Source organism: Pseudomonas sp. NFACC25 (assembly GCF_900100935.1).
Taxonomy (GTDB): domain Bacteria; phylum Pseudomonadota; class Gammaproteobacteria; order Pseudomonadales; family Pseudomonadaceae; genus Aquipseudomonas; species Aquipseudomonas marginalis.
The window spans coordinates 171,159-228,829 of the sequence record NZ_FMUC01000006.1 but is presented as its reverse complement, the minus strand read 5'-3'; the positions used below and the strand labels follow the sequence as shown (position 1 = coordinate 228,829).

50 protein-coding genes and 2 riboswitches (2 of these 52 cut by a window edge) are annotated in these 57,671 nt (G+C 62.2%); of the genes, 22 read left to right on the top strand and 28 right to left on the bottom strand.

Features of this window, described 5'->3' with window-relative positions; genetic code table 11:
- Positions 1-125, bottom strand: the 5' portion of a protein-coding gene (gene gnd, locus BLQ09_RS16320) for a phosphogluconate dehydrogenase (NAD(+)-dependent, decarboxylating) (RefSeq protein WP_223841635.1). 904 nt of this gene lie to the left of the window's left edge; only the first 125 of its 1,029 coding nucleotides appear in the window; it begins with the start codon at positions 123-125; its stop codon lies off the left edge, out of view.
- Positions 126-351: 226 nt separating this feature from the next.
- On the opposite strand from gnd, the gene BLQ09_RS31305 reads away from it, so the two are divergent.
- From BLQ09_RS31305 to BLQ09_RS16305, 4 genes are all read left to right on the top strand, one after another.
- Positions 352-531, top strand: a complete 180-nt coding sequence (locus BLQ09_RS31305) for a DUF6026 family protein (RefSeq protein WP_256221270.1) — start codon at positions 352-354, stop codon at positions 529-531.
- Between the two features lie 160 nt (positions 532-691).
- Entirely contained in the window at positions 692-2,449 is a 1,758-nt protein-coding gene (locus BLQ09_RS16315; RefSeq protein ID WP_092357821.1) for a phosphoethanolamine transferase CptA, read from the top strand.
- 114 nt (positions 2,450-2,563) lie between these two features.
- Positions 2,564-4,789, top strand: a complete 2,226-nt coding sequence (locus BLQ09_RS16310) for a TonB-dependent siderophore receptor (protein WP_092357819.1) — start codon at positions 2,564-2,566, stop codon at positions 4,787-4,789.
- Positions 4,790-4,933: 144 nt separating this feature from the next.
- A complete protein-coding gene (locus BLQ09_RS16305; protein WP_027606458.1) occupies positions 4,934-5,143 on the top strand; it encodes a hypothetical protein in 210 nt (69 codons plus the stop codon).
- A 103-nt stretch (positions 5,144-5,246) separates the two neighbouring features.
- On the opposite strand, the gene BLQ09_RS16300 is transcribed toward BLQ09_RS16305, so the two are convergent.
- The 12 genes from BLQ09_RS16300 to BLQ09_RS16240 all read right to left on the bottom strand — a co-directional run bounded on the left by BLQ09_RS16300 (position 5,247) and on the right by BLQ09_RS16240 (position 17,178).
- The gene (locus BLQ09_RS16300; protein WP_027606459.1) at positions 5,247-5,738 is read right to left on the bottom strand and encodes a GNAT family N-acetyltransferase; all 492 of its coding nucleotides are present in this window, start codon (positions 5,736-5,738) and stop codon (positions 5,247-5,249) included.
- Between the two features lie 173 nt (positions 5,739-5,911).
- Positions 5,912-7,015, bottom strand: a complete 1,104-nt coding sequence (gene zapE, locus BLQ09_RS16295; protein ID WP_092357817.1) for a cell division protein ZapE — start codon at positions 7,013-7,015, stop codon at positions 5,912-5,914.
- A gap of 15 nt (positions 7,016-7,030) precedes the next feature.
- Positions 7,031-7,366 carry a nuclear transport factor 2 family protein gene (locus BLQ09_RS16290; RefSeq protein WP_065927894.1) on the bottom strand — a complete coding sequence of 112 codons (336 nt, stop codon included), beginning with the start codon at positions 7,364-7,366 and terminating at the stop codon, positions 7,031-7,033.
- Between the two features lie 51 nt (positions 7,367-7,417).
- On the bottom strand, positions 7,418-8,134 hold the full coding sequence (locus BLQ09_RS16285) for a helix-turn-helix transcriptional regulator (protein WP_092357889.1): 717 nt from the start codon (positions 8,132-8,134) through the stop codon (positions 7,418-7,420).
- Between the two features lie 565 nt (positions 8,135-8,699).
- Positions 8,700-11,357: an aminopeptidase N gene (gene pepN, locus BLQ09_RS16275; RefSeq protein ID WP_092357815.1), complete on the bottom strand. Its 2,658-nt coding sequence runs from the start codon at positions 11,355-11,357 to the stop codon at positions 8,700-8,702.
- 13 nt (positions 11,358-11,370) lie between these two features.
- Positions 11,371-12,201 (bottom strand): DUF2797 domain-containing protein, encoded by an 831-nt coding sequence (locus BLQ09_RS16270; RefSeq protein WP_027606464.1) that lies wholly within the window; start codon positions 12,199-12,201, stop codon positions 11,371-11,373.
- Positions 12,198-12,458: a YeaC family protein gene (locus BLQ09_RS16265; protein WP_027606465.1), complete on the bottom strand. Its 261-nt coding sequence runs from the start codon at positions 12,456-12,458 to the stop codon at positions 12,198-12,200. Before BLQ09_RS16265 ends, BLQ09_RS16270 begins: the two co-directional genes overlap by 4 nt.
- A 62-nt stretch (positions 12,459-12,520) precedes the next feature.
- Complete coding sequence (locus BLQ09_RS16260; RefSeq protein WP_027606466.1) at positions 12,521-13,444, bottom strand: tetratricopeptide repeat protein; 924 nt, start codon at positions 13,442-13,444, stop codon at positions 12,521-12,523.
- Positions 13,444-13,929 carry a hypothetical protein gene (locus BLQ09_RS16255; protein WP_092357813.1) on the bottom strand — a complete coding sequence of 162 codons (486 nt, stop codon included), beginning with the start codon at positions 13,927-13,929 and terminating at the stop codon, positions 13,444-13,446. Before BLQ09_RS16255 ends, BLQ09_RS16260 begins: the two co-directional genes overlap by 1 nt.
- On the bottom strand, positions 13,929-15,278 hold the full coding sequence (locus tag BLQ09_RS16250; RefSeq protein ID WP_027606468.1) for an ATP-binding protein: 1,350 nt from the start codon (positions 15,276-15,278) through the stop codon (positions 13,929-13,931). The genes BLQ09_RS16255 and BLQ09_RS16250 overlap by 1 nt, the downstream gene beginning before the upstream one ends.
- A gap of 38 nt (positions 15,279-15,316) precedes the next feature.
- Positions 15,317-16,291, bottom strand: coding sequence for a metallophosphoesterase (locus tag BLQ09_RS16245; protein ID WP_166655324.1), 975 nt, complete (start codon positions 16,289-16,291; stop codon positions 15,317-15,319).
- Positions 16,288-17,178 carry an NAD(+) kinase gene (locus tag BLQ09_RS16240; protein WP_003190745.1) on the bottom strand — a complete coding sequence of 297 codons (891 nt, stop codon included), beginning with the start codon at positions 17,176-17,178 and terminating at the stop codon, positions 16,288-16,290. Before BLQ09_RS16240 ends, BLQ09_RS16245 begins: the two co-directional genes overlap by 4 nt.
- Before the next feature lie 147 nt (positions 17,179-17,325).
- Between BLQ09_RS16240 and BLQ09_RS16235 the strand changes: the two genes are divergently transcribed.
- Positions 17,326-18,273, top strand: coding sequence for a DUF1853 family protein (locus tag BLQ09_RS16235; protein ID WP_027606470.1), 948 nt, complete (start codon positions 17,326-17,328; stop codon positions 18,271-18,273).
- Between the two features lie 126 nt (positions 18,274-18,399).
- Here BLQ09_RS16235 and BLQ09_RS16230 read toward each other — a convergent pair whose 3' ends face one another.
- From BLQ09_RS16230 to cobW, 4 genes are all read right to left on the bottom strand, one after another.
- The gene (locus BLQ09_RS16230) at positions 18,400-19,002 is read right to left on the bottom strand and encodes a vWA domain-containing protein (RefSeq protein ID WP_027606471.1); all 603 of its coding nucleotides are present in this window, start codon (positions 19,000-19,002) and stop codon (positions 18,400-18,402) included.
- Positions 19,003-19,055: 53 nt separating this feature from the next.
- On the bottom strand, positions 19,056-20,054 hold the full coding sequence (locus BLQ09_RS16225) for a magnesium chelatase ATPase subunit I (protein WP_027606472.1): 999 nt from the start codon (positions 20,052-20,054) through the stop codon (positions 19,056-19,058).
- 228 nt (positions 20,055-20,282) lie between these two features.
- Entirely contained in the window at positions 20,283-24,044 is a 3,762-nt protein-coding gene (gene cobN / locus BLQ09_RS16220; RefSeq protein ID WP_027606473.1) for a cobaltochelatase subunit CobN, read from the bottom strand.
- A 3-nt stretch (positions 24,045-24,047) separates the two neighbouring features.
- The gene (gene cobW, locus BLQ09_RS16215) at positions 24,048-25,109 is read right to left on the bottom strand and encodes a cobalamin biosynthesis protein CobW (protein WP_027606474.1); all 1,062 of its coding nucleotides are present in this window, start codon (positions 25,107-25,109) and stop codon (positions 24,048-24,050) included.
- A gap of 92 nt (positions 25,110-25,201) precedes the next feature.
- Positions 25,202-25,402, bottom strand: a riboswitch (cobalamin riboswitch).
- A gap of 42 nt (positions 25,403-25,444) precedes the next feature.
- Positions 25,445-25,650: riboswitch (cobalamin riboswitch) on the top strand.
- Between the two features lie 96 nt (positions 25,651-25,746).
- Here cobW and BLQ09_RS16210 point away from each other — a divergent pair.
- The 4 genes from BLQ09_RS16210 (at position 25,747) to cobM (ending at position 27,857) form a co-directional block, all read left to right on the top strand.
- Positions 25,747-25,935, top strand: a complete 189-nt coding sequence (locus BLQ09_RS16210) for a CbtB domain-containing protein (protein WP_027606475.1) — start codon at positions 25,747-25,749, stop codon at positions 25,933-25,935.
- A gap of 11 nt (positions 25,936-25,946) precedes the next feature.
- Complete coding sequence (locus tag BLQ09_RS16205; protein ID WP_092357811.1) at positions 25,947-26,651, top strand: CbtA family protein; 705 nt, start codon at positions 25,947-25,949, stop codon at positions 26,649-26,651.
- Positions 26,648-27,040: a cobalamin biosynthesis protein gene (locus BLQ09_RS16200; RefSeq protein ID WP_027606477.1), complete on the top strand. Its 393-nt coding sequence runs from the start codon at positions 26,648-26,650 to the stop codon at positions 27,038-27,040. Before BLQ09_RS16205 ends, BLQ09_RS16200 begins: the two co-directional genes overlap by 4 nt.
- Positions 27,041-27,110: 70 nt before the next feature.
- Positions 27,111-27,857 carry a precorrin-4 C(11)-methyltransferase gene (gene cobM / locus BLQ09_RS16195; protein ID WP_092357809.1) on the top strand — a complete coding sequence of 249 codons (747 nt, stop codon included), beginning with the start codon at positions 27,111-27,113 and terminating at the stop codon, positions 27,855-27,857.
- A gap of 379 nt (positions 27,858-28,236) precedes the next feature.
- Here cobM and nfuA read toward each other — a convergent pair whose 3' ends face one another.
- Entirely contained in the window at positions 28,237-28,821 is a 585-nt protein-coding gene (nfuA, locus tag BLQ09_RS16190) for a Fe-S biogenesis protein NfuA (protein ID WP_027606479.1), read from the bottom strand.
- Positions 28,822-28,914: 93 nt separating this feature from the next.
- Complete coding sequence (locus BLQ09_RS16185) at positions 28,915-31,206, bottom strand: fatty acid cis/trans isomerase (protein ID WP_027606480.1); 2,292 nt, start codon at positions 31,204-31,206, stop codon at positions 28,915-28,917.
- A gap of 165 nt (positions 31,207-31,371) precedes the next feature.
- Between BLQ09_RS16185 and metH the strand changes: the two genes are divergently transcribed.
- Both metH and BLQ09_RS16175 read left to right on the top strand, forming a co-directional pair.
- Positions 31,372-35,082, top strand: a complete 3,711-nt coding sequence (metH, locus tag BLQ09_RS16180) for a methionine synthase (RefSeq protein WP_092357807.1) — start codon at positions 31,372-31,374, stop codon at positions 35,080-35,082.
- Between the two features lie 52 nt (positions 35,083-35,134).
- Complete coding sequence (locus BLQ09_RS16175) at positions 35,135-35,353, top strand: DUF2970 domain-containing protein (RefSeq protein WP_027606482.1); 219 nt, start codon at positions 35,135-35,137, stop codon at positions 35,351-35,353.
- Here BLQ09_RS16175 and BLQ09_RS16170 read toward each other — a convergent pair.
- Positions 35,350-36,417, bottom strand: a complete 1,068-nt coding sequence (locus BLQ09_RS16170; protein WP_092357805.1) for an ABC transporter substrate-binding protein — start codon at positions 36,415-36,417, stop codon at positions 35,350-35,352. The two genes, BLQ09_RS16175 and BLQ09_RS16170, sit on opposite strands and share 4 nt — an antisense overlap.
- A 422-nt stretch (positions 36,418-36,839) precedes the next feature.
- Between BLQ09_RS16170 and BLQ09_RS16165 the strand changes: the two genes are divergently transcribed.
- Positions 36,840-38,498 (top strand): nitrite/sulfite reductase, encoded by a 1,659-nt coding sequence (locus BLQ09_RS16165; protein WP_027606484.1) that lies wholly within the window; start codon positions 36,840-36,842, stop codon positions 38,496-38,498.
- Complete coding sequence (locus tag BLQ09_RS16160; RefSeq protein WP_003235539.1) at positions 38,482-38,976, top strand: DUF934 domain-containing protein; 495 nt, start codon at positions 38,482-38,484, stop codon at positions 38,974-38,976. The genes BLQ09_RS16165 and BLQ09_RS16160 overlap by 17 nt, the downstream gene beginning before the upstream one ends.
- Positions 38,977-39,016: 40 nt before the next feature.
- Here the strand turns inward: BLQ09_RS16160 and BLQ09_RS16155 are convergent, their stop codons facing one another.
- Positions 39,017-39,421 carry a MerR family transcriptional regulator gene (locus BLQ09_RS16155; RefSeq protein ID WP_027606485.1) on the bottom strand — a complete coding sequence of 135 codons (405 nt, stop codon included), beginning with the start codon at positions 39,419-39,421 and terminating at the stop codon, positions 39,017-39,019.
- Positions 39,422-39,492: 71 nt separating this feature from the next.
- Here BLQ09_RS16155 and BLQ09_RS16150 point away from each other — a divergent pair, with 71 nt between their 5' ends.
- Together BLQ09_RS16150 and poxB are read left to right on the top strand one after the other, a co-directional pair.
- The gene (locus BLQ09_RS16150) at positions 39,493-40,725 is read left to right on the top strand and encodes an NADH:flavin oxidoreductase/NADH oxidase family protein (protein WP_092357803.1); all 1,233 of its coding nucleotides are present in this window, start codon (positions 39,493-39,495) and stop codon (positions 40,723-40,725) included.
- Between the two features lie 77 nt (positions 40,726-40,802).
- Complete coding sequence (gene poxB, locus BLQ09_RS16145) at positions 40,803-42,527, top strand: ubiquinone-dependent pyruvate dehydrogenase (protein WP_092357801.1); 1,725 nt, start codon at positions 40,803-40,805, stop codon at positions 42,525-42,527.
- Positions 42,528-42,778: 251 nt separating this feature from the next.
- Here the strand turns inward: poxB and BLQ09_RS16140 are convergent, their stop codons facing one another.
- Positions 42,779-43,336, bottom strand: coding sequence for an NADPH-dependent FMN reductase (locus tag BLQ09_RS16140; protein WP_027606488.1), 558 nt, complete (start codon positions 43,334-43,336; stop codon positions 42,779-42,781).
- Positions 43,337-43,562: 226 nt separating this feature from the next.
- Between BLQ09_RS16140 and BLQ09_RS16135 the strand changes: the two genes are divergently transcribed.
- Complete coding sequence (locus BLQ09_RS16135; protein WP_027606489.1) at positions 43,563-43,799, top strand: hypothetical protein; 237 nt, start codon at positions 43,563-43,565, stop codon at positions 43,797-43,799.
- Between the two features lie 63 nt (positions 43,800-43,862).
- Here BLQ09_RS16135 and BLQ09_RS16130 read toward each other — a convergent pair whose 3' ends face one another.
- Positions 43,863-44,207 carry a hypothetical protein gene (locus BLQ09_RS16130; RefSeq protein ID WP_027606490.1) on the bottom strand — a complete coding sequence of 115 codons (345 nt, stop codon included), beginning with the start codon at positions 44,205-44,207 and terminating at the stop codon, positions 43,863-43,865.
- A gap of 181 nt (positions 44,208-44,388) precedes the next feature.
- Between BLQ09_RS16130 and BLQ09_RS16125 the strand changes: the two genes are divergently transcribed.
- Positions 44,389-45,282, top strand: a complete 894-nt coding sequence (locus BLQ09_RS16125; RefSeq protein ID WP_092357799.1) for a LysR substrate-binding domain-containing protein — start codon at positions 44,389-44,391, stop codon at positions 45,280-45,282.
- On the opposite strand, the gene BLQ09_RS16120 is transcribed toward BLQ09_RS16125, so the two are convergent.
- The 5 genes from BLQ09_RS16120 to BLQ09_RS16100 all read right to left on the bottom strand — a co-directional run bounded on the left by BLQ09_RS16120 (position 45,279) and on the right by BLQ09_RS16100 (position 50,404).
- A complete protein-coding gene (locus tag BLQ09_RS16120) occupies positions 45,279-45,848 on the bottom strand; it encodes a GNAT family N-acetyltransferase (RefSeq protein WP_027606492.1) in 570 nt (189 codons plus the stop codon). The genes BLQ09_RS16125 and BLQ09_RS16120 overlap by 4 nt on opposite strands.
- Positions 45,849-45,868: 20 nt before the next feature.
- Positions 45,869-48,124, bottom strand: coding sequence for an Orn/Lys/Arg family decarboxylase (locus BLQ09_RS16115; RefSeq protein WP_092357797.1), 2,256 nt, complete (start codon positions 48,122-48,124; stop codon positions 45,869-45,871).
- A gap of 201 nt (positions 48,125-48,325) precedes the next feature.
- Entirely contained in the window at positions 48,326-49,066 is a 741-nt protein-coding gene (gene dnaQ / locus BLQ09_RS16110) for a DNA polymerase III subunit epsilon (protein WP_166655325.1), read from the bottom strand.
- An 82-nt stretch (positions 49,067-49,148) separates the two neighbouring features.
- On the bottom strand, positions 49,149-49,601 hold the full coding sequence (rnhA, locus tag BLQ09_RS16105; protein WP_003173571.1) for a ribonuclease HI: 453 nt from the start codon (positions 49,599-49,601) through the stop codon (positions 49,149-49,151).
- A gap of 44 nt (positions 49,602-49,645) precedes the next feature.
- The gene (locus BLQ09_RS16100) at positions 49,646-50,404 is read right to left on the bottom strand and encodes a class I SAM-dependent methyltransferase (protein ID WP_092357793.1); all 759 of its coding nucleotides are present in this window, start codon (positions 50,402-50,404) and stop codon (positions 49,646-49,648) included.
- 65 nt (positions 50,405-50,469) lie between these two features.
- On the opposite strand from BLQ09_RS16100, the gene gloB reads away from it, so the two are divergent.
- The 5 genes from gloB to BLQ09_RS16075 form a co-directional block, all read left to right on the top strand.
- Positions 50,470-51,237, top strand: coding sequence for a hydroxyacylglutathione hydrolase (gene gloB, locus BLQ09_RS16095; RefSeq protein WP_065941202.1), 768 nt, complete (start codon positions 50,470-50,472; stop codon positions 51,235-51,237).
- 98 nt (positions 51,238-51,335) lie between these two features.
- A complete protein-coding gene (locus tag BLQ09_RS16090) occupies positions 51,336-52,751 on the top strand; it encodes a lytic transglycosylase domain-containing protein (RefSeq protein ID WP_092357791.1) in 1,416 nt (471 codons plus the stop codon).
- 210 nt (positions 52,752-52,961) lie between these two features.
- Positions 52,962-54,791: an extracellular solute-binding protein gene (locus tag BLQ09_RS16085; RefSeq protein ID WP_092357788.1), complete on the top strand. Its 1,830-nt coding sequence runs from the start codon at positions 52,962-52,964 to the stop codon at positions 54,789-54,791.
- Positions 54,788-56,632, top strand: coding sequence for an extracellular solute-binding protein (locus BLQ09_RS16080; protein ID WP_027606499.1), 1,845 nt, complete (start codon positions 54,788-54,790; stop codon positions 56,630-56,632). Before BLQ09_RS16085 ends, BLQ09_RS16080 begins: the two co-directional genes overlap by 4 nt.
- On the top strand, positions 56,633-57,671 hold the 5' portion of the coding sequence (locus tag BLQ09_RS16075; protein WP_027606500.1) for a microcin C ABC transporter permease YejB. Its footprint extends 38 nt past the window's final position; 1,039 of the gene's 1,077 nt are visible here — the first part of the coding sequence; the start codon lies at positions 56,633-56,635; the stop codon falls past the right edge of the window.

Sequence of the window (57,671 nt, the reverse complement as noted above, 5' to 3'; positions counted from 1 at the left end):
ACGGTGGTATGCCCATTGAGCATCAGGCGCCGTGCAATATTCCCGCCCATGCGGCCTAGTCCGATAATCCCCAGTTGCATGTGCTGATGCTCCCAACTACTGAATAAATGTGTGACATAGTTTATAGCGCAATGAGGCTAATGAGGGTTAGTCCAGGGCAGATCCGTGTAGTTTCATGGGAAAAAATTGCCATCGTTTCACCATCACGCCTCCGAAAGTCACACGACCACCAAAAATAAAAAAGTTCCATTGAAGTGGAAAAGAATTCAGAATTGCTTCCGACTGTTGCCGAGAACCTCGACTCAAGCGTTCTGGCACACCGCGACACACCGGCTATTTGCGAGGCAAGCAATGAGCACAGCACAGATGACCCGTCCTCCACAGACCCTCTACGTCACACTCCGTCGCGATGAATTGCGCCAGTTGAAAGACGAACGCGATCAGTTGCAGCTTGAGGTCATGCGCCTGCGTGCCCATATCATTCAAGCCCAGCTGGACCAGCCTTCCGGTGTGCAGCCCGCGCTCTGCTGAGCCCGTCATCACTTTGTAAGATAACGGCTACATAAATCTCACAAAGTTTTCACATGCCCTTCCCGATACTCCCGCCCCCAAGGGCCATCCCATGCAAGGGTGGCCTCTGTTGCGTGCAGCCCTGCGCGTCAACTGAAAAATTATCGGGTTGGAGCGCTGGATGGCGATGTTCGAACGCAGCAGCAAGTCTGCGAAAGGCTTTGATTGGGCCGGTCTTGCCTGGCTATTCGTGTTTTTCTGGTACTTCTCCGGCATTACCCAACTGCTGATCCAACTCAGCGGCACTTCCGGCTTCAGTGGTTTTCGCCAAGCCTTCTTCATGAGCGCGATATGGCTCGCGCCCCTGCTGGTATTCCCCCGCCGTACGCGCCTGCTGGCCGCTGTGATCGGCGTGGTGCTGTGGGCCTGTTCCATGGCCAGCCTGGGTTATTTCTTCATCTACCAGCAGGAATTTTCCCAAAGCGTCATCTTCATCATGTTCGAGTCGAACATCTCCGAAGCCGGCGAGTACGCCACCCAATACTTCGCCTGGTGGATCGTGCTGGCGTTCATTGCCCACACCGCCGTGGCTATTTTCCTGTGGACCCGGGTACGCCCGGTGTATTTGCCGCGCGGCCAGGCCCTGATGGCAGCCACGGCGATCCTGGTGGCGATCATCGGTTACCCGCTGGTCAAGCAGATTGCCCGCAGCGACACCCTGGACGACGCCATCGACCGCTTCGAATCGCGCATCGAACCGGCCGTGCCCTGGCAGATGATCGTTGCCTACCGCCGCTACACCGAACAGCTGGACAACATGCAGGGCATGCTCGACAGCGCCAGCCAGATCGCGCCCTTGACCAACCTCAAGGACACCATGGCCGGCCAGCCGTCGACCCTGGTGCTGGTGATCGGCGAGTCCACCAACCGTCAACGCATGAGTCTCTACGGCTATCCGCGCAACACCACGCCGGAACTGGACAAGCTGCGCGACCAACTGGCGGTGTTCGACAATGTCATCACCCCGCGCCCCTATACCATCGAAGCCCTGCAACAGGTACTGACGTTCGCCGACGAGGAGAGCCCCGATCTCTACCTCAAGACACCGTCGATCGTCAGCGTGATGAAACAGGCCGGGTACAAGACCTACTGGATCACCAACCAGCAGACCATGACCAAACGCAACACCATGCTCACGACCTTTTCCGAACAGGCCGACGAGCAGGTGTACCTGAACAACAACCGCAACCAGAACGCCCGCCAATACGACGGCGATGTACTGGAGCCATTCTCCAAGGCCCTGGCCGACCCGGCCGAGCGCAAGTTCATCGTGGTGCACCTGCTCGGCACCCACATGAGCTACCAGTACCGCTACCCACCGACCTTCGACAAATTCACCGACCGCCAGGGCGTGCCTGCCGGGATCAGTGACGATCAACTGCCCATCTACAACAGCTACGACAATGCGGTGCTGTACAACGATTTCGTGGTGTCGAGCCTGATCAAGGACTACGCCAAGACCGATCCCAACGGCTTTTTGCTGTACCTGTCGGACCACGGCGAAGACGTATTCGATTCCGCTGGCCACGCCACCCTGGGGCGTAACGAAGGCAAGCCGACAGCGCCGATGTACACCATTCCGTTCATGGCCTACGCCTCGCCGAAATGGCGTGAAACCCACGACTGGAAGTTTGCCGGCGACTTGCAACGCCCTTACAGCAGCTCGCAATTGATCCACACCTGGGCCGACCTCGCCGGGCTGAGTTTCAACGAACTGGACCGCAGCAAGAGCGTCGTGAGCGACAGCTTCACGCCGCGCCCGCTGATGATCGGCAACCCCTACATGCGCCCGCAAAAGGCCTTGATTGACTTCAGCCTGATCAAGCCCAAGAAGGTTAATCCGACCGATGTGGTCCTGCAGGAACCGCCGGCCTTGTAACAGAAAGATAACAATCATTCTCGTTTAGCCCTAAAGTTCCCCCGCTCCTTTCGTCTTTGAGCCAAGGCCTTCCCTTTCCGGGGTGGCCGCAAAGACGACAAGGAGTCTTCCGCGATGTTCGCGCCTTTTACCCGCTCCATGACCCTCACGCTCGGCCTGTGCGGCGCCGCCCTAAGCCCGGACCTGCTGGCTGAAACCGACCCCGAACACACCCCGCTCGAACTCGGCGCGACCAACATCTCCGCCGAAGGCCTGGGCGCCACCACCGAACACACCGGTGCCTACACCACCGGCTCGATGAGCACCGCCACCCGCCTGAACCTGTCGGTCAAGGAAACCCCACAATCGATCTCGGTGATCACTCGCCAGCAGATGGATGATTTCAATCTCAACACGTTGACCGACGTGCTGCGCCAGACCACCGGGATCAACGTCCAGCACAACGACTCCGACCGCGTGTCCTATTCCTCCCGCGGCTACGGCATCACCAACTTCCAGATTGACGGAATGCTCAATACCTTCGGCTACATGAAGTCCGACGCCGATACCATCATCTATGACCACATCGAGGTGGTACGCGGTGCCACGGGCTTGACCACCGGCGCCGGCGACCCCTCGGCCACCATCAATATGGTGCGCAAGCGCCCGACGGCCCAATGGCAGGCGAAAACCGGCGTCAGCGCCGGCAGCCATGACAACTATTACAGCTACGTGGACGTGGGCGGCCCGCTGGCGTTCGACGGCAAGCTGCGCGGGCGTACGGTGCTGGCCTACCGTGACAGCCAATCGTTCCGCGACAACTATGGCCTGCAGCGGGCGGTCGGCTACGGCATCCTGGAAGGCGATCTTTCCGACGATACCGTGCTGGCCGTAGGTTTCGATTACCAGAACAAGCAGGTCCAGGGCACCTCATGGGGTACCGTGCCGTACTGGAACAGTGAGGGCGGCAAGGCCGGACTGTCGCGCTCCACCAATATGGCGGCGCACTGGAGTTCCTGGCCGCTGACGGACAAGACCACCTTCGCGACCCTCGACCATCGGCTGGGCGGCGACTGGCACGTGAAGGCCGCCTACACCCATCGCCAGAGCGATACGGATGGCAAGGTGTACTACGGCGGCGCAGGCTTCCCCAACGATGACCGCAGCGGCATGACCGCCTGGGCGAGCCATATGCGCGGCACATCGAGAATGGAGGCCGTCGACCTCAACCTCGCCGGCAGCTATGCACTGCTGGGCCGCGAACATGCACTGATGATGGGCTATGGCGAGGCCACGCAGCGGGACGTCTCCCCCGTGATGCGCAGCAACCTACCCGCCGGCTATTACACCATCGAAGACTGGAAATACATGGGCGGGATCGCCAAGTTCGGCGACACCGTCACCGACCTCAAGGGCGAGCACAGCAGCAAGCAACAGAAGGCTGGCTACCTGGCCACGAGACTGAGCCTCACCGACCGCTTGCATGCAGTGCTGGGCAGCCGCTATGGCAGTTGGGAACTGAAAAGCGCGGCCCCCGAATACAACGCCAACGACCAACTGACGGCCACCAACAAGACCTCCCAGACCCACAATGATATGTGGACGCCCTACGCCGGCCTGCTCTACGACCTGACGCCGGAGTACACCGTCTACGCGAGCTATACCGACATTTTCAAACCCCAGAGCCTGCGGGATGCCAACAAGAAGTACCTGGAGCCCGTGGTCGGTAGCAACTACGAGGTGGGCCTCAAGGGCAGCGTGTTGGAGGAGCGCCTGAACCTGGCGGCGGCGTATTTCTGGAGCACCCAGGACAACGTCGCCGAGCGGGACGATTCGGTGGAGCGAAACCCGACCACCGGGGAGGAGTACTACAAGTCCGGCGGCAAAGGTAACAAGGTCAACGGCTTCGAATTGGAAGCTGCCGGGGAAGTCCTGCCCGATTGGAACCTGACGGCCGGTTATACCTACACCCATTCGGTCAACGGCTCGGGTAAACGCAACAACACCGGGCAGCCGCTGAACCTGCTGAGAGTGTCCAGCGCCTACCGTTTGCCGGGGGCGTGGCGCAACCTCACGGTCGGCGGCGCGGTGAACTGGCAGAGCGACATTTACGATTGGAGCAATCGACCTACAGGGGTACGCGTCGGCAACACACCGGTGACCGAACGGGCGAAGATCACACAACAGGCGTACACGGTGGTCAACCTGATGTCCCGCTATCAATTCGACGAGCACGTCTCAGCGTCGCTTAACGTCAACAACCTATTCGATAAAAAGTATTACGAACGCGTCGGCTTTTATAACGGCGTGTATTGGGGCGACCCACGCGCCATTACGCTGGCCTTGGACTGGAAGCTTTAAAGCCGGCCATCCGAAGTTAACGATATTGTTAACTTCGGATGTTTCTCGCGTTAATTCCCACTTAATAAGATCGCACCAGAATCGCCCCAAGATTCTGATCAAGGACAGAGCAGATAACCGATCACACTTAATGAGTAAACACAGATGAAACTCTCGACCTTGATGCTTGCCAGCCTGATGACCCTGGGCTCCGCCGCCGCATTTGCCGAAGGCGGCTCGGAGCGCTCGAAGGAGTTCTACAACAACTTCACCTTCACGCAGCAGACGCTTCACGGCACGACTGAACAAACGGCGTCCGCCAACGGCAAGACACCGAACACCAACACGACCGAACAGGAACAGCCCAAGAGTTAATTTAATCGTTAGTTAATCCGCAATACCCTCGGCCATTCCGCTCCGTTGGCAAAGGTTTATTGGGCGCCCTCTGCTGGCGCCCTTTTTTTTCGCCGGTTATTTATTAAAGCGGCTTGTTCCAGAACAACATGCGCCCATGGGCCGGATCAAACTTCGCATCATCAAAACCAAACTTGCGATACGCCGACTGGGCGACGGCATTACCTTCCAGCACCTCCAGGGTGATCTTGCAGCAACCACGCTGGCGGGCGATGTCCTCGACCTTCAGCAGCATTTTCTGGCTCAGCCCCAAGCCGCGAAACTCATTCATCACCACCACGTCGTGAACGTTGACCAAAGGGCGGCAGGCAAAGGTGGAAAACCCTTCAAAGCAATTCACCAGACCCGCCGGCTCACCGCCGACAAACGCCAGCACACTGAACGCATGGGGGCGCTTGGCCAACTCGGCCGGCAGTTGCTCCAGCAGGTCGGCTGGCAGGCTATGGCCGCCGCCCATGGGGTCTTCGGCGTAATGGTTAAGCACCTTGGCAATGGCTTCGGCATGTACAGGATTGGTGTAGCTGGCTTGCAGCACCAGGATATCTGGGGTGTCCATTTCCGTCCTCGATCACGACTACAAGGGAACCGGTTCCCTTTGAGGGGCACGATTGTAAGCGTGGAGTCAGCACCAGATGAAGGAGATTAACTACAAATGTGCGCCCGAAAGCGCGAAGGCTTTGGCACTAAAAAAACCCAAAGTGCCCATCCAGGGCTTTTTTCGTACAGGCCTCAGCCGAAGCGCTGCAGCTGCATTTCTTGCAACCGGCTCAGGGTGCGACGGAAAGGAAACGCCAGGTAACCGTCGGTATACAGGCGCTCCAGTGGCACCTGGGCGTCGATGAACAACGGCACCTTGCGGTCGTAGCACTCGTCCACCAAGGCGATGAAGCGACGCACACTGTCGTCGTGCACCGACAACTGCGGCAACTCGCGATCACCGGCCACCACGCGCTCGACCCCATCCTCGGTGCCGCGGGCAATCCGGCCTGGGCGCTGTTGCGCACTCAGGTTGGGCACGTCCCCCAACAGGATCGCCTTGAAGCGATCGCACAGCAGCATGAAATCCATTGCCGCCAGGGGTTGTTCGCAGAGGTCGGCATAGCGGCACCACAGCACGCTGTCACTGGCCTGCACGCACACGATGGAACGATGGCCGACGGTGACCGGGCCACGACTCACCGCCTGGCCTTCGGCCAATTGCGCGAACACGTTCGCCAGCGCATCGGGCTGGTTCACCCAATAGCGCTGCCGGCCCACGCCTGGATGCAAGCGATGATCCTCGCCACCGTCGACCGCCACCACGTGCATATGCCGACCGATCGCCGCAATGCCCGGCAGGAAGCGCTCCCGATTGAAGCCATCGGCATACAGCTGGGCCGGTGGTTGATTGGAGGTGCAGACCATCACCACACCTTCCTCGAACATGACCTGGAACAGCCGGCCGAGGATGATCGCGTCACCGATGTCACTGACGAACAGCTCGTCAAAACACAACACCCGCACCTCCCGGCTCAGCTCCCGCGCCAGGGCCTGCAGCGGGTCAGGGGTGCCGGTGAGCTGGAACAGACGCTGATGCACCCAGCCCATGAAGTGGTGAAAATGCTGACGCCGCGCGGGCACCCGCAGGCTTTGGTAGAACTGATCCATCAACCAGGTCTTGCCGCGCCCCACCGGCCCCCACAGGTAAACGCCAGCCACGGGCGAACGGCCTTGATGCAGGGCCGCATGACAGGCTTGCAGGGCATCCACCGCCCGGCGCTGGGCGTCGTCGGCAACGAAACCCTGTTGGGTAATGGCGTGTTGGTAAGCAGCGAGGGGCGAGTCGAAAGTCATGCCCGCGATTATGACCTACAGGGAGATGTCCAGCCGTGAAATCTTGCCCTGCGCGTCCAGGCGAAAGGTGTAGCGCAACTCCAGCGGGCTGCCGGGAAAATTGCCGGAGACCACATTGCTGACCAGCACCTTGCCGGTACGGTGCTGCACCTTGAGCACCTCGACACGCGGCTGGTAGCGGCGCCCGGTGTCTTCCATCCAGCGTGCAATGGCGGCGGTGCCCACCTGGTGCTGGCCTTCATCGAACACATTGGCATCGTCGGCAAAACACTGGGCAATGACCGAGGTGTCGCGGGTATTGGTCGCCGCGATATAGGCCGCGATGGCGGGGGCCAATTCAGGCTGGGACATGGCAAAGCTCCTTTTCAGGTGGTTGTAACAGCATGCTAAGCCAGGGGTGTGTCAGTTTTTGTCAGGAGTGAACGGCCCGGATTCATTCTGCTCCATCAGCTTGCGCCAGGCCCGCAGCCAGTCGCTGCGCCGCCCCGGATAACGTTCGCCGACGACCTCGGCACTCGCCACGCGGTCGGTGCGAAAGGTGCGATACGCGCCGCGCAGCTCACACCAGGCCACGATCACCCGCACTTCATTGAGAAACCCCAGGGCCAGGGGCCAGATCAGGCGTTGACTCTGGGTCTGGCTGGCATCCGCGTAGTCGATCTGCAACTTGTCCTGATGCCGAATCGCTTCGCGAAATACATCCAGCGGCACGCGGTTTTCCGGGTAGCCAAACCCTGGCGGGCCGGGCAGCAACGTCGGGTTGCGCAAGGCTTCCTGCGCCGCCGGGTCGAGCACATCGGCGATTTTCGCCAAGGCGTTGGCGGCGGCACGGCTGAGCACGTCATCGCCGCGCTGGTCCACATAACGCAAGCCCAGCACGATCGCTTCGGTTTCTTCAGCGTTGAGCATCAAGGGCGGCAAAAACAGGCCGCTGCGCAGCACATACCCTACCCCGGCCTCGCCGAAAATCGGCGCGCCCAGGGCGGTCAACTCGGCAATGTCGCGGTACAGCGTACGCTCGGACACCTCCAATTGCGCCGCCAGCACGGCGGCGGTCACCGGGCGTTTCTTGCCCCGCAGGGCCTGCAACAACGTCAGTAAACGAGTGGTACGCGACACGTTGATCCTGCCGAAAAACAAAAGAGCTGCAGATTAGCAGAGCACCCTGTCAGAAAATGTCAGCAGGAAAACAGCCCCGATCAGACGAGCCCCGTCATTTAAGGAAGAACACTGCACTTGTGGCGAGGGAGGTGCCACTACCTCTTCGACGTAGCGCTGTCGCGCAGCAAACTGGGACCTCTGTGGCGAGCGGGCTTGTCGAATCGTCGCACCGCCCGCGCTGGGGCGCGAAGCGCCCCTGATGGAGACAAATGTGGTGTATCAGACACTCCTCTGCGCCTGGTTTTGGGGCTGCTGCGCAGCCCAACGCGGGCGGTGCGACGATTCGACAAGCCCGCTCACCAAAAAAATGCGCTCGCCTGAAATTATTTATGCAGGACTCAAGACTTCAGTGTGAAATTTTATCCCTTTAAAATCAGTGAGTTATTTTAAGCTTGATAAGAGCTTGCTCCCGTCCGGGTCGCGAGCGCCCCCAAAAGAGGGGACTGCTACGCAGTCCAACGGGAGCAAGCTCCCTCGCCACAGGTTACCCGTTGCACGTTCTATCGCTTACCTGGCCGGCGCTTTAAGCAAGACTCTTGCTGACCACCTCGAACACATCGCTGGACAACTCACCCGACCCACGAATGCGCTCCAGCTCCGCCTTCATCAACGCCTGGCGCGCGCCGTCGTATTTACGCCAGCGGGTCAGCGGCGCCAACTGGCGCGAAGCGATCTGCGGGTTGAACGCATTCAACTGGATCACCAGGTCCGCCAGGAAGCGGTAGCCCGAACCGTCGGCGGCGTGGAAGTTGATCAGGTTCTGCCCGGCAAACGCGCCGATCAGTGCACGCACTTTGTTCGGGTTCTTGAGCGTGAACGCCGGGTGCTCCATCAACGCCTTGACCCGCTCCAGCCCGCCCGGCAACGGGCTGCCGGCCTGCACGCTGAACCACTGGTCCATGACCAACGGGTTGTCCTTGAAGTTCTCGGCAAATACCGCCAGCGCCTGGGCCTTCTCCGCTTCGAACGGCGAGTTCACCAGCACCGCCAGCGCGGTCAGGCGCTCGGTCATGTTGTCGCTGGTGTCGAACTGCTCAAGGGTCGCCGCCAGCACTTCGGGCTTGCCGCTGAGCATCAGGTACGACAGCGCGATGTTCTGCAAGGCCCGCCGGGCGAAGTGCTCGGCCGCCGCCACGTAAGGCGTCTGCTTGGACAGTTCGCGGTTGGCCTGGTAACGCAACCACAGCGGTTCATGCAGGTTGTCAGCCAGTTGCCTGCGAGCAAACTCACGCGCGGCGTGGATGGCATCCACGTCCGCGACGTCGCTGATTTCCGTCAGGTAGGCTTCGCCCGGCAACGACAGCATTTCCGCAACCATGGCCTGGTCCAGGCTTTCGTCGCTCAACACACTGCGCAAGGCCGTGATCAGGCGCTGGTCCATCTGCAACGCCTGGCCCTGCTGATGCTGGCCGATCAGTTCCTGCAACACCTGCACCGACAGCTGCTGGCCCGCATCCCAGCGGTTGAAGCCGTCGCTGTCGTGCTGCATCAGGAACATCAGTTGGTCGCGGTTGTACGGGAAGCTCAGTTTCACCGGCGCCGAGAAGCCACGCAGCAGCGACGGCAACGGCTGTTCGGCGATGTCGACGAAGGTGAAGGTTTGCTCGGCTTCGGTCACCGAGATTACGCGGGACGTGGCGCCGGCCGTGGCTTCACCGGCCAGGCGCAAGGCGATGCCCGCGCCCTGCCCGTCCAGCAGGCCCAGTTCGACCGGGATCACGAACGGCAGTTTCTCGACCTTGTCCGGGGTCTGCGGGCAGCTCTGGCGGAAGGTCAGGCTGTAGGTCTTGGCCGCAGCGTCGTAGGACTCGCTCACCGCCAGGCGTGGCGTGCCGGCCTGGCTGTACCAGCGTTTGAACTGGCTGAGGTCGGCGCCGTTGGCGTCTTCCATAGCCTTGATGAAATCGTCGCAGGTCACGGCCTGGCCGTCATGGCGTTCGAAGTACAGGTCGCTGCCTTTGCGGAAGCCTTCGGCACCGAGCAAGGTGTGGATCATGCCGACCACTTCCGAGCCTTTTTCGTACACGGTCAAGGTGTAGAAGTTGGAGATCTCGATAAAGCTGTCCGGGCGAACCGCATGGGCCATGGGGCCGGCGTCTTCGGCGAACTGGTGGGTACGCAGGTAGGCCACGTCCTGGATGCGCTTGACCGTGGCGGAGTTCATGTCGGCGGAGAAGCCCGAATCACGGAACACGGTAAAGCCTTCCTTCAGCGACAGCTGGAACCAGTCGCGGCAGGTCACGCGATTGCCCGACCAGTTGTGGAAGTATTCGTGGGCGACGATCGCCTCGACCCGCTGGTGCGCGGCGTCGGTGGCGGTTTCGGCGCGGGCCAGCACGGCGCTGGAGTTGAAGATATTGAGGCCCTTGTTCTCCATGGCGCCCATGTTGAAATCGTTGACCGCGACGATCATGAAGATGTCGAGGTCATACTCGCGGCCGTAGGTTTCTTCGTCCCAGCGCATGGATTTTTTCAGGCTGGTCATGGCGTGCTGGCACTTGTCGATATTTTCCGGCTCGACGTAGATGCGCAGTGCCACTTCACGCTGGGTCATGGTGGTAAAGCTGTCTTCGACACACCACAGGTCACCGGCCACCAGCGCGAACAGGTAGGCGGGTTTCTTGAACGGGTCTTCCCAGGTTGCCCAGTGACGGCCGTCTTCGCCGGGGCCGCTGGCAATCGGGTTGCCGTTGGAGAGCAGCACCGGATAGCGGTGTTGCTCGGCGATCACGGTGGTGGTGAAGGTGCTCATCACGTCGGGGCGGTCGAGGTAATAGGTAATCTTGCGGAAGCCCTCGGCCTCGCACTGGGTGCAGAACATGCTGCCGGACTTGTACAGGCCTTCCAGGGCGGTGTTGGTTTCCGGGTGGATGCGCACGCTGGTGTCGACCGTGAAGGTCTCGCGGGTCGGATGCAGGGTCAGGTGGCTGTCCGTCAGCTGGTAGTCAGCCTCGCTCAGTTCCTGGTCGCCGAGGTTGACGGTCAGCAACTCCAGTTGCTGGCCGTCGAGTACCAGCGGCGGCAGGCCGGCGCCACGCTCGGGGTTACGGCGCATTACCAGCTGCGCGTGGACCAGGCTGTGGTCCTCGAACAACTCGAAGGTCAGGTGCGTCTCTTCGATCAGGTAGTCCGGCGCCTGATAGTCCTTCAGGTAAATCATCTTCGGTTGTTCGGTGCGCATGGGTGGCATCCTTCTACTGATGCACGGCGAGCTGGTAGGCCGTGTACTTACGAATATTGATAACGCCGGTGTCGAAGATCAGGTATTGGCCCTTGATCCCCAGCAGCGTGCCTTCGGCAATCGGGTTCTTGTCCAGGTTGAAGCTGACGATCTTGGCTGGATACTGCTCCACCGGGTAGCGGATTTCCAACGGTTCGAGGTCGGTTACCGGTTGGATGGCCTGCAGGCCGAAGCGTTCCTGCAATTGCAGCAGGCCATCGGCGCAGGAGGCGAACAACTCGTCGCGCACCTGCTTGAGGTCCACCGCCACCGCGTCGCCCTTGAGCAACGCACGCCAGTTGGTCTTGTCCGCCACCTGGCTACGCAATACATCCTCGACAAACCCGGATTGCTGGCGCGTCGCCACGCGCATGATCGGCAGCGCCTGGCTGGCGCCCTGGTCCAGCCAACGCGTCGGCAATTGGGTGGCACGGGTGATGCCGACCTTGATGCCCGACGAATTGGCCAGGTACACCACGTGATCGGTCATGCAGAATGTCTCGCCCCAGCCCGGATCGCGGCAGGTGCCGGCGTCGTAATGGCAACGCTCGGGGCTCATGATGCACAGGTCACACTGGGCCAGCTTGGTCATGCACGGGTAGCAATAGCCCTGGCTGAAGCTGGTCTTGGTCTTGCGGCCGCAATGGCTGCAATGGATGGCACCGAGGTATTCCAGGCGCACATGGGTGCCGATCAGGGGGTTGACCGGCACCTCGGTATCGCCCAGGCGAAACGCATATTGAACGGTCGGTTCACCGAGTTGCGCCGACATTTTGCTGACTGCACCGCGACCAATTTCAATCAATGGATCGCATCCGACTTGAACAGGATGTTCGGCACGGTGGTCGACTTCGACTGGCATTCCTGCGGGCCCATGTAGCCGGTGCGCTGGTCTTCCGGCAGGTTCTGGATCTCCCAGGCGATCATGGCCTGCAGGGACAGCTCGCGCTGCTCGGCACTGAGCTTGCGGCCATCGGACCACTTGCCGATTTCCACGGCGAGCTTGAGGCTCGCGTAGATGTCCGGGGTGATGTTTTCGATCATTTCAGCAAAAGACGACATGTGAACAACCTCTGATAACGGTCGCTGGTTCAGCGAGTACATGGGTGACAGGGCCTGGCCCGTCAGAATTCCTTGGAGAGCTTGACCTGTACCAGCTCCTTGTCGAGCAAGCGCCGGAAGATCTGCGGCGCGGCAAAGGTGTAGGCGGCAAACGCCAGCCACACCCAGTTGACCATCTCGGCCACTTGCGGATAGCCCTGGGCTGTCAGGGTAATGACCACTACACGGTAGACCACAAACATGAACAAAAGCAGGATGATGGCGCGGGTAGCGCTGCGCTCGTTCATCCAACTGTTGAAACGCCACCAGGTGCCGAGGAACACATTGCTGCGAGCCTTGACGGCGGTGAGCAAATGCAGCGCCGCGACGTTTGTGGCGTTTTCCTGCAGGGCCCAGATCGCGTGGTCACGGGCGCCGTTGATGTCACCTTCGCGCAGCAACAGGTGACCAAGCACCACCACCGCGGCCGCGTTCGAAGGGTCTGCCTGTAAAGCCTGGCGGGCGAATTGATACGCCTGGTCCCAATGGCTGCTGGCGCGGTGGAACTGCGCCATGGCCACCAGGTTGGCCGGATCGTCCGGCCCCAGTTCCAGGGCTTTTTCCAACGGCTCGCGGCTCTGTGCCAAACGGCCGGTCAACTGATACAGGTCGGCCAGGCAACGATAGTTCACCGGGTTGAGCGGCTCCATATCCAGCAGTTGGGTCACATGGTCCTGCGCCAACTTGAACTTGCGTAAGGCGATGGCGACTTGCGCGGCCGCGTAATGGGCCAACGGCAGTTGTGCATCGGCGGCCAGGGCCAGTTGCACTTCACGCTTGGCGGCATGCACCCGGCGCATGTTCATCAGGCAGATCGCCAGCAAGGCGTGGGCTTCGGCCGAATGCGGGTCGCTGGCGAGCAATTGGCGCAGCGCGTCGATTGCGCCGTCGTTATGGTCGGCCTGCAGGCGTTGGTAGGCCAGTTGCAGCAGATAGTCGGTATTCATCAGCTCACCACCAGATACCACAGGGTGTACGGCAGCCATTTGACGACCATGCCTTTAAGCACGAAGCCACCAATCAACGCCAAGGGAAAACCAAAGCGGCTCAACTCGCCGCCGTAATACTGGTAAATCTCGATGGTCGCGTTTTGCTGCATGTACAGCAGGTAGCCAATGGTGAGTTTCCACACCACCAGCACCAGCAAGGCGTATTGAATTTCCGCCTGGGTCTGGAGATAACCGGCGCCCACCAGTTGCAGCAGTACAAACCCGATCACCAGGCTGCCCAGCAGCGCCACACCCGCAAGTATCCACTCGCGCACGCGCGTCGGACTGCCGACGGCAATCGAGTTGAACACAAACCACGGCAAGCCCAGCCAGGCACCGCCGAGCATCAAGCCTAACAGCGGCCAGAACGGCGAAACCGCCCACTTGGCCAAGGCCCCCGGACGCGGTTCATCTTCGATGCGGTAACCACCGTACTGCGCCATCAGCGGCCCTTCCCGTGTTTGTCGAGGAAGGCCAGGACTTCGTCGTACTGGTTGCCTTCATTGGCGTACCGCGCGTAGTTACGCGCCGTGGTCAGCCATTCCAGGGTCGTGGCGCGCACTTCTTTCAACGCCGCCTTGAAATGCCGATCGCAGATGGACTGCTCGGTGCCACTGTCGATCGAGGCCTCAATCGCTTCGTCAGCCGCAGTCTCCACCAGCTCGCTGAGGTCGGCGCCGGAGAACCCCGAGGTGTTCTTGGCCAGGAAGGCAAAGTCGATGTCGTCAGCCATAGGGCGACCTTTCATCATCGACTTGAGCATGCTTTCCCGCGCCGGACGGTCCGGTGGCGGCACAAACAACACCCGGTCAAAACGGCCAGGGCGACGGAACGCCGAATCCACCGACCATGGCACGTTGGTCGCCGCGAGAATCAGCACGCCATGGTTGTCATTGGTGAAGCCATCCATTTCGGAGAGGAACTGGCTCACCAGCTTGGACGACGTCGACTCACGGGTATTGGCACGCTTGCCACCCAGCGCCTCGACCTCGTCAAAAAACATCACCGCCGGCGCCTGGGCCCGCGCCTGTTCGAACAACGCGTGCAACTTGCGCTCGGACTCGCCGATGTACATGTCCAGTACATCGGAAATTGCCACGTTGAAGAAGGTTGCCTTGCACTCCCCCGCCGTAGCGCGGGCCAGCATGGTCTTGCCGCAACCCGGCGGACCGTACAACAGCACACCGCCGCCGACTTTCTTGCGAAAGCGCTGGAACAGGCCCGGCTTCTGGTACGGCAGGATGATCTTTTTATGGATGGTCTTTTTCAGCTCATCCAGGCCACCGATGTCGTCAAAGGTCAGGGTTTCCTTTTCCGGCACCAGCAGGCGCACCACTTCGCTCTGGTCGGTGTCGTCATTGGAGATCACGCGCAAGCGCGGGCGGCCCTCGGCACCTGGAAAGTCCACCACCGACACGTTCAAGCGGCGCCACAACGCCATATCTTCCAGGGCCGGGTTGGCATCCACTGCCGCCCGGTATTCCACCTGGGCCTCTTTAAGGCGCTCGAGCGCTGCCAGGGTGCGAGCCTTGAGCAGGCGCGCGGCTGGGTCTTCACCCTCGATCAAAGGCAATGCCTTGTGCGCCTGGCCGGCGGCCAGCAGTAGTTGGGCGGCCGCCAGCTTCAACGCCGGGGCGTCAGGCCACTGTTCAAGGTCGGCGGGCAACAGCTTCAGCCCGCGCTCATGCTCGCCGCGCTCAAGGCTGGCACCGAGCAGCAGGGTCAGCAGCGCGACGTTACCGGGGGCAGCGGACAGCGCGGCCTCCAGTTGGTCGAACGTCGAATCATCCATGGAGTTTCCTCAAAAGTGCGTTTGCAGCGCGCAGGGGCTCATGTGAGCACCTCCGGCCGCTCGACATCGACCCACACGAACTTACGCGGGTCGAGGCGGGTTTCCTGGTCCAGCCGATACGCCACCAACTTGCCGTACAGCACTGCGCTGTAGTCCAGGCACGCCAGGTTCGGGCGGATCGGCGCCGGTTTGCCGCTGCGCCAGTAATGGCCGACGAACAGCAAGGGTTCGTCGGCGCCGTAGCGCAGCAGGGAATTCTTTTCATGGGGCGACAATGGCGTGCGCGCCACCGGCTCCGGCAGTGCGTCGGGCTGGAACACGATGTCGCCGTAGGTCTTAGGGTCGTCTTCCCAGAACTTGGTGCGGAAGAACGAGCGCGTCAGGCCATCGCCACCGGTCAGCGTCAGGCCATCCGGCAGGCGCATATCGGTGCCGCGCAACAGGCGGTCGAAGGCGTTGCAGGCAAAACTGCCGGGCACGGCGGCGGCCTGCAGGAAGTGCTGGTCGATGCAGCCATCCGGGAACGTCGCGCGCAGCGGCTGGATAAAGCCGTCGTCCCAGCACGCATGCACCACGCGGAAACGCCCGGCATCGACAAACAGCGGCATGTCGTAGAACCAGGCGAGGAAGTCGTGCCAGTCAGCCGGGTGCTGCTCGAACTGGGTCAGGGTCTCGTGGATCAGCCGCTCATGCCGTGGGGTGTGCTCGCGCACGAACTGCCTGCCACTGCCCGGCGGCGCCGGTGTGGCCCAACCCAGTGCATTGAACTCGTGGTTGCCCATGATGCACAGCGCCTGGCCGGCCTCGGCCATGTCGTGGACGATATGCAGCGCCTCGCGAATGCGTGGGCCACGGTCGATGATATCGCCGAGGAACACCGCCATGCGCGAAGGATGGCGCCAGGTGCCGCCCTGCTTGTGGTAACCCATCTGGTCGAGCAAGTGCTCAAGGGTATGAGCGCAACCGTGCACGTCACCAATCAGGTCGTAGCTACGCGCGGGATCGAGCATCAGTCGCCTCCACCCCCCAAGCGGCTGCCCCAGCCCAACTTGGTGCGGCACACTTCGTAGTAGTTGTGATCCAGCGGGTGGATCAAGCGCAACTTCTGTGCCTTCTTGCTCACGGTGATGGTGTCACCGGGGGCGCAGGTGAAATGGTTCTGCCCGTCGCAGGAGACTTGCGGGTAGATCTGCATGTCTTTGGACACCACGATTTTCAGCTCACTGTTGCCATCGACCACAATCGGTCGGCTGGACAACATATGGGGGTACATCGGCACGATCACAATGGCATCGAGCTTGGGGTGCATGATCGGGCCACCGGCCGACAGCGCGTAGGCGGTGGAGCCGGTGGGCGTGGCGACGATCAGGCCGTCGGCCTTCTGGCTGCACACGAACTGGCCGTCGATGTACAGCTCGAATTCGATCATCCGCGTGGATTTGCCCGGGTGCAGCACCACGTCATTGAGCGCATCGCCCTGGCCGATGGCTTCGCCGTGGCGGCGCACTTCGGCCTGCAGCAGGAAGCGGTTTTCCACCAGGTAATGGCCGTCGAGCACCTTGGCCACTTCGACTTCCAGCTCATCGGGGCGGATATCGGTGAGAAACCCCAGGCTGCCACGGTTGATCCCCAGCACCGGCACGTTATGCCGCGCCAGGGCCCGGGCCGCGCCGAGCAGGCTGCCGTCGCCGCCGACCACGATGACCATGTCGCAGACTTCGCCGAGCATCTTGCGCGACGAGGTTTGCAGGCCGTGGCCGGGGAGGATTTCGGCGATGGTGTCTTCGAGGATCACATGCAGGTGGCGTTCCAGCAGGAATTTTTTCAGCCGGCGGACGGTGTCCAACACCTGGGTACTGCCCAGGCGACCGATAATGCCGATATTGCGAAAGTGCTCCATGGGGCTCCTGCGGGATTGGGGGGTGGGGCAAAAAAGAAACGATTATGGGCGAAAGGCCGGCTCAGGCAAAATCCTTTGTCGCCGTGAAGCCTTGATGACAACGGTTCTCAGCCCCCTGCGCAACGGTTAAAAGGCTATGCTCGGACCATGACTGTGTTCCCGGATTTGCACAACCTGCCCCGCCAGCTGCGCCACCCCGAGGTGCGCGACCTGGCGTGGGTGATGCTTGCCCCGCCGATGCTCGCGCAGACACCGTGGCCACAGCGCCACCCGCTGGCGGGCAGCGACTGGGTGCAGGCGCCCGACCTCCTTGAACACTGGCTACGTGCACTCGACCGGGACAGCCGTGCCTTGCAGCACTGGTTGAGCCTGTCACGCACCCGGCGCCTGGGCCTGTACTACGAACGCCTGTGGCAGTTCGCCGTGCAGCATGCGCCGGGGGTAGAACTGCTCGCCGCCAACCTGCCGATCCGCCGCGCCGGGCACACCCTGGGCGAGCTGGACATGCTGCTGCGCGACCGTGATGGCGTGCACCACCTGGAACTGGCGATCAAACTCTACCTGGGCCCGCAGGACGGCAACGGCCAGGACACCGCGCAGTGGCTGGGCCCAGGCTGCCACGATCGGCTGGACCGCAAGCTGGCGCACCTGGCCCAGCATCAACTGCCGATCTCGGCGCGGGCAGAAAGCCGCGAGGTGTTGGCGGCCCTGGATATTCAGCAGTTTGATGCGCACCTGTGGCTAGGCGGATATTTGCTCTATCCCTGGCCTGGACTGGCCGAACCGCCCCACGGCGCACACCCGCAGCATCTGCGCGGGCGCTGGCTGCATCAGCGGGACTGGCGGGATTTTGTCAGCGCCAGTGCGCCAGGCCGCTGGCAACCATTGCCCCGGCACGCGTGGCTGGCGCCGGCGCACTACCCGGCGGATGAAGTGTGGAGTGAAGAACAGATGCAGGCCTGGCTGGCAGACCTTGATCCGATGGCGCCTGCGCAGTTGCTGGTGCGCATGGTGCAGAACGGCGAGGATTGGGAGGAAGCCGAGCGCTTGTTCCTGGTGGCGGATCTTTGGCCGAATGTGCCGGGGGCTGGCTGATAGCGTGTGTGGTGTATGTGAGGGCCTCATCGGGGGCAAGCCCCCTCCCACACTGACTGCATTCCAAATGGGTGTACTCGATCAAATGTGGGAGGGGGCTTGCCCCCGATGGCTGTGGTACCGCCACTACACCTCATCGATATGCCGATAATCCAACTGCAACCCCACCGCCAGCTCCTGGGCCCGCCCCAGCCTGATCGGCCCGCGCTCGATATCCACCAGCAACCCCGCAGACGCCAATAACGGCAACCCACCGATGTCCTTGAGCCGCCCATCCGTGATCACCAGTACACGCTGCTGCTCGGCCGGATAACGCTTGCGCCGCGCCACCAGCCAATGCGCGGCCTCGGTCAGCGCCGCCAGCAACGGCGTACCACCGCCCGCGCCCAACTGATCCAGCCAGCCCGCCAGGCCTTTCGCTGCTTTCAAACCCTGTACCTGCCACTTCGGTGCCTGGCCGCTGGCAGTCAACAACGCCATGCGTGCCCGTTGCCGGTAGGCGTCGTCAAACAGCTGGGCGAGCAAGCCCTTGGCGTCGGTTAATGCACGATGCCGCCGCGTGGACGCCGACGCATCCACGATCACCAGCCACAACTCATGGGCCGAGCGGCTGCGCAGGTGGTAGCGCAGGTCTCCACGGGAGTGCGGCCGGCCGCCGAGCAAGGTGCCCGGCCAGTTGATCGAACCCTGCTGTGCGCCGCGTGCCTTGCCCTGCCTGCCGTTGTCCAGTCGCCCCGCCTTGGGCCGGGCATCCGCCCCCGCGCCAGGTCGGGGGCGAATGCCTAGGGCTTTTTTGGCCAGGCAGGCACGTCTCGGCGAGCGCCAGTGGGCAGTGCCGGTGCGGGCATATCGCCCCATTGGCCTTGGCCGGGCGAGGTGTCCGAGGGTGTCGGCGCCTGCCCTTGATTGGGTGGGCTGGCCGGTGGGGATTGCACCTGGCGACGGTGGCGCAAGGCAAATTCCGCCACTGCTTCGATGTCTTCTTCGGCAATGGTATCCGCGCCCCGCCACGCCGCGTGGGCCCGGGCGCCGCGCAGCCAGACCAGGTCGGCGCGCAAGCCGTCGACACCGGCAGCAAAGCAACGCTCGGTGATCTGCGCCAGGGCCTGATCATCCAGCTCGATACTGTCCAGCCGCGCCCGCGCCTGGGTACAGCGCTGGCGCAGCGCCGCCTGTTGCCCGGCCCACTGGGTGCAGAACGCGGCGGGGTCGCTGTCGAAATCCAGGCGCCGCCGGATAATCTGCCCGCGTTCGGCCGGCAGCGTCTGCCCGCTCAGCGCCACGTTGAAACCGAAGCGGTCCAGCAGCTGCGGGCGCAACTCGCCCTCCTCCGGGTTCATGGTGCCGATCAGCACAAAGCGCGCCGAATGGCGATGGGAAATGCCGTCGCGTTCGATCAGGTTGGTGCCGCTGGCGGCGACGTCGAGCAACAGGTCCACCAGGTGATCGGGCAACAGGTTGACCTCGTCGACATACAGCACGCCGCCGTCGGCCTTGGCCAACACCCCAGGGGAAAACTGCGCGCGGCCTTCCCCCAGCGCGGCATCCAGGTCCAGGGTACCCACCAGGCGCTCTTCGGTGGCGCCCAACGGCAAGGTGACGAATTGACCGCTGGCCAGCAGATCCGCCAGGCCACGGGCCAGGGTGGATTTGGCCATGCCACGCGGGCCTTCGATCAGCACGCCGCCGATCTTCGGGTCGATGGCGGTCAGGCACAGCGCCAGTTTCAGGTCGTCGGCAGCGACCACGGCGGACAGCGGGAAATGGGGAATATCGGTCATCCGTTCTCTCTTTAAATTCTGCTGTACAAGTAATCACCCGGTCATGAGCAAGCTACTTGTGGTGAGCGGGCTTGCCCCGCGCTGGGCTGCGAAGCAGCCCCAATAGGAGCGCTGCAGTGTGCCAGGTAGCTCCGGGACTATGTTTTTGGGGCCGCTTCGCAGCCCAGCGCGGGGCAAGCCCGCTCACCACAACAAGCCCGCCAGCCACAACAAGCCGCATCTCGCGTTCTAGCTGTCTTCTTCTATATCCAGCAACAGGTTTTCCAGCGCCTCGCGGTACGCCCCCGGCTCCTGCCACAGGCCACGCTGCTGGGCTTCGAGCATGCGCTCGGTCATGTCGCGCAGCGCCGCAGGGTTGTGCTGCTGCACGAACGCGCGGGTGTCAGGGTCCAGCAGGTAGGCGTCAGCGAGCAACGCATATTGATGATCGTCGATCAGCGCCGTGGTGGCATCGAAGGCGAACAGATTGTCCACGGTCGCGGCCATTTCGAACGCACCTTTATAGCCATGGCGCTTCACGCCGTCGATCCACTTGGGGTTGGCGGCGCGGGAACGGATCACCCGGTTCAGCTCTTCCTTCAAGGTGCGAATCCTCGGCAGGTCCGGCTGGCTATGGTCGCCGTGATAGCTGGCGGCCTTGTCGCCGCTCAGGGTTTCCACGGCGGCGAGCATGCCGCCCTGGAATTGGTAGTAGTCGTTGGAGTCGAGCAGGTCGTGCTCACGGTTATCCTGGTTCTGCAACACCGCCTGCACCTGGCTCAGGCGCTGGGCAAACTGCGCGCGAGCAGCGGTGCCTTCGTCGGAGCCGCCATAGGCGTAGCCGCCCCAGTTCAGGTAGACCTCAGCCAGGTCCTCGCGGCTTTGCCACAGGCGCCCGTCAATGGCGCCCTGCACGCCCGCGCCATAGGCACCGGGCTTGGCCCCGAAGATACGCCAGCCGGCCTGTTTCGCCGCGGCCTCCGCATCCAGGCCGGAGGCCAGCAATGCCGCGCGCTCACTGCGCACCTTGGCGGCCAGCGGGTTCATGTCGTCCGGCTCATCCAGGGCCGCCACCGCCTGTACCGCCGCGTCGAACAGGCGGATCAGGTTGGCGAAGGCATCGCGGAAAAACCCGGACACGCGCAAGGTGACGTCCACGCGCGGGCGGTCCAACAGGCTGATGGGCAGGATTTCAAAATCATCCACCCGCTGACTGCCGGTGGCCCACACCGGCCGTACGCCCATCAGCGCCATGGCCTGGGCAATGTCGTCGCCACCGGTGCGCATGGTGGCCGTGCCCCACACCGACAGGCCGAGTTGGCGCAGGTGGTCGCCGTGGTCCTGCAGGTGCCGTTCAAGTATCAGGTTGGCGGACTGGAAGCCGATGCGCCACGCGGTGGTGGTGGGCAGGTTGCGCACGTCAACGGTGAAGAAATTGCGCCCGGTCGGCAGCACATCCAGGCGCCCCCGGCTCGGCGCGCCGCTTGGCCCAGCAGGCACAAAGCGCCCGCCGAGGGCCTCCAGCAAGCCATGCATTTCCGCCGGGCCGCAGGCGTCCAGGCGTGGCGCCACGACGATGCGCAGGCTTTCGATCACCGCCTTCACTTCTTCCCAGCCGGGCTCTTCCAGCTGTTCCAGCGGCCCTTCCAACGCCTGCTCGATCATTCTCGCAGCGTACAGTTCCAGGCGCTCGCGGGTATCCCCGGCGGTGCGCCACTGCTGCCCATCGATCTTCTGCAACACCGCCGGGCGTCGCCCGGTCCAGGGCTCGGCCAGGGCGCAGTCCAGGGGGTCAAAACCCAGCGCGAACGCCTTGGCCAACACGCGCAGCAGGCTCGATTGCGGGCCACGGCCGTCGCCACGCGGGATGCGCAGCAAGGCCAGCAAGGTGTCGATGCGCAAACGGCCCACGGGGGATTCGCCAAAGATGTGCAGGCCGTCGCGTATCTGCGACTCCTTCAAGTCGCACAGGTAGGTGTCGAGGCGCGGCAGCCAGATAGCGGCATCGGCGTCGCCATCCAGTTCAAGCTCCTGATCGATGCGGGTCTCACGCACCAGCTTGAGGATGTCTTTTTGCAGCTCGCGGGCCCGGCGTGGGTCGAGCAGTTGGGCTTCGTAATATTCGTCCGCCAACAGCTCAAGGTCCCGCAGCGGCCCGTAGGTTTCGGCGCGGGTCAGCGGCGGCATCAGGTGGTCGATGATCACCGCCTGGGTACGCCGCTTGGCCTGGGCGCCCTCGCCCGGGTCATTGACGATAAACGGGTAGATGTTCGGCAGCGGTCCCAGCAGCGCATCCGGCCAGCAGTTTTCCGAGAGTCCAACGCCCTTGCCCGGCAGCCATTCGAGGTTGCCGTGCTTGCCCACATGGATCACGCCATGGGCGCCATAGGTGTGGCGCAACCAAAAGTAGAACGCCAGGTAGCCATGGGGCGGCACCAGGTCCGGGTCGTGATACACCGCGCTGGCATCCACCTGGTAACCCCGGGCCGGCTGGATGCCGACGAAAGTCTGGCCCAGGCGCAGGCCGGCGATCATCAGGCGGCCGTCGCGGAACATTGGATCGTTGTGCGGGGCGCCCCATCGCTCCAGCACCGCCTGGCGGTTGGATTCAGGCAAGCGCTTGAACATCGCCTCGTAGTCGTCCAGGCCCAGGCTTTGATGACAGGGGCGCAGGTCGAGGCTGTCGAGGTCGTTGGTGACGCCGCCGAGCAGCTCATGGATCAGCGCGGTACCGCTTTCGGGCAGTTGCTCCGGCACCGGATAGCCTTCGGCTTGCAGGGCACGCAGGATATTCAACGCGGCGGCCGGGGTATCCAGGCCCACGCCATTACCGATACGACCATCGCGGGTCGGGTAGTTGGCAAGGATCAGGGCGATGCGTTTATCCCCATTCGGCACCCGTGCCAGCTCGACCCAACGGCGCGCCAGTTCGGCGACGAAGTCCATGCGTTCGGGCGCTGCGCGGTAGCACACCACGTCCGACTGGCTGCGTTCGCTGCGCCAGGCCAGATCCTTGAAGCTGATAGGCCGGCTGATAATCCGTCCGTCCAACTCGGGCAAGGCAATGTGCATCGCCAGGTCGCGCGGGCCCAGGCCTTGTTCGCTGGCCTGCCAGCCCGGCTGGTTATCCTGGGCGCAGATCGCCTGGATCACCGGGATATTGCGGCGAAACGGCCGCAGATGCGGGGCTTCGGGGCTGGATTGGGCAAAACCGGTGGTGTTCAGGATCACCGCCGCACCGACCTCATCCAGCAGGTCCTCGACCACCCTCAGGCAGCCGGGCTCTTTCAAACTGGCCACCGCCATCGGCAACGGGTTAAGGCCCGCCGCCTGCAAGCGCTGGCAGAACACATCGATAAAACCGGTATTGGCCGCCTGCAGGTGGGAGCGGTAGAACAGCACCGCCGCCACGGGCCAATCCGCGTGCCAATCGGTCTGCCAGTCATTGAGGCGAGGGTTGGCTTTGTGCGGGTGATAGATCGCGGTGCGCGGCAAGGTCTGCGGCTCGGCCCACGGGTAATCGCGGTCCAGGTAGCCGCTGGCCAGGCAGCGGAAAAAATCCAGCGCGTTAGCGAGCCCGCCCTGGCGCAGGAAGTGCCACAGGCGGTCGCGCTGTTCGGCATTCACCGTGCTCAGGCCGCTGAGTTCCGGGTCCGGGCGATCATCCCCCGGCACCAGGATCAGCGTAACGCCACGCTCGGCCAGCTCCACCAGGCGCTCGATACCGTAGCGCCAATAACCGATGCCGCCGTGCAGGGAAATCAGGATGACCTTGGCGTGGCGCAGCACCTCGTCGACATACAAATCGACCGAGGCGTGGTTCTGCACCTGCATCGGGTTGGCCAGGCGCAGGCTGGGGTAATCCTCGGGCAACTGCTGGGCGGCTTCGGCCAGCAGCGCCAGGCTGGAATCGCCGCTGCACAGGATCACCAGTTCGGCGGGAGTTTGGCCAAGGTCGGCAATATTGTCGTCCGCGACGAAACCACCGGGCTGAGTCCTGAGCAGGTGCATGGGTTAAACGCTGAGGGCAGCGCGCAGTTGCGCTTCGAGGCCCGCCGCGTCCAGCTCCTGGCCGATCAGCACCAGCCGCGTGATGCGCGCTTCGTCGGCGCCCCAGGCACGGTCGAAGTGCTTGTCGAAACGCGTACCCACACCCTGGATCAGCAGGCGCATCGGCTTGTTCGGGATGGCGGCGAAGCCCTTGACCCGCAGGATGCCGTGCTGAACCACCAATTGGTTCAGGGCGTCGAGCAGCAGCGCTTCGTCGGCTTGGGGCAGGTCGATGGAGATGGAATCGAAGGCGTCGTGATCATGCTCGTCTTCACCTTCGTGGTGATGATCGTGGTGGCTATGGCGAGCGTCGATATGTTCTTCGGACCCCGCGCCCAGGCCGATCAATACGTCCAACGGCAGGCGACCGCTGCTGGCTTCGATGATCTTCACCGCTGGTGGCAGTTCTTCGGCGACTTCCAGGCGCACACGGGCCAGGTCTTCGGCGCTGATCAGGTCTGATTTATTGAGGATCACCAGGTCGGCGCTGGCCAGTTGGTCGGCAAACAGCTCGTGCAGCGGCGATTCATGGTCCAGGTTCGGGTCGAGTTTGCGCTGGGCGTCGACCTGGTCCGGGAACGCGGCAAAGGTGCCAGCGGCCACGGCCGGGCTGTCGACCACGGTAATGACCGCATCAACCGTGCAGGCGCTGCGGATTTCCGGCCACTGGAAGGCCTGTACCAAGGGTTTCGGCAGGGCCAGGCCCGAGGTTTCGATAAGGATATGGTCGAGGTCGCCGCGACGGGCGACCAGTTCGCGCATCACCGGGAAGAACTCTTCCTGCACCGTGCAGCACAGGCAGCCGTTGGCCAGCTCGTACACACGGCCGTTGGCCTCTTCTTCGGTGCAACCGATGGAGCACTGCTTGAGGATCTCACCGTCGATACCCAGCTCGCCGAACTCGTTGACGATCACCGCAATGCGACGGCCCTGGGCGTTGTCGAGCATATGGCGCAGCAAGGTGGTCTTGCCCGAACCGAGGAAGCCGGTAACGATGGTGACGGGGAGTTTGGCCAGTGTTTTCATCGGATGCCCTTTGGGGCGGGCATACGGGACGATAGGCCCTGCGGCGGCGCGCAGAAGCGGATTTCGTCACCGGATCACCCCGCCCGGTTGAATTGGAAAATCGGTGGCGAGGCAGGTCTCCTGGCTTGGGGCTTGCGGGTCTTGCGACCGGCGCCGACTGCGCCTTCCCGCCGCAGTGGCAGTGGCGTGGCAGTCAGATAAACCCTTCACAGTTGCGGGGGCAGCCGCGGCTTGGACCGCGTTCCCTTCTTAGCTTCGGCCTGGGCCGAAGAACCTCGAGGGTGCAAGGCTACAGGGGCTCGCCGCATTTGACTACCGTCCCCGGCCCATGCTCTCCTACACATCTTGTTTCGGGTGCCCTTCACAGGGTGAAACGGGAAACCGGTGAGTCATGGCGTCATGACGAGTCCGGTGCTGCCCCCGCAACGGTAAGCGAGTGAAGCGTCAGATCCACTGTGCCTGTACGGCATGGGAAGGCGACGCTTTATAGACCCAGTGTCCCTCGCAAGCCCGGAGACCGGCCCGAATAACATCGAATAACAAACCCGCGGTGGGCGGGCGCTGTTAAAACCCTGCGTGCCTGGCTCGCGGGGTTTGCATGCGCTCGTGTCACCCTGACACCTGAAAGGGACGCGCCATGTCGATCATCAGCAGCACCTCGCACACCGCCAGCAGCTCCGCCACCCTCAGCCAACGCCTGACCGCCGCCATCGGCGCGTCGATCCTTGGCGCGTGCCTGGTGTATTTCGCCGGTTTCTCCCATATCGAGGCGGTACACAACGCGGCCCACGATACCCGCCACAGCGCCGCGTTCCCGTGCCACTGAGGCCTGCCGACATGATCAAGCGTATTGCGCAAACCGCAGGGTTCACCGGCTTGCTGGCCGCCCTGCTGCTGACCCTGCTGCAAAGCTTCTGGGTCGCTCCGCTGATTCTGCAGGCGGAAACCTTTGAAAAAGCCCCGGCCGCGACCGAAGTCGTGCATGAGCACGCCGCTGGCGCCGCTGCACACTCCCACGACGCCGAAGCCTGGGAGCCGGAAGACGGCTGGCAGCGCGTGCTGTCGACCACCGGCGGCAACCTGGTGGTCGCCGTCGGCTTCGCCCTGATGCTGGCCGGCCTCTACACCCTGCGCGCACCGACCCGCACGGCCCAAGGCTTGCTGTGGGGCCTGGCCGGCTACGCGACTTTTGTGCTGGCGCCCACCCTGGGTCTGCCACCGGAGCTGCCGGGCACTGCCGCCGCCGACCTGGCGCAACGGCAAATCTGGTGGATCGGCACCGCTGCCTCGACGGCTGTGGGTATTGCCCTGATCGTGTTTGGTCGCAACTGGCTGCTGAAAGTCCTGGGCGCGGCGATCCTCGTGGTGCCGCATGTGATCGGTGCACCGCAGCCGGAAACCCATTCGATGCTGGCGCCGGAAGCCCTCGAAGCGCAGTTCAAGATCGCTTCGCAGTTGACCAACGTGGTGTTCTGGCTGGCCCTGGGCCTGATCAGCGCCTGGCTGTTCCGCCGCAACCGCGACGATCAATACTCGGCATGACCCTGGTGGTCGGCCTGGGTTGCCAGCGGGGTTGTGATGTAGACACCCTGCTGGGCCTGTTCGACAGCGCCCTGGCCGAGGGCGGGGTCGAGCGCCAGCGTGTCACCGCACTGGCCAGCATCGACCGTAAACAGAACGAGCCAGGGTTACTCGCCCTGGCCCGACTGCTCGACCTGCCCTTGCAGTGCTTCAGCGCCGGGCAACTGGCCGTTTACGAAGCCCGGCTGAGCCACAAATCGGCGGTCGCGTTTGCCCATACCGGCTGTTACGGCGTCGCCGAAAGTGCCGCCCTGGCCCTGGCCGAACAGCTCTGCGGCGGCCCTGCCCGCTTGTTGATCACCCGCCAGAAAACCGCCCAGGCCACCTTTGCATTGGCCTGCGCCGGCTAAAATCCCGATAATCGCCCGTCCCGATCATGAGCAATCTTCATGCTCGCCCGCTTTTGCACAGGAATTCTCCATGACCGTCTACTTCATCGGCGCCGGCCCCGGCGATCCGGAATTGATCACCGTCAAAGGCCAACGCCTGATCCGCAGTTGCCCGGTGATCATCTATGCCGGCTCACTGGTGCCGGCGGCGGTGCTGGAAGGTCATCAGGCGCAACAAGTGGTCAACAGCGCTGAACTGCACCTGGAACAGATTATCGAACTGATCAAGACCGCCCACGCTAATGGCCAAGACGTGGCACGGGTGCACTCCGGCGATCCGAGCCTGTATGGCGCGATTGGCGAGCAGATCCGTTATTTGCGTGAGTTGGGCATCCCCTTTCAGATCATTCCCGGCGTCACGGCGGTGGCCGCCTGCGCAGCCTTGCTGGAGACCGAACTGACCCTGCCGGACATCGCCCAAAGCGTGATCCTGACCCGCTACGCCGATAAAACCCGCATGCCGGCCGGGGAAGACTTCGACAGCCTGGCCCGACATGGCACGACCATGGCGATTCACCTGGGGGTCAATCATTTGGAGAAGATCGTCGCCGAACTGCTGCCGCACTATGGCGCGGACTGCCCGATTGCCGTGGTGCACCGGGCGACATGGCCGGATCAGGATTGGGCGGTCGGCACGCTCAGCGATATTGCCGACAAAGTCGCCGCCAAGGGCTTTCGGCGTACGGCGTTGATTGTGGTGGGGCGAGTACTGGCGAGTGACAGTTTCAGTGAGTCGTCGTTGTATCGGGCGGGGCATGCGCACCTTTATCGGCCTTGATTATTTACTTTAAAAAATCAAAGCAATCCATTGATTTTAATAGCTAAACACAAAAAAATGTGGGACGGGGCTTGCCCCCTCCCACATTTGACCTTACTTGTCAGGGAGATAGAGTCAACATTCGAAATTGATTTTTTAATTCACAAATCATCAGCAACACGCTGATTTAACTGAATAAATGCAAAAAAATGTGGGAGGGGGCTGGCCCCCGATGACGGTGTGTCAGCCTGCTCATGAGTCGACTGAGGCACCGCTATCGGGAGCAAGCCCCCTCCCACACTTAATCCTACTTGTTAGATAGATGGCATAACTGATTGAATTTTAATAATAAAAAACGGCGCTCACGGGCGCCGTTTTTTGTTCGCAGTGAACGCCTTACTCAGTAGTAGGCGTTTTCTTTCTGCGTGTGGTCTGTCACGTCACGGACGCCCTTGAGCTCCGGAATACGCTCGAGCAAGGTCCGCTCGATGCCCTCGCGCAGGGTCACGTCTGCCTGGCCGCAGCCCTGGCAGCCGCCGCCGAACTTCAATACGGCAATGCCGTCATCGACGACGTCGATCAGGCTGACCTGACCGCCGTGGCTCGCGAGCCCCGGGTTGATCTCGGTTTGCAGGTAGTAGTTGATGCGCTCGTTGACCGGGCTGTCGGCATTGACATTAGGCACCTTGGCGTTGGGCGCCTTGATGGTCAATTGGCCGCCCATGCGGTCGGTGGCGTAGTCGACCACGGCATCGTCCAGGAAGGCTTCGCTGAAGTTGTCGATATACGCGGTGAAGCTTTTCAGCCCCAGGGCGGTGTCTTCAGGTTTCTCTTCACCGGGCTTGCAGTAGGCGATGCACGTCTCGGCGTACTGGGTGCCAGGCTGGGTGATAAAGACGCGGATGCCGATTCCCGGGGTGTTCTGCTTGGACAGCAGGTCAGCCAGGTAATCGTGGGCGGCGTCGGTAATGGTTATGGCAGTCATGGAAACTCCTCACAGGCTTGCCGGCAGTTTACGCCAAAATATTACGCAGGTACAAAGTCCGAGTAATTTTGTCGGAAAAGACGTTCGCCTCTGTCAGAGGTTTTCATAACGGTTCATATCCAGCACCCCTTCTTCCACCGGCGTCGTCTCGCGGATGTACTGGGACAAATCGTGGAAATACTGCCAGAACAACGGGTGGCTGCGGCGCACACCCCAGCGGTCGACAATTTTCTCAAAGCGATTGGCATCCTTGGCCCGCTCCATTTCGGCGACGAATTCGGGCACCTCCTGGGCAGGGATGTTGAACATGAAGTTCGGGTAACTGCTGAGCACTCCAGGGTAAAGGGTCAGCGTGTCCAGGCCCGGCTGATAGCGATAAGCCTCACCCAGCAGAAATGCCACGTTACTGTGAGCGCGATTGCGCAGCAGGCTGTAGACCACGCGCTTACCGCTGGCGGTTTCGACGCGCAGCATCGTCGCTTCAGGTAACTGGTCAATCACCTTGAGCCCCGCCGCCGGGCGTGAAGTCAGGCGGCTGAGCGCCTGTTCGGCGTCCTGCAGCGCCGGGTCGATACCGTCGCGCGAACAAAACGCGCCCCCGCAACGGTTGATCGGATCCGGGCTGGCATTCAGGTCACCGTAGCGGGCAAGCAACTGGTTGGCGAAGTCGCGCTTGGGGTCCTTTTTATCCAGGTGCAAGGCGGTAGGCGTGTCGTCGTCGATGGCTTCGTAATCCAGCCACAGCTTGATCTTGCCGCTGTTCTGGTACCAATCATCCATAAAGGCATCGCGGCTATTGGCCGGCATCAGGCGCAGGAAGTTCTGCTCGGCACCGTTGCGGATCAGGTCGAAGTACAGCCGGGTCTGGGCCTGGTGCGATACGTTGCCGAACACATCGAAATTGACCACCAGTTGGTAGTAGGTGCGTTCGAGCAACGGATAGTCGAACAACCACAGTGTCTGCGGGACTTCACCGATCAGGCCCTTATTCACCGAGGCGCTGTCGAAATGACGGAAGATGCTTAACAGGGCATTGTCATTGCCGGCCCACAAGGTCGACCAACTGGGCGCCGGCAGCTCGGCATAGCTGTCTCGCCGCAGGGCTTCGTACTGGTTGCGCTTATCGCGGTATTCGAGCCACAGGCTGAGCACACTGCCCACGTCGTCATTCTGCCCTGGCATCGCCAGCAACGGCGTGGCCTGGCCGCGATAGCGGGCATCGGTGATGTACAGGTCGTGGTCGGGCGCCTGGAACAACGCCCAGAAATTGTCGCGGATCACGTCCGTGGCAATTTGCCCGCGGCACACCGGCCCGCGAATAAACGTGCGCACAAAGTATTCGGCGTTATCCAGCATGAACTGGTAACGCGCCTGGGCCGGAATCGCCTCGAACGTCTCGAAAGGGTTGGCCCGCCGGCCAGGGCCGTAGCCGGGCAAGGCGCTGACCTGCCAGTCGCCGCTGTAGAACAGGGCTTTGACCCGCGCCATTTTTTCCGCGCTGAGGGGGTAGGTGATATGGGTCTTGTGGACGATCACCCCTTCCACCGGCCACAGACGGTAGTACACGCGGGTGCCGGGATCGTCATTGGGGCGGCGGGTATTGATCAGGTCAATCGGCTGGCCGCTGGGGGTACGCGAGCGCACCCACTGGAAGAAATGCCCAGGCTCACCGTCTTCGAAATACAGATGCGCAATGAACAGATGCTCGAACAACCAACGGGCCACCAGGCTTTCCCGTGCGCCGGGGGCGTTGAGCAGGTTCTCCCATTGCAGCACCTGTGCGGCTTCACGGGCGCTGGGGGCCACGCCCTGCTGGTCAATCGGTGCACCGGAGGCCAGCCAGCGCTGAAGGGTCTGGTACTGCTGGTCGCTCAGGCCGGTGACCGCCAACGGCATGCCCTCCTTGGGATGAGCACCGGCATAGGCGTTGAACTCGCCGGGTGTGGCGCACATGTTTTCGCGGTTCAGGCCCAATACGATCTCTTCGGGCAACCTGGCATTGGGCTTCAGCGCTGCGGTATGCCCCAGCTCCAGCATGCGCGCCATCAACGCGGCCTGGCTGCCCTGGGCGTCGAGTACCGAATAAAAGCCCTTCTGCTGCCAGGCCTGCTTGCCGAAGGCGTCATAGAACAAGCGCGTGGTGGGTGTGGCCTGGCTGCGCTCGCCGTCGTAGACCGGCACTTTGGTCGCACCGCGCGCCGCGCCCTCGGCACTGCCCAGGTTGAGCTGGCACGCGGAGTCATAGCACGCATGGCAGGCCACGCATTTCTCGGTGAAGATCGGCTGGATGTCGCGGGTATACGAGATCGCCGGAGCGGGACCTTCTGCCAGAGCGCTGCTGGCTATCAATGCCAGGACGGCGCTGACGATAAGACGAAGTGACATGTATCCGGTCCCGATTCAATGCGTGCGGTTTAAAGTGGCGGTGATTCTACCGGGCCATGCCCCCGCTCAACATGAGCGATATTCATGCAAAACCCCGGCATGCCGCAAATCCGCACAGGTTTGTTATGATCCACGCCCTCCGTAATGCCTGACCAGAGTAGTCCCATGTCCGATCGTAGCGCTCGTCTGCAAGCCCTTCACCACGCCCTCAAGGAACGCATCCTGATCCTCGACGGCGGCATGGGCACGATGATCCAGAGCTATAAACTGGAAGAACACGACTACCGCGGCAAACGCTTCGCCGACTGGCCGAGCGACGTCAAGGGCAACAACGACCTGCTGGTGCTCACCCGCCCGGACGTGATCGGCGGGATCGAGAAGGCCTACCTGGATGCCGGTGCGGACATCCTCGAAACCAACACCTTCAACGCCACCCGCATCTCCATGGCCGACTACGGCATGGAAGAACTGGCCTATGAACTGAACGTCGAAGGCGCACGCCTGGCGCGCAGGATCGCCGATGCCAAGACCGCCGAGAACCCGGCCAAGCCGCGTTTCGTCGCCGGCGTCCTCGGCCCGACCAGCCGCACCTGCTCGCTGTCGCCCGATGTGAACAACCCTGGCTACCGCAACGTCACCTTCGATGAACTGGTGGAGAACTACACCGAGGCCACCAAGGGCCTGATCGAAGGCGGCGCCGACCTGATCCTGATCGAGACCATCTTCGACACCCTCAACGCCAAGGCCGCGATCTTCGCCGTGCAGGGTGTGTTCGAAGCACTCGGTATCGAATTGCCGATCATGATCTCCGGCACCATCACCGACGCCTCCGGCCGCACCCTGTCGGGCCAGACCACCGAAGCCTTCTGGAACTCGGTGGCCCACGCCAAGCCGATTTCCGTGGGCCTGAACTGCGCCCTCGGCGCCAGCGAGCTGCGCCCGTACCTGGAAGAGCTGTCCAACAAAGCCAACACCCATGTGTCCGCGCACCCCAACGCCGGGCTGCCCAATGAATTCGGCGAGTACGACGAACTGCCGTCGGAAACCGCCAAGGTCATCGAAGAATTCGCCCAGAGCGGCTTCCTCAATATCGTCGGCGGCTGCTGCGGCACCACCCCGGGCCATATCGAAGCCATCGCCAAGGCCGTGGCCGGCTACGCGCCGCGCCCGATCCCGGACATCCCCAAGGCTTGCCGCCTGTCGGGCCTGGAGCCGTTCACCATTGATCGCAGCTCGTTGTTCGTCAACGTCGGCGAGCGCACCAACATCACCGGTTCCGCGCGTTTCGCCCGCCTGATCCGCGAGGACAACTACACCGAAGCCCTGGAAGTCGCCCTGCAACAGGTGGAAGCCGGCGCCCAGGTGATCGACATCAACATGGACGAGGGCATGCTCGATTCGAAGAAGGCCATGGTGACCTTCCTCAATCTGATTGCCGGCGAGCCGGACATCTCCCGCGTACCGATCATGATCGACTCCTCCAAGTGGGAAGTGATCGAAGCCGGCCTCAAGTGCATCCAGGGCAAGGGCATCGTCAACTCCATCAGCATGAAGGAAGGCGTCGAGCAGTTCATTCATCACGCCAAGCTGTGCAAGCGCTACGGCGCCGCCGTGGTGGTGATGGCCTTCGACGAGGCCGGCCAGGCCGACACCGAAGCGCGCAAGAAGGAAATCTGCAAGCGCTCCTACGACATCCTGGTGGATGAAGTCGGCTTCCCACCGGAAGACATCATCTTCGACCCGAACATCTTCGCAGTCGCCACCGGCATCGAAGAGCACAACAACTACGCCGTCGATTTCATCAACGCCTGTGCCTATATCCGCGACGAGCTGCCGTATGCGCTGACCTCCGGTGGCGTGTCCAACGTGTCGTTCTCGTTCCGCGGCAACAACCCGGTGCGGGAGGCGATCCACTCGGTGTTCCTGCTGTATGCGATCCGCAACGGCCTGACCATGGGCATCGTCAACGCCGGCCAGCTGGAGATCTATGACCAGATCCCGGCCGAGCTGCGCGATGCCGTGGAAGACGTGGTGCTCAACCGCACCCCGGAAGGCACCGACGCCCTCCTCGCCATCGCCGACAAGTACAAGGGCGACGGCAGCGTAAAAGAAGCCGAGACCGAAGAGTGGCGCGGCTGGCCGGTCAACAAGCGCCTGGAACACGCGCTGGTCAAGGGCATCACCACCCACATCGTCGAAGACACCGAAGAATCGCGGCAGTCGTTCGCCCGCCCGATCGAAGTGATCGAAGGCCCGCTGATGTCCGGCATGAACATCGTTGGCGACCTGTTCGGCGCCGGCAAGATGTTCCTGCCCCAGGTGGTGAAATCCGCCCGCGTGATGAAGCAGGCCGTGGCCCACTTGATCCCGTTCATCGAGCTGGAAAAAGGCGACAAGCCGGAAGCCAAGGGCAAGATCCTGATGGCCACGGTGAAGGGCGACGTGCATGACATCGGCAAGAACATCGTCGGCGTGGTACTCGGCTGCAACGGCTATGACATCGTCGACCTCGGCGTGATGGTGCCGGCGGAGAAGATCCTGCAGGTGGCCAAGGAGCAGAAGTGCGACATTATCGGGCTGTCCGGCCTGATCACGCCGTCCCTGGACGAGATGGTGCATGTGGCCCGCGAGATGCAGCGCCAGGACTTCCACCTGCCGCTGATGATCGGCGGCGCGACCACCTCCAAGGCGCACACGGCGGTGAAGATCGAGCCCAAGTACAGCAACGACGCGGTGATCTACGTCACCGACGCCTCCCGTGCGGTGGGCGTGGCCACGCAGTTGCTGTCCAAGGAATTGAAGGCCGGCTTCGTCGAGAAGACCCGCCTGGAATACATCGACGTGCGTGAACGCACCTCCAACCGCAGCGCGCGCACCGAGCGCCTGAGCTACCCGGCGGCCATCGCCAAGAAGCCGCAGTTCGACTGGAACAGCTACACGCCGGTCAAGCCAACCTTCACCGGTTCCAGGGTGCTGGACAATATCGACCTCAACGTCCTGGCCGAGTACATCGACTGGACCCCGTTCTTTATCTCCTGGGACCTGGCCGGCAAGTTCCCGCGCATCCTGACCGATGAAGTGGTGGGTGAAGCCGCCACCGCGCTGTACGCCGACGCCCAGGAAATGCTCAGGAAACTGATCGACGAAAAACTCATCAGCGCCCGTGCAGTGTTCGGTTTCTGGCCGACCAACCAGGTGCAGGACGATGACCTGGAAGTCTACGGTGAAGACGGCCAGCCGATTGCCAAACTGCACCACCTGCGCCAGCAGATCATCAAGACCGACGGCAAGCCGAACTTCTCCCTGGCCGACTTCGTCGCGCCCAAGGACAGCGGCGTGACCGACTACATCGGTGGCTTCATCACCACCGCCGGCATCGGCGCCGAGGAAGTGGCCAAGGCCTACCAGGACGCGGGCGACGACTACAACTCGATCATGGTCAAGGCCCTGGCCGACCGCCTGGCCGAGGCCTGTGCCGAGTGGCTGCACCAGCAGGTGCGCAAGGAACACTGGGGCTACGCCAAGGACGAGCAACTGGATAACGAAGCGCTGATCAAGGAGCAGTACAGCGGTATCCGCCCTGCCCCCGGTTACCCGGCGTGCCCGGACCACACCGAGAAAGCCCAGTTGTTCCAACTGCTCGACCCCGAGGCCCGCGAAATGCACGCTGGGCGCAGCGGCGTGTTCCTCACCGAGCACTACGCGATGTTCCCGGCGGCGGCGGTCAGCGGCTGGTACTTCGCCCACCCGCAGGCGCAGTACTTTGCCGTGGGCAAGGTCGACAAGGACCAGGTGACCAGCTACACCGCGCGCAAGGGCCAGGACCTGGCCGTGACCGAGCGCTGGCTGGCGCCGAACCTGGGCTACGACAACTAAGCCGGCCTGGATTGTCTATGCTGTCCCTCACACACCTTGTGTCGAGGGATGTATGGACGATCCGGTCAACAACAAGCCGCCGACCTTCTGGCAGATGCTCCACAGCGTCATGGCCGCCGCCTTTGGCGTGCAGAGCGGCAAGAATCGCGCCCGCGACTTCACCCACGGCAAGCCCAGCCACTTCGTGATCCTGGGCATTCTGTTCACAGCAGTATTCGCCTTGACGCTGTTCGGCATCGTCAAGCTGGTGCTGCACCTCGCCGGCGTCTAGCGCAGCAGCAGGTGCAGGCTGAACGGGTAACGATAGGACACGGGCTTGCCCTGGGCGGACAACGCGCGGAAATCCACCGAGGGTGTCGGCCCCAACAAGCGCCGCGCCTGGCCGGCATCGATCAATTGGAATAGCGCCAACTGCCGGTCGCGTCCGCCATAGGCGCCAATGTCCAGGCCCTTGGCATCGTCATGGACCAACACCATGGCCCAGCCGCCCACGGTGAAATGCCCGGCGACCAGGGACGACAAGCGTCCATCCAGGCGTGCCTGCAGGATCTCCGGCGAGCTGTTGAGCGCGCTGAACAGCACGTCCCTGCCCGGTAACCGCCCACTGCCCTGCAGCGCCTGCATGGCGCCCAGCGCCATCTGATCGTTGGCCGACCACACCAGCGCCGTCTGCGGGTAGCGCTTGAACAGTTGCTTCGCTTGTTCGAAGGCGCGTTCGCGGTTCCATTCGCCGTAGACCAACTGACGCAGGCGCACCTCGGGATGCTCGGCCAGCGCCCGACGCATGCCGCGCTCACGCAATTGCGCGACCGGCGTGGTCTTGACCCCGGAAAAGGCCAACAGGTCGAGGGACTGGCCGGACGCAACCGGGCCGTGCTGGCGCAACAGGTCGCGGAGCATCAGGTAGCCAGCCTGTTCATCGTCAGCCACCAGGCTGCCGATCAGACGGATGCCACGGCGGGTTCCCAGCAATTGCACCTGATCGGAGGTCAGCGCGCTGTTCACCAGCAGCAGCTTGACGCCGCTGCCCTCGGCCATGCGCAGGATCTGCGGAGCGACGTACTGCTCATTCACCAGCACCAGGTAATCGGGCCGCTGGCTGCCTTGCAGCACCTCACGCGCCTGGGCCAGCGTGTTGCCGGCATCACGCTCGCCATAACGCACACGCAAGTCCAGGCCGAGGTCCTTGGCGGCGGCCTGCATGAATTGCGCGTAGCTGACCCAGAAGGTTTCCGTCGCCATGCCCGGATTGAGAAACACCACCGACGTTGCATGAGCCATCACCCCATACGTCGATCCCAACAACCAGACACACGTAATCAACACCTTCAACATGGATGCTTGAGCCTCGAAAATAGGCCGCCATGATAGTGGCAATGCCTGAACCAATCGAGGCTCAATCCACGTCCTTTATTGGTGGCTGACCCAGAATACGGCCGTTCCCACCACCAGAATGATCAGGAACAGAATGGCCCAGGCATCAACGGTACTGTCAGGTTTACGGGCTTTGGTCGGATTGCTCATTGCATCGCCTCTTGTCGGTTTTATAGGTGATTGCACTCAAACACGCTCACAGTAAAGTTCACGATTGCCCGCATGACAAATGTGGGTATCGCGATAACCCTTCTCATTAGTCATTTTGGTTATGTGCATATACTCAAACATCACTTTTGCGCATAAACGCAAACTGGTATCGTGCGCCGGCTCCGTTGGGAGTGCGCGGCCGTGCGCGCAGATTTGCCGAGAACAGGACCTATATGTACGTATACGACGAATACGATCAGCGCATCATCGAGGACCGCGTCAAGCAGTTCCGTGATCAGACCCGACGCTACCTAGCAGGTGAACTGAGCGAAGAAGAGTTCCGCCCTCTGCGCCTGCAAAATGGCCTTTATGTCCAGCGCTTTGCGCCGATGCTGCGGGTGGCCGTGCCTTATGGCCAACTGACTTCGCGCCAGACCCGCATGATGGCCAAGATTGCCCGCGACTTCGACAAAGGCTATGCCCACATCAGTACCCGCCAGAACGTGCAGTTCAACTGGCCGGCCCTGGAAGATGTGCCGGATATCCTGGCTGAACTGGCCACCGTGCAGATGCACGCCATCCAGACCAGCGGTAACTGCCTGCGCAACGTGACCACCGACCAATTCGCCGGGGTTGCCGCCGACGAGCTGATCGACCCACGCCCGTGGTGTGAAATCGTCCGCCAGTGGACCACCTTCCACCCCGAATTCGCCTACCTGCCGCGCAAGTTCAAGATCGCCATCAATGGCTCGACCTCGGACCGTGCCGCCATCGAAGTACACGATATCGGCCTGGAGCCGGTGTACAACGCGGCCGGCGAGCTGGGTTTCCGTGTCCTGGTGGGTGGCGGCCTGGGCCGTACCCCGGTGGTGGGTGCGTTCATCAACGAGTTCCTGCCATGGCAGGACCTGCTGAGCTACCTCGACGCCATCCTGCGCGTCTACAACCGCTACGGCCGTCGTGACAACAAATACAAGGCGCGGATCAAGATCCTCGTCAAAGCGCTGACCCCTGAGGTGTTCGCCCAGAAAGTCGACGCCGAGATGGAGCACCTGCGCGGCGGCCAGACCACCCTGACCGAAGCCGAAGTGCACCGTGTGGCCAAGCACTTCGTCGATCCTGAGTACAAGGCCCTGGGCAACCAGGATGCCGAGCTCGCAGCGCTCGACCAGCAGCACCCAGGCTTCGCCCGCTGGCGCACCCGCAACACCCTGGCGCACAAAAAGCCGGGCTATGTGGCGGTGACCCTGTCACTGAAACCGACCGGTGTTGCACCGGGTGACATCACCGACAAGCAGCTGGACGCCGTCGCCGACCTGGCCGAGCGCTACAGCTTCGGCCAGCTGCGCACCTCCCACGAGCAGAACATCATCCTCGCGGACGTTGAGCAGAGCCAATTGTTCACCCTGTGGGGCGAGCTGCGCGAAGGCGGTTTCGCCACGCCGAACATCGGCCTGCTGACCGACATCATCTGCTGCCCGGGCGGCGATTTCTGCTCCCTGGCCAACGCCAAGTCGATCCCGATTGCCGAATCGATCCAGCGCCGTTTCGACGACCTGGACTACCTGTTCGACATCGGCGAGCTGGACCTGAACATCTCCGGTTGCATGAACGCCTGTGGTCACCACCACGTCGGCCACATCGGCATCCTGGGCGTGGACAAGAAAGGCGAAGAATTCTACCAAGTGTCCCTGGGTGGCAGCGCCAGCCGCGATGCGAGCCTGGGCAAGATCCTCGGCCCGTCCTTCGCCCAGGAAGCCATGCCCGAGGTGATCGGCAAGCTGATCGACGTGTACATCGAACAGCGCACCGAAGATGAGCGTTTCATCGACACCTACCAGCGCATCGGCATTGACCTGTTCAAGGAGCGCGTCTATGCAGCGAATCATTAAGAACAACGAAGTCCTCGACGAAACCTGGCACCTGCTGCCCAAGGATGCGAGCTTCGACGGCATCTCCAACTGCGACGACCTGATCGTGCCGCTGGCCCTGTGGCGCGAACACGGCCACGCGCTCAAGGCCCGCGACGGCGGCCTGGGTGTGTGGCTGGACGCCGATGAAGAAGCCGAAGAGATCGGCGCTGACGTGGAGCACTTCCAGGTCATCGCCCTGAACTTCCCGGCCTTCACCGACGGTCGCAACTATTCCAACGCACGCCTGCTGCGTGACCGCTACGGTTACAAAGGCGAGCTGCGGGCCATTGGCGACGTGCTGCGCGACCAGTTGTTCTACCTGCGCCGTTGCGGGTTCGATGCCTTCGCCTTGCGCGCCGACAAAGACCCGTACGAAGCACTGGAAAGCCTCAAGGACTTCTCGGTGACGTACCAGGCTGCAACGGATGAACCGCTGCCGCTGTTCCGTCGTCGCTGAGTCTGCACAAATGAAAAAGCCCTGGCATGCCAGGGCTTTTTTATGAGTTGAGCTTGATCGACGCTAGCACCTGCTTCTGCCCCATCGAACACGGCACACCTTCCGGTTGCGCGCGTACCGCGTCGATCACCCCGACTAACTGCGCCTTGCTGTGCGCCAGTTGCGCCTGCATCGCTTCAATCTGCTCGACCTTGCGCTCGAGCGCCTCGATCAGCTCGGCGCGCTTGTGCTCGCCGGGGGCCGGCATCAGCGCCTTGAGTTCCTGCAAGGTGAAACCGGCCTGCTGCGCGCTCTGAATCAAGCGCAGCGTCTGCAAGGCCTCCGGTGCATAACGGCGATAGCCATTGGCCTGGCGCCCCACCTGGCTGATCAACCCTTCTGCTTCATAGAAGCGGATACGCGACGCCGCCAGCCCGCTCTGTTTTGCCAGCTCTCCAATATTCATCAAAACGCCTGCTTGACATTAAAGTTAACTTTAAGCTTAGCCTGAGGCCTCCCCTGCTCAGGAGTCAACCCATGTCACCCTTTGAACCCTTGCAACTGCCCAATGGCCAAGTCCTCGCCAACCGTATCGCCAAGGCGGCGATGGAAGAAAACATGGCGGATGCGCAACAGGCGCCCTCCCGCGAATTGAAGCAGTTGTACAAGACCTGGGCGGACGGCGAGCCCGGCCTGCTGCTGACCGGCAATGTGATGATCGACCGCCGCGCCATGACCGGCCCCGGCGGCGTTGCCCTCGAAGACGAACAGCACCTGGACAGCTTTCGCGAGTGGGCCGCCGTGGCCCGCGACAAGGGCGTGCACTTTTGGGTACAGCTCAGCCATCCGGGTCGCCAGACCATGGCCAACCTCGGCCAGCAGGCCCTGGCGCCCTCCGCGATTGCACTGGACCTCGGCGGCTTTTCGAAGATGTTCGCCAAGCCCAGGGCCATGACCGAAGACGACATTCAAGACGTGATCAAACGCTTCGCCACCAGCGCACGCCTGGCCGAGAAAGCCGGGTTCACCGGGGTGCAGATCCACGGCGCGCACGGCTACCTGCTCAGCCAGTTTCTCTCCCCACTCAGCAACCAACGCACTGACCGTTGGGGCGGCCCCCTGGAAAACCGCGCACGCCTGCTGCTGGAAGTGATCCACGCCGTGCGTGCCAGCGTCAGTCCTTCATTCTGTGTGGCGGTCAAACTCAACTCGGCCGACTTCCAGCGCGGCGGCTTCGACGCCAACGACGCGCGCGCCGTGGTCGAGCTGCTCAACCCGCTGCCCATCGACCTGCTGGAATTATCCGGCGGCAGCTACGAAGCCCCGGCCATGCAAGGCGAAGCACGGGACGGCCGCACCCTGGCCCGCGAAGCGTATTTCCTGGAGTTCGCCAAGGAACTGGCGACCATCGCCAAGATGCCGCTGATGGTCACCGGCGGCATTCGCCGCCTGCCCATCGTGCAACAAGTGCTGGACAGCGGTATCGCCATGGCCGGCATCGCTACCGCCCTGACCCTGGAACCGCAACTGATCAAGCACTGGCACGAGGGTCGCGACCTCAACCCGCAACTCAAGCCGATCAGTTGGAAACGCAAACCCTTGGCCGCCCTCGCCACCCTGGCCGTGGTGCGGGACCAGATGCGCCGCCTGAGTCGTGGCCGCCTGCCTAAACCCAATGTCGTGCCATGGCTGGCGCTGGCGTGTGACCAATGGTTTATCGCTCGGCGCACCCGGCAATACCGCGCAACCATGACGCAATCTTCACATTAAAAGCGGAGCATTCGCCGTGATCGAACTGTCCCCTATTGATCAGCAGCTTTTAACCTCACTGACGATTGGAGTTCTTCATGGCGAAAATCAACCTGGCCCAGCAATTGGCGACCACCCTTGAACAGGCGGGCATCAAGCGTATCTGGGGCCTGACCGGCGACAGCCTCAACGGCCTCACCGACGCCCTGCGTACCATGGACAGCATCGAGTGGATGCATGTACGTCACGAAGAAGTCGCCGCCTTCGCTGCCGGTGCCGAAGCTGCAGCCACTGGCGAACTGACCGTATGCGCTGGCAGCTGCGGGCCGGGCAACCTGCACTTGATCAATGGCCTGTTCGATTGCCATCGCAACCATGTGCCGGTGCTGGCGATTGCCGCACAAATCCCCTCCTCCGAGATCGGCCTGAATTACTTCCAGGAGACTCATCCCCAGGAACTGTTCAAGGAGTGCAGCCACTTTATCGAGCTGGTCACCAACCCCGAACAGATGCCGCACGTGCTGCACCGCGCCATGCGTTCGGCGATCCTCAACCGCGGCGTGGCGGTGGTGGTGATTCCGGGGGACGTATCGTTGCTGGAAGTCGAAGACAAGCTCAAGCCCTGGCCGGCCCTGCACACACCGCGTACCCTGCCGGCGGAACAGGACCTGCAACGACTGACCGAGATCCTTGAAAGCAGCAAGAAGGTCACCCTGCTGTGCGGCAGTGGCTGCGCCGGTGCCCACGATCAAGTGGTCGCCCTGGCCGACACGCTGGGGGCTCCGGTGGTGCACGCCCTGCGCGGCAAGGAGCATGTGGAATGGGACAACCCATTTGATGTGGGCATGACCGGCCTGATCGGCTTCAGCTCCGGTTACCACGCCATGCTCGACTGCGACACGCTGATCATGCTCGGCACGGACTTTCCGTACCGCCAGTTCTACCCCACCGATGCCAAAATCATCCAGGTCGACCGCAACCCGCAGGCCCTGGGCCGTCGCGCCACGCTGGACCTGGGCATCGCTGCCGATGTGAGCGAGACCCTCGACGCGCTGCTGCCGCGCCTGACCCGCAAGACCGACCGCAGCTTCCTCGAGACCTCGCTGAAGCACTACGAAAAAGCCCGCCAAGGCCTGGACGACCTGGCGCAACCGTCAAAGGCCAACCGGCCGATCCACCCGCAATACGTGGCGCGCCTGCTCAGCGAACTGGCGGACGACGATGCAATCTTCACCGCCGACGTGGGCTCGCCGACCGTGTGGGCGGCGCGCTACCTGAAGATGAATGGCAAGCGTCGCCTGATCGGTTCGTTCAACCACGGCTCCATGGCCAATGCCATGCCCCAGGCGATCGGTGCCCAGGCGGCCTTTCCTGGGCGCCAGGTGATCTCAATGTCCGGCGACGGCGGGTTTGCCATGCTGATGGGGGATTTCATTTCACTGGCGCAGTTGAACCTGCCCGTCAAAGTCATCGTGTTCGATAACTCGTCCCTGGGCTTTGTCGCCATGGAAATGAAGGCTGCGGGCTATCTGGATGCCGGCACCGAGCTGAAAAACCCGGACTTCGCCGCCATGTCCAACGCCATGGGCATCCTCGGCATTCGCGTGGAGCAATCCGAAGACCTGGAACCGGCCCTGCGCCGCGCCCTGGCCCACAATGGCCCGGTGCTGGTGGATGTGGTGACGGCCACCCAGGAATTGGTGATGCCGCCGAGCATCAAGCTGGAACAGGCCAAGGGGTTCAGCCTGTACATGCTCAAGGCGGTGATGAGTGGGCGTGGAGATGAAGTGATCGAGTTGGCGCGGACTAACTGGTTGCGCTGATACAACACTGAGGGAGCGGGCAAGCCCTAACTCCAGTCAGTTAAACCTGTAGTGAGCGGGCTTGCCCCGCGCTGGGCTGCGCAGCAGCCCCGAAACACAGCCCCGGACCTGCCTGGCACACTGCAGCGCTCTTATTGGGGCTGCTGCGCAGCCCAGCGCGGGGCAAGCCCGCTCACCACAGTTACAGTGTTCATCCTTAACTGACTGGCGTCAGGGCTCGCCCCCTCCCACAGTGGACAATGGGCGCCGATTCAAGCTGTCTGTTTTTCTACCCATTTGCCGTAGGCATCAATAAATGCCTGCAGGAACGGCCTGGTCTTTTCCGACACCTTGCCGGCGTCGTCGAACACGCTGCCCGCTCCGCCCAGGTAGGCTTCCGGCTGCTGCATGCATGGCACATCGAGGAACACCAGGGACTGACGCAGATGGTGGTTGGCGCCAAAACCGCCAACGGCGCCCGGCGATACGCTGATGATCGCCCCCGGCTTGCCGCTCCAGGCGCTTTGGCCATAAGGGCGGGAGCCGACGTCAATCGCATTCTTCAATGGCGCGGGTACGGAGCGGTTGTACTCCGGCGTCACAAACAACACCGCGTCGGATGAACGTACCTGCTGACGGAAAGTACTGTAGGCTGCGGGCGGTGATGCCCCGTCGATGTCCTCGTTGTAGAGCGGCAAATCGCCAATTTCCACAATGTTCAACTTCAGGTTGGCGGGGGCCATTTCGGCCAGTGCCAGGGCGACCTTGCGGTTGATCGAGTCTTTTCTCAGGCTGCCAACCAGGACGGCAATCGTGTAGACCTTGCTCATTGGGTTTCTCGACGTCTGACTAAGGGAGCTTGTAGTTATAAAGGCTTCGCAGTGCGTTCACCAGAAGGTTTTGATAATCCTCCAGACGTTTGGCCCGCGATTTGATGCGTAGGAACCGTCTGAAAATGTCAGCGAATAGTATTTTTTTTCAATAGGTAAACTCCCCCTCTTTATGACGGTCTACAGCACCGCGAATTGAGTGTTTATCTCCAGAGGTTCTAAACAGATGGCAGCAGTACTAGTCGGACAGTTTCATGCCAGAGACGCAGAAGGACGCGTGTATTCGGTGCATGAGTTCCAGGAATCCAACCCGGCGCAAGGCGACCTGGCTGGCTCGGCACCCACCACCACCTACAAGCTGGCCATTGGCGACCGGGTAGAAAAACTCGAAGGCGATGAGTTCAAACTGATTCAGTCGGGGACCATTATCGTCCGCGAATCGCAGACCACCCTCGCCTCATAAGCTTGATCGCCCAGGCGTACCTGCTCAGTCCCGGCCATTGACGGCATCGACTGGGCCGGGCGGTCACGGGCTGCGAATTTCCGTCACTTCAAGCCCCGACTCACCGTCCACTTGCTTGAGCGTCACCATCAACCGGCCCCGCTCGCCTTCCACCGCGTACATCACCCGCCTGTAGCCCGGCGAGTTGTACCCCGGATACGCCACCACCTGCTTGACCTGCGTCATGCCCAGCACCGTGCCGACCTGCGCGGCGACTTGCTCCTGGGCACGGATAAATGCCTCAAGCACGAGGTTTTCCGGAACTGATTCATCGTGATTGCTGATGAGGTAAGCAGCCACGCACCCTACGGTCACCAGGACCAGCAGTTGCTTGACCGTTACCCCGAGAACTGTCGAGGGCAGAGGCATATGAGACCAGACCTGTTTTTGTTGTATGTGCCGGTAATCGGCATTGGTCGTTGATGATCAGACTCGCCATTCTAGTGAGGTCCTGGCTGAACGCCAGCGACATACGCGACCCGCACTGTCTTTTTTGCGCACGACGGCATGCGCCATTGAATCCCCACTGCGCTGCACATAGACTCCGGCCATGCGTTTACGTCATATCGAAGTGATTCAGGCCATCCTGCAGACCGGACACCTCGGCACCGCCGCCGAATGGTTGCAACTTCCCGTGGGCGATGTAGACGCGGCCCTCAAGGAGGCCGAGCAGCAATTGGGCTTCATGCTGTTTGCCAGTGTGCGCGGGCGTTTGCAGGCGACACGGGAAACCCTGGAACTGCAGGCAGAAATGGCCCATGTGTACGAAGCCCTGGAACCGGTGCAACGCCTGGCCAGCCGCTTGAAACACCATCACGCCCCCACGTTGCGCGCCTTGTGCACGCCGCCCCTGGCCAATCAACTGCTGCCCCAGAGCATCGCGCTGCTGCGCCGGCGCTTCCAGGACACGCCGTGCAACCTGTCGAGCCAGCCAACCCGGGAAATCGTGCGCAGCCTGCTGCTGCACGAGGCCGAGGTGGGCCTGAGCCTGCATGACCCGGAACATCCGCAAATCCACAGCACGGTGCTGGTCCAAGGCAAATTGCAATTGCTGGCGCCCCACGGCTGGCTCAAGCCCAAGCAGAAGTACATTGCGCTGCAGGACCTGGCCGGGCAAGCGATGATCGGGCTCGAAGGACACGACCCGCTCAGCCGCCTGCTGGACGCCAAGCTGCAAGCATTGCGCCCGCTGCCGGTGGTGCAGACGCGGGTGCAGACCTACCAGATGATGCGCAGCATGGTGGAAGCCGGCGAAGGCCTGGCGATTGTCGACCCGTTCACCGCCTTTGGCGCACGCGAGGCGGGCCTGGATACATGCCCGGTGTCGCCGCCGATCCTGGTCAGCCTGTATGCGCTGACACTCAAGGATGGCGTGACCTCGCCTGCGCTGAATGCGTTACTGGAGATCGTCACGCAAAAGGCCCAGGGCCTGCTGGAAAGTTAACGCCGCTCGGCATCGGTCTTGAACAACCGATACCAGAAAATCGCCACTTCACGGGTTTGCGGGTCGATGCCGCGATAGCGCAGGTGGTCGATCCCGCCCATCACGTAGCCGCAACGCTCATACAGTCGGCAGGCGCCCAGGTTGTTGTTCTGGGTCTCCAGCATCATGCCCGGCAGGTTTTTCTTGCGGCTCCAGAACTGCGCCACATCCAGCAGCGCCTTGGCCACCCCGTGCCGACGGGCAGGCAAGGCCACCGCCAGTTCGTCAACGTGGGCAAAGCCGTTCCAATTGGTGCTGACCACGATATGCCCGACCGCACGATCATCCAGGTAGGCCATGAAGATCGCACTGTCCGGCGCATCGCGAAAACTGGCGAATTCTTCCGGGTCGATGCCATAGCACTTGCGATACGGCACGATGCGCTCCACGGGCCATTGATCGACCCGCCTGCCCATCTCCGGTACGCCATAGGCACTGACCTCAAAGCTGAAATCATTGCCCCACACGTAGGCGTCGAAGCCCTCGTCGGCGACCCGCACACTGAGCCCTGGATACTTCGGGTTCATTACAGCTTGCATAAACATCCTTAACCCTTGATGCAATCGACGGTGTAACAACGACCACTGCCGTCATCTTCGTGTTGTAGCCCGTGAACATCGGCAACAAAACCGGGGAAACTGCTATCGAACGTCCGGGCAAACGCCAGGTAGTCGATGATCGACCGGGTCGACTCGGTAAAGCGCTCGCCCGGCATGATCAACGGAATGCCCGGCGGATAAGGCACCAGCATCACGGCTGCGATGCGTCCTGGCAAGGCATCAATGGACACGGCCTCTACCTCTCCCCTTACCAATTGGTCGTAGGCGTCGGCGGGTTTCATCGCGATTTCCGGCAACACCGTGTACATGCGCTTGAGGTGCCTGGCGGTGGCGTTGCTGCGGTAACAGCCGTGCAATTGATCACACAGGTCGCGCAAACCCAGGCCCTGATAGCGAGCCGGGTCCTGGGCAAACACCGATGGCAAACAACTGGCGAGGCTGACATTCCCGTCGTAACTGCGCTTGAACTCCAGCAACTCGGTGAGCAAGGTACTCCATTTGCCCTTGGTGATGCCCATGGAAAACAACACGAGGAACGAATACAGCCCGGTCTTTTCCACCACCAGCCCACGCTCCCAGAGGAATTTGCTGACCACCGCGGCGGGAATCCCGCGCTCGCTCAAGGCGCCGCCGGCGGTGAGGCCGGGCATCACCAGGGTCACTTTGATCGGGTCCAGCAGCACGTAGTCTTCGGCCACGTCACCAAAGCCGTGCCAGTCATCCTGCGGCAGCAACAGCCAATCCGCGGTGGCGACGCGGTCGATGCCCGCCACCGACGGCGGCTGCCAGATGGAGAACCACCAGTCTTCGGCGGCAATGTGTTGGCGCAGGTTGGCCAGGGCGCGGCGAAAACTCAGGGCCTCGTCGAACATTTCCTGCAGCAGCGAGCGCCCGGCCGGACCTTCCATCATCGCCGAGGCGACGTCCAGGGAGGCGATGATGCTGTACTGCGGCGACGTGGAGATGTGCATCATGAAGGCTTCATTGAAACGGTCGCGGTCCAGTTGGCGCGCGCCGCCGTCCTGCACATGGATCATCGAGGCCTGGCTGAACGCCGCCAGCAGCTTGTGGGTGGAGTGGGTGGTGAACACCAGCGGGCTGTCCGGGGTACGGGAGGTGCCCATGCCGTAGCGCCCGGCAAAGAACTCGTGGAACGCCGCGTAGGCATACCAGGCTTCGTCGAAGTGCAGCACCTCGACACTGCTGCCCAATTGCTGCTTGATCAGCTCGGCGTTGTAGCACAGGCCGTCGTAGGTGGAGTTGGTGACCACGGCCAACTTCACCTTGGGGGGCCGGCCACGGGTCAAGGGGCTGGCGTCGATCTTGGCGCGGATCGATTCCGGGCTGAACTCGCTCAGGGGAATCGGACCGATGATGCCCAGTTCGTTGCGCTCCGGGCACAGGTACAGCGGGATGGCACCGGTCATGATGATCGAATGCAACACCGACTTGTGGCAGTTGCGGTCCACCAGCACCAGGTCATCGCGCCCGACCATGGAGTGCCAGACGATCTTGTTGGCGGTGGACGTGCCGTTGATCACGAAAAAGGTATGGTCGGCGCCGAAGTTGCGCGCGGCACGGGCTTCGGCTTCAGCCAGGGGCCCGGTGTGATCCAGCAGCGAGCCCAGTTCGGGCACCGAGACCGACAAGTCCGAACGCAGGGTGTTCTCCCCGAAGAACTGATGAAACGCCTGCCCCACCGGACTTTTGCGATAGGCCACGCCACCGCCATGGCCGGGGGTGTGCCAGGAATAGTTGGAGTCGGCGGTGTGTTGCACCAGCGCCTTGAAGAATGGCGGCAACAGGCCATCCAGGTAAGTGCGGGCAGCACGGGCCACCTGGCGGGCGAGAAACGGTACGGTGTCTTCGAACAGGTAGAGAATGCCGCGCAGCTGGTTGAGTTCGCTCATGGCATCGGCCGGGGCGTTTTCCAGGGTGACCTGCTCGCCCAGGGCAAAGATCGGCAGGTTCGGCGCCCGCAGGCGCGCCAGGCGGATCAGCTCGACCATGTTTTGCAGCAGGTGGGTATTCTCACCGGCGCCTTCGGCGGCGATCAGCATGCACGCCAGGCCGTGATGGGTCGACGCCACCAGCCGGCCTTCGGCGTAGTCCACGGCGGAAAAGATACTGAAGCCCTCTTGTTCCAACTCCCGGGCGATGCCGCGAACCCGGTCGCCGGCAACGGTGTCGGCCTTGATGTCGCGGTGCACGATAAGCACGGGGAACTTCAGGTCTTTGTACATGAGGGCGTGTAGTCCTGAGGGCTATGCACTCAAGGGTAGAAGCTCGGGGACGATGACGCGAATGAAGATTCTGAAAGCAACGGAGATCAACTGTGGGAGGGGGCTTGCTCCCGATGACGGTATGCCAGCTCATATTTGATTGGCTGATACACCGCTTCGGGGGCAAGCCCCCTCCCACATTTTGATCATACCTACGCAGGGCTATTGTTGTGTTAGCTGGGTCCACAACGCCGGCGCACCCGCCGACTTGGCGATAGCCTCCAACCGCTCCGCATGCTCGGCCAGATCCTGCTCGCTGGCGCGAATGATGGTGGTGGGCTTGCGATCGGCTGGCAGGCGGCGGATTTCCGAAGGGCGGTTGCCGGAGCCTTCCGCCGAGCCACTGCCGTCGGAGGCGTTGCCGGCCAGGGACAGGCTGGTCTGCCCGCCGGTCATGGTCAGGTAAACGTCGGCGAGAATCTCGGAGTCGAGCAAGGCGCCGTGGAGTTCACGGCCGGAGTTGTCGACGCCATAACGCTTGCACAAGGCATCGAGGCTGTTGCGCTGGCCCGGGTGACGCTCACGGGCCATCATCAGGGTGTCGAGGATCGAGCAGTGCTGGGAAATGTCCGCGCGATCCATCTGCCCCATCAGGGCAAATTCGTTATTGATGAAGCCGACGTCGAACGCCGCGTTATGGATGATCAACTGGGCGCCGTTGATGAACTCGAAGAACTCATCGGCCACTTCGGCGAAACGCGGCTTGCCCTTGAGGAACTCGTCGGTGATGCCGTGGACGCCGATGGCGCCTTCGTCACTGTCGCGGTCCGGTTGCAGGTAGACGTGAAAGTGACGACCGGTGAGGCGCCGACCCATGAGTTCGACACAGCCGATTTCAATGATCCGGTGGCCGTCGGTCACCGGCATGCCGGTGGTTTCGGTATCGAGTACAACAGATCGGATCGCCATCAGGGTTCAGCTCTCAACGGTGTGGTGTGCAGTGTGGTGTGAGTCAAGGAGCGCGATGTTAACACGTCGGCCAGCATCAGCTCTGCTTGTAGCCCCGCACTTCGTCCACACCTCTATTGGCAAGCTGGTCGGCGCGCTCGTTCCCCGGATGGCCGATGTGCCCACGCACCCATTTCCAGGTGATGTCATGGCGGTTGCATTGCTCATCGAGCAATTGCCACAGGTCGGCATTCTTGACCGGCTCCTTGGCCGCGGTCTTCCAGCCGCGCTTCTTCCAGTTGACCATCCACTCGTTGATACCTTTCATCACGTATTGCGAGTCGGTGACCAGCAGCACGTTGCAGCGGCGCTTGAGTTCTTCCAGGCCGCGAATGGCGCCCATCAGCTCCATGCGGTTGTTGGTGGTGTTGGCTTCGCCGCCCCACAACTCTTTCTCTACGCCCTTGCACACCAGCAAGGCGCCCCAGCCGCCGGGGCCGGGGTTGCCCTTGCAGGCGCCATCGGTGAAGAGTTCTACGCTATCGGTCATCGGTTACATCCATCAAGACGGGCAGGTCTGAAATCAAAAAAGTTCTACGGTTCGCTTTGCGTGCGGTTGACCTTGGCCATCGGCATCGGCACCAGTTTGCCCATGGGCTGGCGCAGCACCTGGCGCACCGGCCGCAGCCCGACCACGATCTTGCGCGCCACCAATAAATAGAAGCCGCCACCCGACAGTTGCCAGGCGCCCGCGCGACGTTCCCAACCGGCCAGGCGGCCTTGCCACTTGGCCGAGGCAAGCGGCGGACGATAGCACCCGAAGCGGCGTTTCTCCAGCGCGAAGCCCAGCAGGTTCAGCCAGTCCCCGACCCGTGATGGCGAGATGCAGCGCGCCTGGCGCAGGCCATCATGGGCGAACACATGGCGCAGGCCCCAGCTGCTCCAAGGGTTGATGCCGATAATCAGCAAATGGCCACCAGGGCGCACGCTGCTCGCCGCTTCACGCAGCAGACCGTGGGGTGACAGGCAGAAATCCAGGCCATGCTGCAACACCACCACATCGGCGGCGTGCTCGCTCAATGGCCAGGCCTGTTCTTCGCAGACAATCTCCACCCCCGGCAACGGCGCGCCCAGGCGCACATTGCGTTGCACCTGGGGCGCGGCAGGCGGGGTCTGGGCCGACGGACCGTAATGCACCAGGTAGCCGCCAAAGAAACGACCCAACTCGTCTTCGAGCATGCGCCGCTCTTCACCCAGCAAAAATTGCCCGATGGGCCCGGACAGCCATTCACGGGCTGCGCCGATCAGGGCCAGCCACTCAGGATCGGCCTGGGCGAACGCTTTATCAGTCATTGCATTCTCCAACTCGCCTAGACGTTCTAAGATGCACCAATGTGTTCAGCTTGGCGAATCGAAGAATGATACAGATCAGTGCCCTGCCCGCCTTCACCGACAACTACATCTGGTTGTTGCAGGACCCGCAGACCCAACGTTGTGCCGTGGTCGATCCCGGCGACGCCGCGCCGGTACTGGCCTGGCTCGAGCAAAACCCGACGTGGACCCTCAGCGACATCCTGATTACCCACCATCACCACGACCATGTCGGCGGTGTCGAGCAACTCAAGCGGGTGACCGACGCCAAGGTGTATGGTCCGGCCAACGAGACGATCCCGGCGCGGGACATCGCGCTGCAGGATAACGACCGCATCAACGTGCTGGGCTGGGACTTCGACGTCTATGCCGTGCCCGGCCACACCCTGGGCCATATCGCCTTCTACCACCAGGGCGTGCTGTTCTGTGGCGACACCCTGTTCGCCGCCGGTTGTGGCCGCCTGTTCGAAGGCACGCCGGAACAGATGCACACCTCCCTCGAGCGCCTGGCCGCCCTGCCCGCCGACACCCTGGTGTACTGCACCCACGAATACACACAAAGTAACCTCAAGTTTGCCCAGGCGGTGGAACCGCAGAATGCCGACATCTCCGAACGGGTGGAAAACGTCCGTCAACTGCGGGCCCGCGGCGAGATGACGCTGCCGTCCAACCTGGCCCTGGAAAAGCGCACCAACCCCTTCCTGCGTACCTCTGAAACATCCGTTAAACAAAAAGCGGACGAACGGAATGGCCGCGACAACCGCTCTGGGGCCGAGGTATTTGCTAGCTTGAGGGCGTGGAAAGATAAGTTCTAAAGGGACGCAATCTGATACGTAATTTCTGAATGGTTGACCGGAACCAAAGTGCTTTCTAGAATCGCCCGACATTTTTGCCCGGAACTTACTTCCAGCCAATGTCGTCATCTATTCGTAAATCCAACCATTCAGACGCATTGACCCGCCTGGCTCAAGCTGTGGCGGTGGCTGTGTCCGCCACGCTGGCGGGCTGCCAATCGACAAATTTCGCCGCACAATCCACCGTGCAACCCAAGCCCAACCTTGCCGCCAAGATCAAACAGAAACCCGTCATCTGGCTTTCAGAGAAACCTGCTCCAGAAGTGCCCCAGGATGTCTGGGAACGCATGCGCCGGGGCTTTCAATTGCAGGACAACGTGGGTGTCAACCCGCGCATCGAGCAACAGCGCCTGTGGTTCGCCAGCAACCCGTCCTTCCTGGAGAACGCCGGTGAACGCGGCAGCCTCTACATTCATTACATCGTCGAACGCCTTGAAGAACGCAACATGCCCCTGGAGCTGGCGCTGCTGCCGGTGATTGAAAGTGCCTACAACCCGATGGCGTATTCGCGCAGCGATGCCGTCGGCCTGTGGCAGTTCATCCCCTCCACCGGGCGCTACTTCAACCTGCGCCAGACCCGCGCCTACGACGGCCGCCGCGACATCACCGCCTCCACCACAGCCGCCCTGGACTACCTGACCCGTCTGCACGACATGTTCAACGGCGACTGGCTGCTGGCCCTGGCCGCCTATAACGCCGGCGAAGGCACGGTGAGCCGGGCCATCGAGCGCAACGAGAAGCTTGGCCTGCCCACCGACTACTGGAACCTGCCCCTGCCCCAGGAAACCAAGGACTATGTGCCCAAGTTCCTGGCGCTGTCCCAGGTGGTGCTGGCCCCCGAGGCCTATGGCGTCAACCTGAACCCGATTGCCAATACGCCGTACTTCGAAGTGGTCGAGGTCAAGCAAAGCATGGACCTGTCGCGGGTTGCCGCGCTGGCCGAGATCGACGAAGACGAACTGTTCCAGCTCAACCCGGCGCTCAAGCAACGCACCACCCTGGATGGCCCGCAACACCTGCTGGTGCCGAGCTCCAAGGCACAATTGCTCACCAGCACCCTTTCGACGATGAAGCCGGAAGAATTGCTGGCGATGCGCCCGAAAAAGCAGGTGTTCGACGAAGTCGAGACCGCCCGGGTGGCCGGCCGCACCCGCAGCTACAAGGTGCGCAGTGGCGACAACCTCACGCTGATCGCCAAGGCGAACAAGGTCGACGTGCATGACCTGCAGCGCTGGAACAAACTCAACGGCCAGGCCCTCAAGGTCGGCCAGACCCTGGTGATGCAGGACACCCGCAAGCTGGTGGCCAAGGCCGACAGCAAGAAGCCGGTGCAGTACAAGGTCAAGAAAGGCGACTCGCTGTACATCGTCGCCAAGCGCTTCAACGTCGAGATGCAACATCTCAAGCGTTGGAACCCCCGTACTGGCCAGGCGCTGAAGCCGGGGCAGATGCTTGTAGTGTCTGGGCCGCGCTAAGGTTTTAAGAACACTGCAGAACCAATGTGGGAGGGGGCTTGCCCCCGATAGCAGTTTATAAGCCACCAGATTCATTGGCTGATCCACCGATATCGGGGCAAGCCCCCTCCCACACTGAATCTCCAGTGTTCCCAACTGGCTTTTTCCATCCGGAACAAGCTGTTACTGTACCGATCATAAAGCCCAAGCCGCCTGGATCGGATCCCTGACTTGAAGCGTCCCCTCCTTCTACTAATAAGTCTGGCCTTGAGCTTTGGTGCGAACGCGACAATAACCGAGAGCCACGGTTACACGCAGTTCGGCACGCTCAAGTACCCGGCCAAATTCACCCACTTCGATTGGGTAAACCCTGCAGCGCCGAAAGGCGGGACCTTGCGGGTCATGGCATTTGGCACCTTCGATACCCTCAACCCCTACACGTTCAAGGGTTCAAGCCCGGTTTCCACCCCCAACTTCCTGCAATACGGCGTCAATGAGCTGAACGAGCCGTTGATGGTCGGCACTGGTCAGTACGCGCCTTCCGGCGACGAGCCCACCTCCAGCTACGGGCTGATTGCCCAGTCGGTGGAATACAGCGAGGACCGCAGTTGGGTGGTGTTCAACCTGCGTCCGCAGGCGCGCTTCCACGATGGCAAGCCGATCACGGCCTATGACGTGGCATTTTCCTATCGCACCCTGCTGACCGAAGGCCACCCCCAGTACCGCACCAACCTGCAGGAAGTGGCGCGGGTGGACATCCTCAACCCTCACCGCATCCGCTTTGTGTTCAAGCGTGCCGGCAACCCGTTGCTGATCCTGCGCCTGGGCGAATTGCCGGTATTGCCTCAGCACTATTGGAAAAACCGCGACTTCAAGGCGACCACCTTCGAGCCGCCCCTGGGCAGCGGGCCGTACCGTATCAGCAAGGTCACCCCTGGACGCCAGCTGGTGTTCGAACGGGTCAAGGATTACTGGGGCAAGGACTTGCCGGTCAACCAGGGTTTCTATAACTACGACAAGGTCGAGGTGGAGTTCTACCGCGACAGCGATGTGGCCTTCGAAGCGTTCAAGGCCGGCGAGTTCGACATTTATATCGAGCACCAGGCCAAGAACTGGGCCAATGGCTACAACTTCCCGGCGGTGAGCCGTGGCGAAGTGATCAAGGCGCAGATCGCCCACCAGATCCCGACCCAAAGCCAGGGCCTGTTCATGAACACCCGGCGCCCGACCTTCAGCCAGACCAAGGTGCGCGAAGCCCTGGGGTTGATGTTCGACTTCGAGTGGACCAACCGCACCCTGTTCAGCAGCGCCTACAAACGCACGCTCAGCTATTACCCCAACAGCGAATTCGCCGCTGCCGGGGTGCCAACCGGCCATGAATGGCTGATGCTCTCCCCCTACCGCGACCAGTTGCCGCCCAACCTGTTTACCCAAGCCTTCAGCCTGCCCCAGACCGATGGGCGCGGCATCCCCCGCGAAACCCTGCGCCACGCCCTGGCGCTGCTGGGCGAAGCCGGCTGGAAGCTGTCGGGCCAACGCCTGCTCAACAAGGACGGGCAACCGCTGCGCTTCGAGATCCTGCTGGTCAACCCGAACCTGGAGCGCATCCTGCAGCCCTATGTCGAGAACCTGATCAGCATCGGCATCGACGCACGCCTGCGCACCGTCGACCGCGCCCAGTACAAGCAACGCCTGGATCAATTCGATTTCGACATGATCCTGATCACCCTCAACCAGACCTTGAGCCCCGGCCTCGAACAGTGGCAGTACTTCCACTCCAGCCAGGCTGCAATCAAGGGCAGCAAAAACTATGCGGGCATCGCCAACCCCGTTGTCGATCACCTGCTGGAACAACTGCTGGCGGCGCAGACCCGCGAAGAACAACTGGCCGCCGGCCGCGCCCTGGACCGGGTGCTGCTGTGGCAGCACTACAGCATTCCCAACTGGTACCTCAACTATCATCGCCTGGCGTACCGCAACCGGTTCGCCTTTGTCACCACGCCGCCCTACAGCCTGGGCCTGAGCGCGTGGTGGCTGAAAGCTTCGGAGAAAGCCCAATGATGTATTTGCGCAATGTACTGCTCGGCAGCCTGTTGCTGTGCACCACGGCCCACGCCGCGCCGCAACACGCACTGACGCTGTACAACGAGCCGCCGAAATACCCCGCCGACTTCAAGCACTTCGACTACGTCAACCCGAATGCGCCCAAGGGCGGCACCTTCCGCGAGTCGAGCATGGGCGGCTTCGACAGCCTTAACCCGTTTATCAGCAAGGGCGTGCCGGCCGACAACATCAGCCTGATCTACGACACCCTGGCCATGCAGAGCCTGGACGAACCCATCACCGAATACGGCCTGGTCGCCGGCAAGATCGAAAAAGCCCCGGACAACAGCTGGGTGCGTTTCTACCTGCGGCCCGAAGCGCGCTTCCACGACGGCCACCCGATCCACGCCGAAGACGTGGTGTTCACCTTCCAGGAACTGATGAAGGAAGGCTCGCCGATCTACCGCACCTACTACGCCGATGTCGATGAAGTGGTCGCCGAAGACCCATTGCGGGTGCTGTTCAAGTTCAAGCGCACCAACAACCGCGAACTGCCGCTGATCCTTGGGCAACTGCCGGTACTGCCCAAGCATTGGTGGGCCACGCGGGACTTTGCCAAGGGCAACCTGGAGGTGCCCCTGGGCAGCGGGCCGTACAAGGTGGCCGAGGTCAAGGCCGGGCGCATGATCCGCTACGAGCGGGTCAAGGACTACTGGGCCAAGGACCTGCCGATCACCAAGGGTTTCTACAATTTCGACAACCGCATCACCGACTACTACCGCGACAGTACCGTGTCCCTGGAAGCGTTGAAGGCCGGGCAGTTCGACTACTGGCTGGAATTCAGCGCCAAGAACTGGGCCAACGCCTACAACATTCCGGCCGTGACCGAGGGCCGGCTGATCAAGGAAGAAATCCCCAACGGCAATCCTACCGGCATGCAAGGTTTTGTGTTCAATACGCGCAAGCCGATGTTCCAGGATGTGCGCGTGCGCAAGGCCATCAGCCTGTTGCTGGACTTCGAGTGGAGCAACAAACAGCTGTTCAACGGCGCCTACACCCGCACCCGCAGCTACTTCGAAAACTCCGAAATGGCCGCCACCGGCCTGCCCGGCCCGGATGAGCTGAAGATCCTCGAGCCCCTGCGCGACAAGATCCCCGCCGAAGTCTTCACCCAGGCCTTCGAGCCGGCCAAAACCGACGGCAGCGGCATGATCCGCACCCAGCAACGCGAGGCCTACCAACTGCTGCAGGAGGCCGGCTGGCGCATCGTCGACGACAAGATGGTCGACACCACGGGCAAACCGGTGACCATCGAGTTCCTGCTGGCCCAGACCGAGTTCGAGCGCATCCTGCTGCCGTTCAAGCGCAACCTGGCGGACCTGGGCATCGACCTGGTGATCCGCCGGGTGGACGTTTCGCAGTTCGTCAACCGTGTTCGCTCGCGGGACTTCGACATGATGGTGGGCAGCTTCCCGCAATCCACCTCGCCGGGTAACGAACAACGGGAATTCTGGAAGTCCTCCAGTGCCGACAAACCCGGCAGCCGCAACTACATGGGCCTCAAGGACCCGGCGGTCGACCAGTTGGTGGAAGAACTGATCGACGCCGACTCGCGCAACAGCCTGATCGCCCATGCCAAGGCCCTGGACCGTGTGCTGCAGTTCGGTTACTACGTGATCCCCAATTGGCACATCAAGACCTTCCGCGTGGCGTATTGGGACCACCTCGGCCATCCGAAAACCCCGCCACGCTATGACGTGGGCACCGCCACCTGGTGGGCAAAACCCAACGTAAAACCTGCCGTCACCCTGGAAACGGCTACCGACACGAGCGCCGATGCGGCGAGCGGAGGCGATTAAATGCTGGCCTATATTGTTCGCCGCCTGTTGCTGATCATCCCGACGTTGTTCGGGATCCTGCTGATCAACTTCATTATTATCCAGGCCGCCCCCGGGGGGCCGGTGGAACAGATGATCGCCAAGCTCGAAGGCTTTGAAGGCGCCACCAGCCGCATTGCCGGCGGCGGTGCCGAAGTCTCGGTGGCCGGTTCCAGCAGCTACCGTGGCGCCCAGGGCCTGGACCCGGCGCTGATCAAGGAAATCGAAAAGATGTACGGCTTCGACAAGTCGGCGCCGGAACGCTTGTGGATCATGGTCAAGAACTACGCCCGGCTGGATTTCGGCGACAGCTTCTTCCGTGACGCCAAGGTCATCGACCTGATCAAGGAAAAGATGCCGGTATCGATCTCCCTGGGGTTATGGAGCACGCTGATCATGTACCTGGTGTCGATCCCCCTGGGGATCGCCAAGGCCACGCGACACGGCAGCCACTTCGATGTGTGGACCAGCTCGGCAATCATCGTCGGTTATGCGATCCCGGCGTTCCTGTTTGCGATCCTGCTGATCGTGGTGTTTGCCGGCGGCAGCTATTTCGACTGGTTCCCCTTGCGCGGGCTGACGTCCAACAACTTCGATGAGTTGAGCTGGGGCGGCAAGGTGCTCGACTATTTCTGGCACCTGGCGCTGCCGATCACCGCGCTGGTGATCGGCAACTTCGCGACCATGACCCTGCTGACCAAGAACAGCTTTCTCGACGAGATCAACAAGCAATACGTGATCACCGCCAAGGCCAAGGGCCTGACCAACCACCGCGTGCTCTACGGCCATGTGTTCCGTAACGCGATGCTGCTGGTGATCGCCGGCTTCCCGTCGGCGTTCATCGGGATTTTCTTCACCGGCTCGTTGCTGGTGGAAGTGATCTTCTCCCTCGACGGCCTGGGCCTGATGAGCTTTGAAGCGGCGATCAACCGCGACTATCCGGTGGTGTTCGGCACGCTGTTTATCTTCACCCTGCTGGGGCTGGTGGTGAAACTGATCGGCGACCTCACCTACACCCTGG

Coding starts and splice junctions, on each gene's coding strand:
- BLQ09_RS16210 (WP_027606475.1), top strand. CDS start 25,747: ATGTCGATCATCAGCAGCACCTCGCACACCGCCAGCAGCTCCGCCACC.
- BLQ09_RS16225 (WP_027606472.1), bottom strand. CDS start 20,054: ATGACCGATATTCCCCATTTCCCGCTGTCCGCCGTGGTCGCTGCCGAC.
- nfuA (WP_027606479.1), bottom strand. CDS start 28,821: ATGACTGCCATAACCATTACCGACGCCGCCCACGATTACCTGGCTGAC.
- metH (WP_092357807.1), top strand. CDS start 31,372: ATGTCCGATCGTAGCGCTCGTCTGCAAGCCCTTCACCACGCCCTCAAG.
- BLQ09_RS16255 (WP_092357813.1), bottom strand. CDS start 13,929: ATGGCGCAGTACGGTGGTTACCGCATCGAAGATGAACCGCGTCCGGGG.
- poxB (WP_092357801.1), top strand. CDS start 40,803: ATGGCGAAAATCAACCTGGCCCAGCAATTGGCGACCACCCTTGAACAG.
- BLQ09_RS16300 (WP_027606459.1), bottom strand. CDS start 5,738: ATGGACACCCCAGATATCCTGGTGCTGCAAGCCAGCTACACCAATCCT.
- zapE (WP_092357817.1), bottom strand. CDS start 7,015: ATGACTTTCGACTCGCCCCTCGCTGCTTACCAACACGCCATTACCCAA.
- BLQ09_RS16155 (WP_027606485.1), bottom strand. CDS start 39,421: ATGAATATTGGAGAGCTGGCAAAACAGAGCGGGCTGGCGGCGTCGCGT.
- BLQ09_RS16240 (WP_003190745.1), bottom strand. CDS start 17,178: ATGGAGCACTTTCGCAATATCGGCATTATCGGTCGCCTGGGCAGTACC.
- BLQ09_RS16265 (WP_027606465.1), bottom strand. CDS start 12,458: ATGTCGTCTTTTGCTGAAATGATCGAAAACATCACCCCGGACATCTAC.
- BLQ09_RS16235 (WP_027606470.1), top strand. CDS start 17,326: ATGACTGTGTTCCCGGATTTGCACAACCTGCCCCGCCAGCTGCGCCAC.
- cobN (WP_027606473.1), bottom strand. CDS start 24,044: ATGCACCTGCTCAGGACTCAGCCCGGTGGTTTCGTCGCGGACGACAAT.
- BLQ09_RS16140 (WP_027606488.1), bottom strand. CDS start 43,336: ATGAGCAAGGTCTACACGATTGCCGTCCTGGTTGGCAGCCTGAGAAAA.
- BLQ09_RS16120 (WP_027606492.1), bottom strand. CDS start 45,848: ATGAACCCGAAGTATCCAGGGCTCAGTGTGCGGGTCGCCGACGAGGGC.
- BLQ09_RS16130 (WP_027606490.1), bottom strand. CDS start 44,207: ATGCCTCTGCCCTCGACAGTTCTCGGGGTAACGGTCAAGCAACTGCTG.
- BLQ09_RS16115 (WP_092357797.1), bottom strand. CDS start 48,124: ATGTACAAAGACCTGAAGTTCCCCGTGCTTATCGTGCACCGCGACATC.
- BLQ09_RS16290 (WP_065927894.1), bottom strand. CDS start 7,366: ATGTCCCAGCCTGAATTGGCCCCCGCCATCGCGGCCTATATCGCGGCG.
- BLQ09_RS16125 (WP_092357799.1), top strand. CDS start 44,389: ATGCGTTTACGTCATATCGAAGTGATTCAGGCCATCCTGCAGACCGGA.
- pepN (WP_092357815.1), bottom strand. CDS start 11,357: ATGCGCACCGAACAACCGAAGATGATTTACCTGAAGGACTATCAGGCG.
- rnhA (WP_003173571.1), bottom strand. CDS start 49,601: ATGACCGATAGCGTAGAACTCTTCACCGATGGCGCCTGCAAGGGCAAC.
- cobW (WP_027606474.1), bottom strand. CDS start 25,109: ATGAAAACACTGGCCAAACTCCCCGTCACCATCGTTACCGGCTTCCTC.
- cobM (WP_092357809.1), top strand. CDS start 27,111: ATGACCGTCTACTTCATCGGCGCCGGCCCCGGCGATCCGGAATTGATC.
- BLQ09_RS16160 (WP_003235539.1), top strand. CDS start 38,482: ATGCAGCGAATCATTAAGAACAACGAAGTCCTCGACGAAACCTGGCAC.
- BLQ09_RS16090 (WP_092357791.1), top strand. CDS start 51,336: ATGTCGTCATCTATTCGTAAATCCAACCATTCAGACGCATTGACCCGC.
- BLQ09_RS16080 (WP_027606499.1), top strand. CDS start 54,788: ATGATGTATTTGCGCAATGTACTGCTCGGCAGCCTGTTGCTGTGCACC.
- BLQ09_RS16260 (WP_027606466.1), bottom strand. CDS start 13,444: ATGAATACCGACTATCTGCTGCAACTGGCCTACCAACGCCTGCAGGCC.
- BLQ09_RS16100 (WP_092357793.1), bottom strand. CDS start 50,404: ATGACTGATAAAGCGTTCGCCCAGGCCGATCCTGAGTGGCTGGCCCTG.
- BLQ09_RS16175 (WP_027606482.1), top strand. CDS start 35,135: ATGGACGATCCGGTCAACAACAAGCCGCCGACCTTCTGGCAGATGCTC.
- BLQ09_RS16165 (WP_027606484.1), top strand. CDS start 36,840: ATGTACGTATACGACGAATACGATCAGCGCATCATCGAGGACCGCGTC.
- BLQ09_RS16305 (WP_027606458.1), top strand. CDS start 4,934: ATGAAACTCTCGACCTTGATGCTTGCCAGCCTGATGACCCTGGGCTCC.
- BLQ09_RS16250 (WP_027606468.1), bottom strand. CDS start 15,278: ATGGATGATTCGACGTTCGACCAACTGGAGGCCGCGCTGTCCGCTGCC.
- BLQ09_RS16315 (WP_092357821.1), top strand. CDS start 692: ATGGCGATGTTCGAACGCAGCAGCAAGTCTGCGAAAGGCTTTGATTGG.
- BLQ09_RS16185 (WP_027606480.1), bottom strand. CDS start 31,206: ATGTCACTTCGTCTTATCGTCAGCGCCGTCCTGGCATTGATAGCCAGC.
- BLQ09_RS16135 (WP_027606489.1), top strand. CDS start 43,563: ATGGCAGCAGTACTAGTCGGACAGTTTCATGCCAGAGACGCAGAAGGA.
- BLQ09_RS16205 (WP_092357811.1), top strand. CDS start 25,947: ATGATCAAGCGTATTGCGCAAACCGCAGGGTTCACCGGCTTGCTGGCC.
- BLQ09_RS16150 (WP_092357803.1), top strand. CDS start 39,493: ATGTCACCCTTTGAACCCTTGCAACTGCCCAATGGCCAAGTCCTCGCC.
- BLQ09_RS31305 (WP_256221270.1), top strand. CDS start 352: ATGAGCACAGCACAGATGACCCGTCCTCCACAGACCCTCTACGTCACA.
- BLQ09_RS16200 (WP_027606477.1), top strand. CDS start 26,648: ATGACCCTGGTGGTCGGCCTGGGTTGCCAGCGGGGTTGTGATGTAGAC.
- BLQ09_RS16310 (WP_092357819.1), top strand. CDS start 2,564: ATGTTCGCGCCTTTTACCCGCTCCATGACCCTCACGCTCGGCCTGTGC.
- BLQ09_RS16170 (WP_092357805.1), bottom strand. CDS start 36,417: ATGTTGAAGGTGTTGATTACGTGTGTCTGGTTGTTGGGATCGACGTAT.
- gloB (WP_065941202.1), top strand. CDS start 50,470: ATGATACAGATCAGTGCCCTGCCCGCCTTCACCGACAACTACATCTGG.